This is a genomic window from Paenibacillus dauci (assembly GCF_000971985.1).
Taxonomy (GTDB): domain Bacteria; phylum Bacillota; class Bacilli; order Paenibacillales; family Paenibacillaceae; genus Saccharibacillus; species Saccharibacillus dauci.
Genome location: NZ_KQ040801.1, coordinates 57,672 through 115,342 on the forward strand (window position 1 = coordinate 57,672; position 57,671 = coordinate 115,342).

The 57,671-nt window shown below is 47.8% G+C and carries 48 protein-coding genes, 1 pseudogene and 1 riboswitch (1 of these 50 only partly in view); of the genes and pseudogenes, 11 read left to right on the plus strand and 38 right to left on the minus strand.

The annotated features are described in order from the left end of the window. From WH46_RS06395 to WH46_RS06420, 5 genes are all read left to right on the plus strand, one after another. On the plus strand, positions 1-54 hold the 3' portion of the coding sequence (locus WH46_RS06395) for a phage tail protein (protein WP_046226152.1). Its footprint begins 462 nt before the window's first position; 54 of the gene's 516 nt are visible here — the last part of the coding sequence; its start codon lies beyond the left edge, outside the window; the stop codon is at positions 52-54. A 42-nt stretch (positions 55-96) separates the two neighbouring features. Next, positions 97-603, plus strand: a complete 507-nt coding sequence (locus tag WH46_RS06400) for a phage tail protein (protein ID WP_046226153.1) — start codon at positions 97-99, stop codon at positions 601-603. Positions 604-622: 19 nt separating this feature from the next. Then, complete coding sequence (locus tag WH46_RS06405; RefSeq protein WP_046226154.1) at positions 623-1,165, plus strand: phage tail protein; 543 nt, start codon at positions 623-625, stop codon at positions 1,163-1,165. Positions 1,166-1,212: 47 nt separating this feature from the next. Beyond that, positions 1,213-5,349 carry an S-layer homology domain-containing protein gene (locus tag WH46_RS23780; RefSeq protein ID WP_052714141.1) on the plus strand — a complete coding sequence of 1,379 codons (4,137 nt, stop codon included), beginning with the start codon at positions 1,213-1,215 and terminating at the stop codon, positions 5,347-5,349. Between the two features lie 222 nt (positions 5,350-5,571). Further along, on the plus strand, positions 5,572-6,285 hold the full coding sequence (locus tag WH46_RS06420) for an ArsR/SmtB family transcription factor (protein WP_046226155.1): 714 nt from the start codon (positions 5,572-5,574) through the stop codon (positions 6,283-6,285). Here WH46_RS06420 and WH46_RS06425 read toward each other — a convergent pair. Beyond that, complete coding sequence (locus WH46_RS06425) at positions 6,230-7,120, minus strand: DMT family transporter (protein ID WP_046226156.1); 891 nt, start codon at positions 7,118-7,120, stop codon at positions 6,230-6,232. The two genes, WH46_RS06420 and WH46_RS06425, sit on opposite strands and share 56 nt — an antisense overlap. 356 nt (positions 7,121-7,476) lie before the next feature. Between WH46_RS06425 and WH46_RS06430 the strand changes: the two genes are divergently transcribed. Beyond that, the gene (locus WH46_RS06430; RefSeq protein ID WP_046226157.1) at positions 7,477-10,686 is read left to right on the plus strand and encodes an alpha-mannosidase; all 3,210 of its coding nucleotides are present in this window, start codon (positions 7,477-7,479) and stop codon (positions 10,684-10,686) included. 338 nt (positions 10,687-11,024) lie between these two features. Beyond that, positions 11,025-11,984, plus strand: a complete 960-nt coding sequence (locus WH46_RS06435) for a polysaccharide deacetylase family protein (RefSeq protein WP_017814570.1) — start codon at positions 11,025-11,027, stop codon at positions 11,982-11,984. 217 nt (positions 11,985-12,201) lie between these two features. On the opposite strand, the gene WH46_RS06440 is transcribed toward WH46_RS06435, so the two are convergent. The 5 genes from WH46_RS06440 to WH46_RS06460 form a co-directional block, all read right to left on the minus strand. Beyond that, positions 12,202-12,849: an S-layer homology domain-containing protein gene (locus tag WH46_RS06440; RefSeq protein WP_046226158.1), complete on the minus strand. Its 648-nt coding sequence runs from the start codon at positions 12,847-12,849 to the stop codon at positions 12,202-12,204. Between the two features lie 142 nt (positions 12,850-12,991). Continuing rightward, positions 12,992-15,151: a S8 family serine peptidase gene (locus tag WH46_RS06445; RefSeq protein ID WP_046226159.1), complete on the minus strand. Its 2,160-nt coding sequence runs from the start codon at positions 15,149-15,151 to the stop codon at positions 12,992-12,994. A 474-nt stretch (positions 15,152-15,625) separates the two neighbouring features. Continuing rightward, complete coding sequence (locus WH46_RS06450; RefSeq protein WP_046226160.1) at positions 15,626-15,925, minus strand: putative quinol monooxygenase; 300 nt, start codon at positions 15,923-15,925, stop codon at positions 15,626-15,628. A 165-nt stretch (positions 15,926-16,090) separates the two neighbouring features. Beyond that, positions 16,091-17,362 (minus strand): threonine ammonia-lyase IlvA, encoded by a 1,272-nt coding sequence (gene ilvA, locus WH46_RS06455; protein ID WP_017814575.1) that lies wholly within the window; start codon positions 17,360-17,362, stop codon positions 16,091-16,093. A gap of 1,179 nt (positions 17,363-18,541) precedes the next feature. Then, a complete protein-coding gene (locus tag WH46_RS06460; RefSeq protein ID WP_017814577.1) occupies positions 18,542-19,339 on the minus strand; it encodes a DeoR/GlpR family DNA-binding transcription regulator in 798 nt (265 codons plus the stop codon). Between the two features lie 561 nt (positions 19,340-19,900). On the opposite strand from WH46_RS06460, the gene WH46_RS06465 reads away from it, so the two are divergent. Then, positions 19,901-20,878, plus strand: coding sequence for an iron-hydroxamate ABC transporter substrate-binding protein (locus WH46_RS06465; protein WP_046226161.1), 978 nt, complete (start codon positions 19,901-19,903; stop codon positions 20,876-20,878). 313 nt (positions 20,879-21,191) lie between these two features. Here WH46_RS06465 and WH46_RS06470 read toward each other — a convergent pair whose 3' ends face one another. Then, positions 21,192-22,115, minus strand: a complete 924-nt coding sequence (locus tag WH46_RS06470; RefSeq protein WP_082208329.1) for a nucleoside hydrolase — start codon at positions 22,113-22,115, stop codon at positions 21,192-21,194. Between the two features lie 433 nt (positions 22,116-22,548). Here WH46_RS06470 and WH46_RS06475 point away from each other — a divergent pair, with 433 nt between their 5' ends. Then, the gene (locus WH46_RS06475) at positions 22,549-24,009 is read left to right on the plus strand and encodes an amino acid ABC transporter substrate-binding protein/permease (protein WP_046226162.1); all 1,461 of its coding nucleotides are present in this window, start codon (positions 22,549-22,551) and stop codon (positions 24,007-24,009) included. Next, positions 23,978-24,730: an amino acid ABC transporter ATP-binding protein gene (locus tag WH46_RS06480; RefSeq protein ID WP_407944401.1), complete on the plus strand. Its 753-nt coding sequence runs from the start codon at positions 23,978-23,980 to the stop codon at positions 24,728-24,730. Before WH46_RS06475 ends, WH46_RS06480 begins: the two co-directional genes overlap by 32 nt. A gap of 295 nt (positions 24,731-25,025) precedes the next feature. Here WH46_RS06480 and hxlB read toward each other — a convergent pair whose 3' ends face one another. From hxlB to WH46_RS06525, 9 genes are all read right to left on the minus strand, one after another. Beyond that, positions 25,026-25,592: a 6-phospho-3-hexuloisomerase gene (hxlB, locus tag WH46_RS06485; RefSeq protein ID WP_046226164.1), complete on the minus strand. Its 567-nt coding sequence runs from the start codon at positions 25,590-25,592 to the stop codon at positions 25,026-25,028. Then, complete coding sequence (gene hxlA, locus WH46_RS06490) at positions 25,585-26,412, minus strand: 3-hexulose-6-phosphate synthase (protein ID WP_082208331.1); 828 nt, start codon at positions 26,410-26,412, stop codon at positions 25,585-25,587. The genes hxlB and hxlA overlap by 8 nt, the downstream gene beginning before the upstream one ends. Before the next feature lie 165 nt (positions 26,413-26,577). Further along, positions 26,578-27,939, minus strand: coding sequence for an MFS transporter (locus WH46_RS06495; protein ID WP_052714142.1), 1,362 nt, complete (start codon positions 27,937-27,939; stop codon positions 26,578-26,580). A gap of 1 nt (position 27,940) precedes the next feature. Beyond that, the gene (locus WH46_RS24580; protein WP_082208332.1) at positions 27,941-29,824 is read right to left on the minus strand and encodes a PfkB family carbohydrate kinase; all 1,884 of its coding nucleotides are present in this window, start codon (positions 29,822-29,824) and stop codon (positions 27,941-27,943) included. Positions 29,825-30,380: 556 nt separating this feature from the next. Continuing rightward, a complete protein-coding gene (locus WH46_RS06505) occupies positions 30,381-31,403 on the minus strand; it encodes a LacI family DNA-binding transcriptional regulator (RefSeq protein WP_046226165.1) in 1,023 nt (340 codons plus the stop codon). A gap of 127 nt (positions 31,404-31,530) precedes the next feature. Then, complete coding sequence (locus WH46_RS24485; protein WP_017814587.1) at positions 31,531-32,364, minus strand: methyl-accepting chemotaxis protein; 834 nt, start codon at positions 32,362-32,364, stop codon at positions 31,531-31,533. A gap of 107 nt (positions 32,365-32,471) precedes the next feature. After that, the gene (locus WH46_RS06515; RefSeq protein WP_046226166.1) at positions 32,472-32,681 is read right to left on the minus strand and encodes a bacteriocin immunity protein; all 210 of its coding nucleotides are present in this window, start codon (positions 32,679-32,681) and stop codon (positions 32,472-32,474) included. A gap of 115 nt (positions 32,682-32,796) precedes the next feature. Continuing rightward, complete coding sequence (locus WH46_RS06520; protein WP_046226167.1) at positions 32,797-33,714, minus strand: ATP-grasp domain-containing protein; 918 nt, start codon at positions 33,712-33,714, stop codon at positions 32,797-32,799. A 343-nt stretch (positions 33,715-34,057) separates the two neighbouring features. Next, positions 34,058-34,528: a hypothetical protein gene (locus tag WH46_RS06525; RefSeq protein ID WP_046226168.1), complete on the minus strand. Its 471-nt coding sequence runs from the start codon at positions 34,526-34,528 to the stop codon at positions 34,058-34,060. A 468-nt stretch (positions 34,529-34,996) separates the two neighbouring features. Between WH46_RS06525 and WH46_RS06530 the strand changes: the two genes are divergently transcribed. Next, positions 34,997-35,419, plus strand: coding sequence for a hypothetical protein (locus tag WH46_RS06530; RefSeq protein ID WP_046226169.1), 423 nt, complete (start codon positions 34,997-34,999; stop codon positions 35,417-35,419). A gap of 50 nt (positions 35,420-35,469) precedes the next feature. On the opposite strand, the gene WH46_RS06535 is transcribed toward WH46_RS06530, so the two are convergent. The 22 genes and pseudogenes from WH46_RS06535 to purE all read right to left on the minus strand — a co-directional run bounded on the left by WH46_RS06535 (position 35,470) and on the right by purE (position 57,140). After that, complete coding sequence (locus WH46_RS06535) at positions 35,470-36,309, minus strand: pPIWI-associating nuclease domain-containing protein (RefSeq protein ID WP_046226170.1); 840 nt, start codon at positions 36,307-36,309, stop codon at positions 35,470-35,472. Between the two features lie 108 nt (positions 36,310-36,417). Then, on the minus strand, positions 36,418-36,768 hold the full coding sequence (locus tag WH46_RS06540) for a hypothetical protein (protein ID WP_046226171.1): 351 nt from the start codon (positions 36,766-36,768) through the stop codon (positions 36,418-36,420). A 123-nt stretch (positions 36,769-36,891) separates the two neighbouring features. After that, complete coding sequence (locus tag WH46_RS06545; protein WP_046226172.1) at positions 36,892-37,377, minus strand: hypothetical protein; 486 nt, start codon at positions 37,375-37,377, stop codon at positions 36,892-36,894. Positions 37,378-37,502: 125 nt separating this feature from the next. Next, entirely contained in the window at positions 37,503-38,357 is an 855-nt protein-coding gene (locus WH46_RS06550) for a barstar family protein (RefSeq protein WP_052714144.1), read from the minus strand. Positions 38,358-38,500: 143 nt separating this feature from the next. Beyond that, entirely contained in the window at positions 38,501-38,971 is a 471-nt protein-coding gene (locus tag WH46_RS23310; RefSeq protein WP_052714145.1) for a hypothetical protein, read from the minus strand. A gap of 102 nt (positions 38,972-39,073) precedes the next feature. Then, on the minus strand, positions 39,074-39,520 hold the full coding sequence (locus WH46_RS06560) for a contact-dependent growth inhibition system immunity protein (protein WP_231584305.1): 447 nt from the start codon (positions 39,518-39,520) through the stop codon (positions 39,074-39,076). Between the two features lie 248 nt (positions 39,521-39,768). After that, positions 39,769-40,167: a hypothetical protein gene (locus WH46_RS06565; protein ID WP_046226173.1), complete on the minus strand. Its 399-nt coding sequence runs from the start codon at positions 40,165-40,167 to the stop codon at positions 39,769-39,771. 138 nt (positions 40,168-40,305) lie between these two features. Continuing rightward, positions 40,306-40,611 carry a hypothetical protein gene (locus tag WH46_RS06570; RefSeq protein ID WP_156172229.1) on the minus strand — a complete coding sequence of 102 codons (306 nt, stop codon included), beginning with the start codon at positions 40,609-40,611 and terminating at the stop codon, positions 40,306-40,308. Between the two features lie 140 nt (positions 40,612-40,751). Beyond that, the gene (locus tag WH46_RS23315) at positions 40,752-41,192 is read right to left on the minus strand and encodes a CPCC family cysteine-rich protein (RefSeq protein ID WP_156172230.1); all 441 of its coding nucleotides are present in this window, start codon (positions 41,190-41,192) and stop codon (positions 40,752-40,754) included. Positions 41,193-41,476: 284 nt separating this feature from the next. Next, a pseudogene (locus WH46_RS24355) lies at positions 41,477-41,770 on the minus strand (immunity 53 family protein). Between the two features lie 333 nt (positions 41,771-42,103). After that, entirely contained in the window at positions 42,104-43,375 is a 1,272-nt protein-coding gene (purD, locus tag WH46_RS06580; RefSeq protein ID WP_046226175.1) for a phosphoribosylamine--glycine ligase, read from the minus strand. 285 nt (positions 43,376-43,660) lie between these two features. Then, positions 43,661-45,208 carry a bifunctional phosphoribosylaminoimidazolecarboxamide formyltransferase/IMP cyclohydrolase gene (purH, locus tag WH46_RS06585; RefSeq protein WP_046226176.1) on the minus strand — a complete coding sequence of 516 codons (1,548 nt, stop codon included), beginning with the start codon at positions 45,206-45,208 and terminating at the stop codon, positions 43,661-43,663. 166 nt (positions 45,209-45,374) lie between these two features. Next, complete coding sequence (gene purN / locus WH46_RS06590) at positions 45,375-45,995, minus strand: phosphoribosylglycinamide formyltransferase (RefSeq protein WP_046226177.1); 621 nt, start codon at positions 45,993-45,995, stop codon at positions 45,375-45,377. Further along, positions 45,995-47,038: a phosphoribosylformylglycinamidine cyclo-ligase gene (gene purM, locus WH46_RS06595; RefSeq protein ID WP_046226210.1), complete on the minus strand. Its 1,044-nt coding sequence runs from the start codon at positions 47,036-47,038 to the stop codon at positions 45,995-45,997. The genes purN and purM overlap by 1 nt, the downstream gene beginning before the upstream one ends. Before the next feature lie 779 nt (positions 47,039-47,817). Then, on the minus strand, positions 47,818-49,296 hold the full coding sequence (gene purF / locus WH46_RS06605) for an amidophosphoribosyltransferase (RefSeq protein ID WP_046226179.1): 1,479 nt from the start codon (positions 49,294-49,296) through the stop codon (positions 47,818-47,820). Beyond that, complete coding sequence (gene purL / locus WH46_RS06610; RefSeq protein WP_046226180.1) at positions 49,281-51,530, minus strand: phosphoribosylformylglycinamidine synthase subunit PurL; 2,250 nt, start codon at positions 51,528-51,530, stop codon at positions 49,281-49,283. Before purL ends, purF begins: the two co-directional genes overlap by 16 nt. Then, the gene (gene purQ, locus WH46_RS06615; RefSeq protein ID WP_017814612.1) at positions 51,508-52,197 is read right to left on the minus strand and encodes a phosphoribosylformylglycinamidine synthase subunit PurQ; all 690 of its coding nucleotides are present in this window, start codon (positions 52,195-52,197) and stop codon (positions 51,508-51,510) included. Before purQ ends, purL begins: the two co-directional genes overlap by 23 nt. Positions 52,198-52,201: 4 nt before the next feature. Next, positions 52,202-52,447 carry a phosphoribosylformylglycinamidine synthase subunit PurS gene (gene purS, locus WH46_RS06620; protein ID WP_017814613.1) on the minus strand — a complete coding sequence of 82 codons (246 nt, stop codon included), beginning with the start codon at positions 52,445-52,447 and terminating at the stop codon, positions 52,202-52,204. Between the two features lie 697 nt (positions 52,448-53,144). Further along, positions 53,145-54,038: a phosphoribosylaminoimidazolesuccinocarboxamide synthase gene (locus WH46_RS06625; RefSeq protein ID WP_046226181.1), complete on the minus strand. Its 894-nt coding sequence runs from the start codon at positions 54,036-54,038 to the stop codon at positions 53,145-53,147. Positions 54,039-54,164: 126 nt separating this feature from the next. Further along, entirely contained in the window at positions 54,165-55,460 is a 1,296-nt protein-coding gene (gene purB, locus WH46_RS06630) for an adenylosuccinate lyase (RefSeq protein ID WP_046226182.1), read from the minus strand. A 4-nt stretch (positions 55,461-55,464) separates the two neighbouring features. Continuing rightward, positions 55,465-56,646, minus strand: a complete 1,182-nt coding sequence (purK, locus tag WH46_RS06635; protein WP_046226183.1) for a 5-(carboxyamino)imidazole ribonucleotide synthase — start codon at positions 56,644-56,646, stop codon at positions 55,465-55,467. After that, positions 56,643-57,140: a 5-(carboxyamino)imidazole ribonucleotide mutase gene (purE, locus tag WH46_RS06640; protein WP_017814617.1), complete on the minus strand. Its 498-nt coding sequence runs from the start codon at positions 57,138-57,140 to the stop codon at positions 56,643-56,645. Before purE ends, purK begins: the two co-directional genes overlap by 4 nt. A gap of 303 nt (positions 57,141-57,443) precedes the next feature. Next, positions 57,444-57,545: riboswitch (purine riboswitch) on the minus strand. Between the last annotated feature and the right edge of the window lie 126 nt (positions 57,546-57,671).

The following is a 57,671-nucleotide window of genomic DNA, read 5'->3' on the forward strand; positions in this document are numbered from 1 at the left end:
CTTCCGCTTACTTTTATGATTGCACTGGTCGGTATTTTCCCCTCACGTTCCTGATATTCTCTTTTCGAATTGTTTTATATCCAAGGAGGTCATTATATGGCTGATCCGTTTATAGGAGAAATCAAGCTGTTTGCCATCAATTTTACACCATCCGGCTGGCTGGCCTGTGATGGACAGGTACTGCCAATCAATACGAATACAGCTTTGTTTGCTGTTATTGGTACTACTTTTGGAGGAGACGGCCGAACCAACTTTCAGCTTCCCGATTTAAGAGGACGTGTCGCTCTGCATCCGAATTCATCTATTCCTTCTGGAACGTCCCAGGGCGAAGCTGCTCATACATTAACATTGTCCGAACTGCCACAGCATACACATAGTGCTATGACTTCTACCGCTACAGCCAATCAGACCAAACCAGCCAATCAGTTATGGGCTAAAGGGCAGCCGCTGATGTATGCACCTGTCGGAAACTTGACGCCTACCGCCATGAATCCCGGTACACTGACACCGACAGGCGGTAATACTGCGCACAGTAATATACAACCCTACCAGACTGTTCAATTCTGCATAGCTGTACAGGGAACTTTCCCTATGCGGCCATAATCAGGGAGGTTATCTATTCATGGCAGACGCGTATCTAGGCGAAATTCGATTATTTGCAGGCAGCTATGCTCCACTAAATTGGCTGTTTTGTAACGGCCAATCCCTGCCGATCGCCCAATATGAGGCCTTGTATTCCATTATGGGCAATACGTATGGAGGAGATGCCCAGAACTTCAATCTGCCCAATCTGGCAGGCTCTATACCAATCGGTCAGGGTGCAGGACCCGGTCTGACACCACGCAATTTAGGAAAGGCAGCAGGAAGTGCTACAGTCAATCTGACTGCCAATCAGCTGCCTGCCCATACACATAGCGTGATGGCCCAGGATTCCAGCCAGGGATTGAACGATCCGGCCAACCATTATTGGGCAACACTGACTTCGGGCCGACCCCCTGCCCCCAAATCGCTGTATACAAATAATGTTTCTACTTTACAGCCACTCCACAATACTGCTCTGCTTCCGACAGGCAGACCATCAGCTGCCCATAATAATATGCAGCCGTATGTTGCGATTTACTATATCATCTGCGTAGAACAAGGAGAATATCCGGTTAGACCCTAACCATTCGACACCTGTTACCAATCGACCGAGGACGGAGGAACTCTAGAATGAATAAGCAGTACCACAACATCAAGTTTCAATCTGTACGCGCTTCCAAATGGCCTGTAATGCTCATGCTGGCTGTTATGATTTTGTTTAATTTTGCTCCTTATGCTGCCTATGCCCAGACAGGTACGGCTGATGGGACCTATGATTTCAGTGGACTGGGAGCGACGGATTCCGGAGGCACCGGTTTTCAGAAGATAGCTGACAAATTTGTCGTCAGCAACGGGATGAAGGCTTCGCTGCCTCCGAAAGGAAACATTGAAACCTCTTTTTTTACCGATAATCAGCAAGACGAAAATACAAGTGGTTCGATTACGCTCAAAGCCGAAGGTGGAAACGTAAACAAAAACTTTACTTTCCAAGATCTAGGTTTAAGTATTTTTGAAGGAGTTGCTTCTGGGGATAATACGCTGAGCAACTTGCAGGTCGTGCTCAAAAATTCGACGGGCAATACTATCGCTACCCTTGGTGGCAGTGGTACTTATACGATGACCATAGGCAATAATGTTCGTATTTACCAATTGTCGGAGCTGCTGGGTCATTCCGGCTCCTACTCGTATGCCAATGTCGCTTCGATGGATATTACATGGACATTTAGCTCCGGAATCGCTCCGTCCAATCTGAATTTTGACAATATTACGATAGCCAACATTACCGGGGTAACCAATGCACAGGCACCGGTGATTACTTCTCAGCCTGCCGGTGTTACGACTACCGTCGGCAGTGCGGCTAACCTGTCGGTAGCTGCAACAGCCAGCGGGACGCTCAGCTACCAGTGGTACAGCAATACTACCAACAGTACAACCGGCGGCACATTGATCACCGGTGCAACAAGTAGCAGTTATTCCGCACCGACCGGTACAGCCGGAACCACCTATTATTATGTGATCGTGACCAATACCGATAATTCGGTAAATGGTACGAAGACCGCTTCCGTTACCAGTCAAACAGCTGCGGTCACAGTCAATACGGTCACCAATGCTTCACCACCCACAATTACAACACAGCCAGCGGATCAAACCGCCAATGTCGGTGGAAATGCCACTCTGTCCGTAGCCGCTACAGCCAGCGGCACCCTAAGTTATCAGTGGTACCGCAATACTACCAATAGTACAACCGGCGGCACATTGATCACTGGTGCAACAAGCAGCAGTTATTCTGCACCGACTGGTACAGCCGGAACCACCTATTATTATGTCATCGTGACCAATACGGATAATTCGGTAAATGGTACCAAAACAGCGACAACTACCAGCCAGACGGCAAAAGTCACTATAAACACAGTCACCAATGCTTCACCGCCAACGATCACTGCACAGCCGGTTGATCAGACTGTGACGATCGGATCTGCTGCGAGTGTATCCGTTACTGCAACAGCCAGCGGTACACTTAGCTACCAATGGTATCGCAACACTACCAACAGTAATACCGGGGGCACCCTGATCAGTAGTGCGACCAGCAGCACCTATAATGTACCGACTGCTACCGCTGGTTCGTTTTACTATTATGTAATAGTGACGAATACCGACAACTCGGTAAATGGCAGTACAACTGCTTCTACAATAAGCCAGGTTGCGCATATCACTGTGAACGCTGTTACCAATGCTTCGCCACCGGTTATTACTTCCCAGCCGGTCAGCCAGAATGTATATGTCGATGAGACTGCTATCCTGTCAGCTACGGCTACAGGCAGCGGCACGCTCAGTTATCAATGGTATAGTCAATTAGCGCTCAGTAATACAGGGGGTACTCCAATCAGCGGGGCTGTCAACAGCTCTTACGCTGCACCTACCAGCAATGCCGGAACCACCTATTATTACGTTGTGATTACCAACACTGACAATAGTGTAAATGGAACCCGGACAGCGACAATAGCAAGTCAACCGGTTCAGGTAACGGTAAAAGCTCGTACTAATGCGGAAGCTCCGCTGATTACGTCTCAGCCTTCCAACCGTACAGTAAATATTGGAGAGACTGCCGAATTGGCTATAGCTGCTACAGCCAGCGGTACTCTCAGCTATCAGTGGTACAGCAGTGCATCCAACAGCACGATTGGCAGTATGCCGATCGTCAGTGCGACCAGTGCCACCTATAATGCGCCAACCGCTACGATCGGCACTGTCTATTATTATGTTATTGTCACCAATACGGATAATACCCTTTCAGGCAACAAGACAGCTTCAACAACCAGTCAGATTGTTTCTGTTACCGTTAATACACTGAATAATGCACAACCACCTGTTATTACAGCAGAACCGGTAGATCGGATAAACAATACAGGCAGTCCGGTTACTCTCTCGGTAACAGCTACTGCCAGTGGTACGTTAAGCTACCAGTGGTATGAGAATACGAGCGGTAGCCTTGCCGGCGCCCGTGTGATTCCTACTGCCACTTCGTCTACCTATACGTTGACCACTGCTACAGCAGGCACGATGTACTACTATGTGGTTGTCACCAATACAGACAGCAGCATGAATGGCAGCCAGACGGCCAGTATCAACAGTCGCATAGCTAGTGTTGTCGTAACAGCTCCATTCACGTACAAAGTAACGTATAACGGCAATGGCAGCACATCGGGTACAACTCCGACAGATGCCAATATCTATCGGCAGGGAGATACCGTAACAATCGCTGCTAATACAGGCAATCTGTCACTGAGCAAGCATAGCTTCAATGGCTGGAATACGCAGCCGGATGGCTCCGGTACAACTTACCAACCAGGTCAGACCCTGCAAATCGAAGATCAGAATCTGATCCTCTACGCTATCTGGCAAAAAGATCGGGATGATAACAATTCCGGCGGCGGATCAGGCGGTGGTTCCGGTGGAGGAACGTTACCTTCGACACCTTCCAACCCGACGTCTCCCGATTCATCCGCGCCTGTAAGTTCCGGTGCAGATATTCTGGTTAACGGCAAAGTCGAACGTGCCGGTACAGTTACCGAGTCGCAAATCAATGGACAGTCTGCTGCAACCATTACTATTGATCAGCAGCGGCTTACCGAGCGGCTGGAAGCCGAAGGGAATGGCGCAATCGTTACTCTTCCAGTGACTTCAGGAGCCGATATTATTATCGGGGAACTGAATGGACAAATGGTTCGCCAGATGGAGCAGCAGCAGGCTACACTGGAAATCGTCACCAATCGCGCGACGTATACACTGCCAGCGAGCCAGATCAATATCGCTTCTATTTCTTCACAGCTGGGCAGCAGTACGAGTCTGGAGGATATCAAAGTCCGTATTCGTATCGCTGTACCTGATGCGGGAACACTGTCAGTTATGAATCAGGCAGCGTCTGCCCAATCCTTTAGCCTGGTGACACCACCTGTCAATCTGGATATTCAGGCCAGCCATAACGGACAAACTGTAGACGTTAGTCGTTTTAATGCTTATGTAGAGCGTTCTGTTATTCTGCCGCAGGGTGTAGACCCGAATCGCATTACAACAGGGATTGTCGTAGAAGCGGACGGTACAACGCGTCATGTGCCTACCAAAGTAGAACAGCGGAATAACCAGTATCATGTAGTCATCAATAGTCTGACCAACAGTACCTATGCCGTGATCTGGCATCCGATTACATTTGATGATGTAAATCAGTCCTGGGCTGTGAATGCCGTCAACAATATGGGTTCCCGCATGGTAATCGAAGGATTTCAAGATGGTTCCTTCAAGCCGCGGCAGGATATTACCCGTGCTGAATTTGCAGCTATTATCGTCAAAGGTCTCGGACTGAAAGAAGATACCAGCAGCCGAACGTTCAGCGATGTGAAATCATCCGACTGGTTCAGCGGTGCTGTACAAACAGCAGCCTCTTATGGACTGATTCAAGGGTACGCAAACGGTACTTTCAAGCCGCAGGATAAAATCACCCGTGAACAGGCTATGGTCATTCTTGCGCAGGCGATGAAGCTAAGCGGGCTGCAGGATAAACTTGGCGGTGTCAATACCGCTTCCGTTTTAAACAGCTTCAAGGATAAAACCAATCTTTCTGCCTGGGCGCAGCAAGCCGCTGCCTCCAATCTGCAAGCTGGACTTGTACAGGGACGCAGTTCGCAGATGCTGGCACCCAAAATGAATGTAACCCGTGCAGAGGTTGCCCTGATGATACAGAATTTGCTGCAAAAATCCGATTTGATCTAAATGATCTGAATAGATTCTAACCAAATAGCCAGCCGTAAATTGTACCCTGGAAATACAGGTGCGATTTGCGGCTGGCTGTTTGTTATTTTCTGAAATTATGGTTCCGATTACGAATGATGATATAGATATTGAAGCCGAAGTCAGTAGTTGCGGTTCCTCTATAGCCCCTGTAAAATACATTTCGATACATATCGAAGTATGAAATACATAAGGAGGACAACTATGAGTATTAACCACGATATTGCGACTGTCGCTTCCCTGCTTGGAGAAAGTTCACGTGCTGCCATGCTGACAGGTCTGCTGGATGGCAGATTTCATACTGCAGGTGAGCTGGCCTATATGGCCTCGGTCACTGCGCAGACCGCCAGCTTCCATCTGTCCAAGCTTGTCCAGGGCGGCTGGATTATCGCCGAACGCCATGGACGTTACCGCTATTATCAGCTAGCCAGCCGCGAGGTAGCTCAGACACTGGAGACACTGCTCACGATCTCGCCTCCTCCGCAGGTACGTTCACTGCGCCAGTCTACCGAAATGAAATCGCTGCGTGAAGCCCGCACCTGCTACGATCATCTGGCTGGGCAGCTCGGTGTCGATCTGACCGAAGCGATGACACGTCGTGGCTATCTGCTGCAGGCGAATGGTGAATTTACAGTGACTGCAGACGGCGAAGTGTTTTTCGCAGGGTTGGGTCTGAATCTACAGCTGATGCGCCGCAAGCGTCGTGCTTTTGCCCATGCCTGTCTGGATTGGAGCGAACGCAGACATCATCTGGGCGGCGCACTCGGTCATGAACTGGTGACTCTGTTCCTGCAAAAGGAATGGATTGCACGTGTTCCTTCGATCCGTGCGGTCAAAGTTACCGACGAAGGACGTTCTGCCTTCAGGCAGCATTTTGATCTGGACTGGCTTTCTGTTTCGACTGAAACTGGCGATTAACCAGATAAATTCCGGCAATAATACACAGACCTCCACTGATCAGCGAAGGATACAACTGCTCTCCCAGCAGCAGCCAGCCAGTAAGTACCCCGAAAAAGGGCGCCAGGAACAAAAAGGCGCTCGTTCTCGCCGGGTCTCCTTTTTGCAGTACATAATACCAGCCGGCAAACTGCACGATTGAAGACAGCAGACTCAGCCATAGCAGGATAGTCACCGACTCCCCGTTCCAATGGAAAAAGGGCTGCTCCAGCAGCACACTTGCGATCAGCAGCAGAATACCGCCAAATAGCATCTGATACGCAGACAATACCCATGTATCAAGGCCATTTCCCCACTTTTTGACGAGCAAGGTAGCCGTCGCCCAGAAAACTGCCGAGCATAATCCAAAGATCACTCCCGCTTTCCATTCCAGCTGTGCACCAAGCGTAATGGCTACACCGGTCACTCCCAACAGTACACCCAGCCATTGATACCAGCGATAACGCATTCCAGCGAATACCGTCCCCAGCACCACAACCAATAGTGGATTGGTAAAGGTCAGAATCGACGATTCACTCGCCGTAATCGTACGCAGACTGATAAAGATACAGCCCATTACTCCAGCAGTCTGCAGGGCACCGATTAGCAGTATTTTCATCCAGTCGGCTGTTCGCGCCGGATGAGGACGCCGCAGCGCGCCGACGATAACTGCCATAATGATTCCGGCCAGCGCAAAGCGTAGTCCTGCCAACAACAGTGGTGAAGCATATACCAGCCCCATTTTCCCAATAGCAAACGATGACCCCATCAGAAATGTCGTCAGCAGAATCAGCGGCATAAATTTAAGCATGTTCATTTTTTTGTTCTCCTTTGTTGGCTGCACAGCATAGGATTCCTGTGGTATGTACTTACCTCATCCTCGTGTATCTGATGCACCTGTGTATGATTGAGCAGTTATCTGCCTGATTCAGTATATACGCTGGTTATTTCAGTCATCATCGAAGTATGGAATACATGTTGATTTTGCAGTGACTACCGATTGATCTACAGGTCTTTGCCCTGCTTGCTGGTAGCCAGACCGCCCTATGATAAAGCCAAATATGTCAGATATGCGGCTTTACTGGCCCTGCCTCATAGGCTACATATTGTCATCTGTCTGCGGATATGTGACCATTCCCTCATATCATACCTACTTCCAGAGGAGTGAACCCTATGTTTTTGACCGAGCAAAAGCTGAAGTCCCGATTACAGGAACTGAGTATGTATCGTTATCGTGAAGCCATTCCCGTGCCTTCTTTTCAGGCTAGAGAAGATAGTGGAGAAGAGATTCATCCTGCGGCTCCGCAGCCGGATGACAGCTGGAATACGATGGAGCTGGGCGAATACTGGAGTGGGCGCGACCGCTTCCTGTGGCTCGCTGCCGAAGCAGAGATTCCGGAGAGCTGGCAGGGACGTACCCTGCTGGGACGTTTTCATTTTGGTCTGACCGGTGGCGGTACCAATTCAGGCTTTGAATCACTGCTGTATTTGAATGGACAGCCTTATCAGGGAGTCGACTCCAACCATATCGAAGTATTCCTGCCCGAAGACGCCGCCGGACGTACCCATCAGCTGACGTTCCGCCTATGGTCCGGTCTGGAGGGCGGCGGACACCCCAAGGTACAGCGTCATGAACTGCGAACCGCCGAGATCTGCTGGCTGGATGAGCCGTCTGATAATCTGTATTACACAGGAATGGCTGCGCTGGAGACGGTGGAAGTGCTGGAGGAACATTCTTCCGAACGTGCGGATCTGCTGCGTGCAGTGGATCGTGCTTTTCGCCAGATTGACTGGTCGGAGCCGGGAACACCTCCTTTCTACGACAGTGTGCAGCAGGCCGAGCAGCTGCTGACCACCATGCTGGAGGCAATCGGCAAGCACAGCTCCGTACAATTGACAGCTGTTGGCCATACCCATATTGATGTGGCATGGCTATGGCGATTGAAGCATACCCGGCAAAAGGCTATCCGCTCTTTCTCAACTGTGATGCGGCTGATGGAGCGCTTCCCGGAATATGTCTTTTTGCAGACCCAGCCGCAGCTGTATGACTATGTCAAACAGGACGCGCCGGAGCTGTATGAACAAATCAAAGCCAAAATTGCCGAAGGACGCTGGGAAGCTGGCGGAGCCATGTGGCTCGAAGCTGACTGCAATCTGATCAGCGGCGAATCCCTGACTCGGCAGCTACTGATGGGTACCCGATTTTACAAAGAGGAATTTGGCGTGGAGTCGGATTATCTGTGGCTGCCGGATGTATTTGGGTACAGCTGGGCACTGCCGCAGATTCTGCGCAAATCCGGTATTCATACTTTTATGACGACCAAGATCAGCTGGAACCAGTACAACCGGATGCCTCATGATACATTCCGCTGGCGCGGGATTGACGGCTCCGAGGTACTTACCCACTTTATTACAACTACCGAGCCGTGGTCACAGCCGGGCTCGTGGTTCTATACGTACAATGGACAACTCGTACCGAAGACAGTCAAAGGCAGCTGGGAGGCTTACCGGGACAAGGAAATGAACCGTGAGCTGCTCGTCTCCTACGGGTATGGCGATGGCGGTGGCGGCGTGAACCGCACGATGCTGGAGATGCGCCGGCGGCTGGACCGGATTCCTGGCCTGCCTCATGTCCGCACAGGAACAGCCGGTGATTACTTCCGCCGCCTGCAGCAGACCGTCGCCGAGACAGACAGCTATGTGCATACATGGGATGGCGAGCTGTATCTGGAATATCACCGGGGTACCTATACGAGTCAGGCATATAACAAACGGATGAATCGCAAGCTGGAGCTGCTGTACCGGGATGCTGAATGGATCAGCGCCTGGCAAAGTGCCCGTTCGGGAGAATGGTCCGATTATCCACAGCAGCAACTGAATGAAGGCTGGAAAATTATCCTGCGCAACCAATTCCATGATATTATCCCTGGCTCCTCGATCCGCGAGGTATACGAAGACAGCCGGATTGAATATGAGCAGTCCTGGCAGATCGGCAGCCGAGTCTGGGAGCAGGGCAGCCAGCAACTGGCAGCGGCAGGGAACGAGATTTCCTCTGTTAGCGGGGCATCCTATACAGTCTGGAACTCTTCTCCATGGGCGCGTACAGAGATCATTACGCTTCCGGTACAATCGGAGCAGCGAACCGGCCTGTGGAAAGATGCTACCGGACAGGAGCTAACCGCTGTACAGCAGCAGGATCAATGGATCATCCGGGTAGAGAATGTACCGGCTCTGGGCTGTACGACGATTACTCTGGATGCTTCGGATCATTCGATTAAGCCCATTGTTGAAGAACGGTCGTTAACTGATAGTATCGCAGCGCCTTCCGCACAGCCGCTGATCGTAGAAGATTACCGGGCAACCACGCCTTTTTATGAACTGGAATGGAATAATGCAGGACAGCTGACCCGTCTGTATGACCGGCAGGCTGAGCGTGAAGTGCTGGCACCCGGAGCCAGAGCGAATGTACTCCAGCTGTTCGAAGATAAGCCGCTGAATTTTGATGCATGGGATATCGATATCTTTTATCAGGAGAAAATGAAAGAGATCACGACGCTGGTCCGTACCGAAGTGATCGAATGCAGTCTGCTGCGTGCAATTGTTCATTTTGAATGGCAGGTCGGTCAATCGACGATTACCCAGCAGATGGTGCTGTATGCAGATGATCGCCGAATCGACTTTGTCACTCAGGCGGACTGGCATGAGCGCCAGCAGCTATTGAAAGTAGCCTTCCCGGTGCATATCCGCGCTACGGAAGCCACTTATGATATCCAGTATGGCAACGTCAAGCGTCCTACCCACTGGAATACCAGCTGGGACAGCGCCCGCTTCGAATCGGTCGGTCACCAGTGGGCAGACCTGTCGGATCGTGGCTATGGCGTCAGTCTATTAAATGACTGCAAATATGGTTACGACATTAAGGATAATATTATGCGATTGTCGTTGATCAAATGTCCGATTCATCCCGATACCGAAGCCGACCAAGGATATCACGCATTCACTTATTCCCTGCTGCCTCATCAGGGAGACTGGTTGCAAGGCAATACCGTACCTGCCGCATGGGCATTGAACAATCCACTGCGCTATACAGAAGGTCATATGGATCACGGTGGCGCCTCCATGTTCACCCTGTCCGGTCATACTGCCATGATCTCTGCAATCAAAAAAGCCGAAGATCATAATCATGTTATTCTGCGTGTGCATGACTTTTCCGGCAGTCGTCAGACGCTTACACTGGACAGTACACTACCTGTCACCGGCTACCGCGAATGCAATCTGATGGAACAGCCGGAGCAGGAGTTCCAGCATGAAGTTCCGATCCGCTTTGTACTAGAACCCTATGAGATCAAGACATTCGAAATACAGCTGCAGCCGGAGCTTTGACCCGCTTACTGTACGCTGCCAAGCACATGAAAATCTATCTATAAATCACTATGCAGTACCACTTCGTTGGAGTGGTACTGTCTTTTTTTGCGCATTTTCGATTTATTCCTCAGCCCTTGCCAGTACTGGGATACGGCGGATTATCGGAAATTCAACCTTCTACTTGTTACCATTCTTCCTGTACGCTGTAACTTTTCTCCTGTTTTTTTCGGCTAAGATGGAAAATGGATGTCAAAAGATTGGAAGAATTCTCTTGATTCGCAGCTTCCATCATCCGATGAACATCATAGTGCTGATATTCAGCTCATATCATAACCGAAGGAGATTTATTGATACGTATGCGTAAGCCCTGGAAAAAGTACTCCATCGCCTTACTGGCGGTATTGCTCGTCGTTTATGTTCTCGGGGTGAATTTCCCGCATTCTTCCGTTTTGGCGCATAAAATCTGCAGTTCCTGGGTAGCCGCCAAAAACGAGGTGTTTTATTACGAACACTACAATCAGCTGGATGACCACAATGTGGCACTGGCTGCCGACTATGTCGTTCCACAGGGAACCGCAGACAAGGTCCCTGTACTGATGTACCACTATATCGTGCCGCAAAAGTACAATACCGAACCAAACAACAATTCCATTATCAACCTGGAATCGTTTGAACAGGATATGAAGTATCTGCATGATCACAATTACCATACCGCCACTCTGCAGCAACTGGAGCAGTACGTGAACGAACAGATCACCCTGCCGGAAAATACAGTCGTGATCAGCTTTGATGACGGGTATCAGAACAATATTATCTATGCCTACCCGATCATGAAAAAGTATGGCTTCCATGCTACCATGTTCGTGGTGGGTTCCAAAATTCAGGAAAAAACGCAGAAGTTCAACCCTTCGCGTACCAGCTATGTATCCCGCGCAGAGATGAAAGCCAGCGAAGATGTATTTGAATACAATAGCCATACCTATGATCTGCATTACAAAGCTCCACTGCACTGCGGAGATGATTACGCCGCCGGCATGGACCCGGATAAATTTATGGCAGATGATCATATTATGCGTGATCAGGTCGGTATCAATACCCCTTACTTTGCTTATCCATTCGGCGATTTCCGGATGCAGATGATCTATGCGCTCAAGCAGTCCGGCTATCGGATGGCCTTTACGGTGCATCAGGGCTTTGTTCGTCCGGGAGATGATATGCTTAAGCTCAAGCGGTTGACCGTTGTATCCAGTACCAATATCGGAGAGCTGCTGCATCTGGAGCATGATCCGGATGGATCGGCACCCGTCGCTTTTTAAAAAGAACAATTCATTTCTACCACATCAATCAAAAAGGACCAGAATGTTGGCATTTGCCGCATCGCTGGTCCTTTTTTTGATTTCATATTGACTATCTTGTATTCAATCTTGCTTCCGTAATAGCATCTCGCCGGATCACATCAGATTAAGAAGGTTTGATCCGTCTTATACATGGAATCCGGCTGGACACGTCCAACCAGATGAGATCCGCCGATTCTTAACGATCGGCAACGGCTGGAAGATCTGCCGGGTCCGAAGCTTCCTCTGGACGATCCAGCAGCCCGCCTGCGCCATAGTCTGTGAAATTCTTGATAAATTGCAGCGCTTCGGCACGAGTCAGTGGCTGGTTGCCTTTGAAGGAAGCGACTGTTGCCTGATTGGCGTCACTCCCATTTGCCAATCCAAATGCCAGCAGATAACGAATTGCATTGTTCCCGCTAAAATTTACGCCGTCTGCCGCCGCAATTAATTCTGCAACTTTGGCACGGGTGATCACCTGACTGCGGGAAGCCGGATCGGTATAGCTTCTCACCGGATAATTCAGTGCTTTGGCACGATTGTAATAAGGGTTGGCCCAGTTGCCCTTGGTACTGGCTGTCACTTCCGGTTCATAGGAGCGAATGAGCATCGTAAGGAATTCCGCTTCAGTCACGGTCTTGCCCGGCTTGAACTGGCCATCCTGATAACCATTGACCAGACCTGTATCGTATCCCCAGCGGATCGTCTCCAGTGCCCAGTACTTCTCGGAAATATCGGAAAATGGAAGACCTGTCGCCGCTTCCGTAGTACGTGGTGTACCTGCACTGAACAGGGACAGCAGCAGACCGGCAACAAGCAGTATTCGGGTAAATGATGTTACTTTCATGGCTGTACACCTTTCTATTCTCAACATCATCATCTGATGTGTAAATGGATGGGATAGGATTGATTCGGATCAGTGCAGCTGATGCACCCGAAGGTACTGCATGATGCACCGATCCGGCATTTATCATAGACAATACGTAGAGTTAACGAGTCGTGAACTGCATCACCAGTGGATTGGTCAAAGCCGTAGATTGATCGGAAGATGCTGAGGCTTTGCCTTTAACGCCTTTTTCGATAATGACGGTATACGTCTGGTTGGGTGCAAATGATCCGTCTGCTGCAGTGATGAAAATCCGGTTGAACTTCACGGACAGATTCACATTGCTGACCACATTGCCGCTACCATCCAGTATGGCAATATTGCCGGCAGTAATCGATGATTTATCGATATATTTGTACGTGGAGCTTTTCAGTGATGCCTGCAGGCTGATGCGTACCGGTACGGAAGGACGCAGATTCGCTTTGGATGGCAGATCCTTGATACCCAGGCTTTGCTTCAGCTGGTTCAGCTGTTTGTTGAATTCTGCGTTGTTCAGATCCTTGGCAGCAAAGCGTGCTTTGATAAAATCTGCTGCTTTACCGGAAGATTTGGCATTATTCAGCTGCTGCTGGGCTTTCTGTACTGGTGTTGAAGGTACAGATGCGGTTGGAGCCGGAGTCTCTGCTTTAGGTGTGGCCGGTCTCGGTATACCGCCACCACCTCCGCCTCCTCCTCCTCCCCCGCCACCAACAGGAATCTGTGCAACCAGATCTGTTGGAGGTGGAGTGGTTACTACCGGTACGGACACGACAGGTGCAGGTGTTGTCTGAGGAACAGGCGCCTGCAGAACGGGTGAAGGTGATACAGGAGCCGGTGTACTTTCCATTGTCGGCATAGCTGCTGTACGTCCGGAGATCGTAACGCCGGAAGACTCGTTACCTTTGATATCCACAGTCTTCATCGTAAAAGTATAACTCGTATCCGCAGTCAGATCGGCTGCTGAATACACATTGCCGGTAACCGATTTGACCCGGTGGTTCTGTGCATCATAGACATTCACTTTGGCAAAATCACTGTCAGCCGGATTCTGCCAGTTAAAGGTCAGATAGTCTGTTCCTTTGGCAGCGAGCTGCAGATTTTTCACTTCGCCCGGTGCTGTTACATCGACCTGCGGCTTGAACGTTACAAATCCATAACCGTACTGGTTATCACGACCGGGTGTTCCCAGATCCACTGCATAATGCTGTAGATCGCTGCGCAGGGAAGCGATCGATTCCGAAGGATGCTCCTGCTTTAGAATAGCCAGCATCGCTGCGACATGCGGCGCAGCCTGAGAGGTTCCATCCATAATGGCATATTGATTATTTAGATAGGTAGAATAGATGCCTACGCCTGGAGCTGCCACTTCCACTTTGGGTCCTGTAGAGGAGAAGCTGCCACGGTTCAGATTGCTATCTACTGCCGCTACAGCAATGACACTGCTATATTGAGCCGGATAATTGACCGTATCCGTACCTGCACCACTGTTGCCTGCAGAAGCGACGACCAGAATGCCGCTATTGTACGCTTGATCCAGCATATTATGCAGCAGCTGGGAATCGTATTCTGTTCCAAGGGACATGTTGATGACGTCCATATGATTTTGGATCGCCCAATCGACGCCTTCCAGAACGTCCTGTAGATTTCCTTTGCCGTCTGGTCCCATTGTCTTGACGGCATAGAGCTGTACGCCAGGAGCCATACCGGTCACCTGTCCATCTCCATTGCGGGCAGCGATAATACCGCCGACATGGGTACCATGACCGTTATCATCTGTGTACGATGTAGTGTAATCCACTGTCGATACACCGCCGGCAATGGTCAGTTCCGGATGGGGCGCGATCCCGGAGTCGATTACTGCCACTTTGATGCCTGCGCCATTGTAGCCTTTGTCCCACTCGATATTAGGCTGTTCCGCCTGGTAATTCCAGTGGGATTGTTCATTTGTATTGATGGCTGACGCCTGGGCGACGACCTGCTCATCGGCAATAGTAAAAGGAACATTGCGTTCCACATAAGCGATATTCGGGTCCTGGACAAGCTCGTTCAGATCCGACGAACTAACCGTAGCGGATACGGCAGGAACGGTAGCAAATTCATGCTGAACTTCTACACTTTGTTCAAGAACCGCTTCCTTGCCCTCCTGGTTTTTGTAGACAACAATGACCTCCTGGTCGGGGCCCGATGCTGTCGTAGCCGACCCTTCCCCATACGCCAGACCTGTAGCAAACGCACAGGAAAGTGTAAGCAGGGAGGCTGTAAATACAGGTATAATCTTTTTCATGGATGCTCGTCTCCCTCTGGTCAGACAATATACAGCTTCGTTCATGACTTCCGGTTAATCGCTTGGAAAGAAACCTCTCCACGATGATAAATATATACATTGGATTCCGGCTGGTCGCCGAACGGATAAGCTGTGCTGTCTGTCTAATAGAATTAGCCAGAATGTTATAACTTTCGAGAAGGGCTGGATGTATTGATTTACCAAGCAACAGGAGAACTACAAGTACGAATAGGCAGCAATAAGAAGAATAATAAAAAGGTATAATCAACGGATTTAATCAATTTTCGCGAAGTTTCGACAAACTAACTTAGTGGATTATATCGGATGAAGAGCATGGATTATGTATACAAAAAACAAAAAAATATCCTCCTGTAACAGGAGGATATTGGTAAGAATATGCCGGTATACCAGCACGTTGGTATAATTGGTCAAAACAAGGGTAGCCATACGGCTCCCTGCTTCAGTTATGAACGATTAACCGCGTTTTACTTCGGTTCCTTCGAACACTTTTGCATCCAGTGGAGCAGCAGCAAATTCCTGCATATCTTTTACGAACTTCTGGAAATGTGCAGTTGCATTATGCTCTTGCATAGCAGCAGCATCTTTCCATTCTTCGACCATAGTGAACAGGTTATCCTGCTTCACATCGCGTTTGAGCACGTAGCTAATATTGCCTTCTTCCGCCTGGGAAGCTGTTACCAGTGCATCAATTTCGGTCAGGAACTGATCGACTTTCTCGGGTTTGATCAACATATTCGCATGAATAATGAACATAGGTATATCCTCCTCAGTAGTTATGAACTGTAATATGCTTACTTTACAAGTATACCCCAATATGAACAAAATCCCAAACCTATGCGATCTCGTCCTGTTACTTGGCTGATCCAGTGATTATCTGTGCGTAACGCCACCTATTCATTATGGAAGGTTGAATGGTGATCAGATCAACAGATTAAACAGATTCGGATCGCGGTTCAGCTCCACATACTGAATATTATGGCTATCCATACGCTCGATCAGCGCGCCATAATCATCCGGTGAACTCAGCTCGATACCGACAAGTGCCGGGCCATTCTCCTTGTTGTGCTTTTTGGTATATTCAAAACGGGCAATATCATCGTTGGGCCCAAGTACTTTTTCCAGGAATTCACGCAGAGCACCCGCGCGCTGCGGGAACTTGATCGTAAAGTAGTATTTCAGCCCTTCATAGATCAAGGAGCGTTCCTTGATCTCCTGCATACGATCGATATCATTGTTACCACCGCTAATGACGCAGACCACTGTCTTGCCCTTGATCTGCTCCCGGTACATATCCAGTGCAGCAACCGGCAGCGCGCCGGCAGGTTCGGCGACAATCGCATTCTCGTTATACATATCCAGAATCGCCGAGCAGGCTTTGCCTTCCGGTACCTTAACCACATCATCCAGCACTTCGCGGCAGATATCGTAGGTCATCTGTCCGACCCGTTTGACAGCTGCTCCGTCGATAAACTTGTCAATCTCATCAAGTGTAACGACTTCATTACGCGCAATCGCTTCGCTCATGGATGCAGCGCCCAGAGGCTCTACCCCGATAATGCGTGTCGATGGGCTGATCGTATGAATATATTTGCCGACACCAGCAGCCAGTCCGCCTCCGCCAATCGTAACAAATACAAAATCAGCCGGTGTATCCAGGCTCTCCATAATTTCCATTCCGATTGTTCCGTTACCCGCGATAATATGCGGATCATCGAATGGATGAATAAAGCTCATCCCCTGTTCTGTGGATACTTTCATCGCCTGGGCATAAGCATCGTCAAACGTATCGCCCACAAGAATAACCTCTACATTTTCGCCACCAAATTTTTTCACCATTTTCACCTTTTGATTCGGTGTGGTGCTTGGCATATAGACCTTGCCGCGTATATTCAGATGTCTGCAGGAAAAGGCAAATCCCTGCGCATGGTTGCCCGCACTGGCACATACAATGCCATTACTGAGCTCCTCATGGGAAAGACTGCGGATCCGGTTGTACGAGCCGCGAATTTTAAAAGAGCGTACCACCTGCATATCCTCACGCTTCAGGTAGATCTCACACCCGTATTTTTCCGATAGTGTCGCATCCCGCTGCAGCGGTGTACGCACAATAACATCTCTCAACACATGATGTGCACGTACGATATCTTCCATGCCTACAGTATGCGAATTGTATTCATCCGTTGCTTTCATTGATTCTCTCCTCACTCCAGACGCCTGAGTCTAATAGTTATCTGTTTGTTTATCGGTCTCACTATTGGTCATTTTTCTAAAGTACTCCTAACTTTATTCATTTTCAAGTATCTTTATGAAAATGGCAAACTTCTTTACAGGAGAGAGGCTGTATATTGGGGCGAAAGGAGCTGATTGGGTGTATAAGGAGCTATTTGAGTAAACAGGGTGCTCATTCAGTGGATAGAGAGCTGAAGCAGCAAATCATTCGTAAAAGGAGCGTACTTCCGTTCTCTGTTAAGGCCGCCTATGCCTGAATAACTGCTTGCACAAGAGGGAGCTACTCGAGAGAATAGGGTGCTGGAGCAGCAGACGCTTCGTAAAAGGATCGTACTTCCGCTCTCTGTTAAGATCATCTATCCTGAACAACTGCTTGCAGCAGTGGATAGACGATCTTAAAGGAGAGCTTCAGCACGATTCCTTTTCCTGCGCTCAGCGGAATGTATACCATTTGGTTTAAGACTAAAGATCAAGATTCAAGATTCAACACTTAACATCAACGGCAAAAATCTCGATCTTATTCGTTGAAATTTCTCTACTGTGTTTTTAGCTTATTCTCGTCCTGTTGATATTGCTTTTTCACCTTCTTTTTAGCTTTCACCTATCTCATTGCTTCCTTGCTTCCTTGCTTCCTTGCTTCCTTGCTTCCTTGCTTCCTTGCTTCCTTGCTTCCGCATTTTCGCCTCTTCAACCTGTCGCTGCAACCTTTAACCTATGTACCTTTACTTTCGCCATTCAAGTTGAATGCTTATTAGAGAATCGCACAACCAGACAGCGAGCGGTACAAATACTCCCTGCACAGAGCGCAGGAAAGGAGATAGGAGCAAAGGACGACATTTAAGCCTGGAGATCCCCCTTTACTCCATCCCATTCAGGATCTCCAGGCTTAACCGGAGGACGTGCTCCTATTCCTTTCCGGAGCGGATGCCACTCTATGCGTCCCATTCACACTTTATGTAAAACTAATCAACCTTTCCTTATCCAGAACAAACAGAACCCAAAACAAAATACAGCCTGTACCACCACATATTTCGCGTAGATCATTCATGCAGCAGCGGAAATGTATGCACAAAAAAAGGCTCCTCACAGGGAGCCTTCAACCAGTCCTCACATGAATGTGCGAGACAGTATAGAGTATGCCTAGTCTACAACGATTACCTGGACGCCCATTTCCTCCAGCTCGTGGATCGCTTCTTCCGGAAGCTGGTCATCGGTAATGAAGCGGTTAAGATCTTCCATGCCCATGAAGCGAACAAGGGATTTGCGGCGGAACTTGGAGCTGTCCGTCAGCAGGATCAGTTCATCGGAGATCTCGATGATTTTCTTCTTCAGCTGCACATGTGCTTCGGATGGCTCAGTCAGTCCACGGGTCAGATCAAAGCCGTGACAGGAAAACAGGAATTTGTCCACATGGTAGCTTTCTACCATTTTCTCTGCATGAATGCCTGTATTCGCCATGGAATCACGATCCAAATAACCACCGATCAGAATTACATTGATCTCGGTTTTGGGCACCAGTTCATTGGCAATCGCCAGGGAGTAAGTGAGTACGGTCAGCGGCCGGTTGGGCAGCTGCTTGACCAGATGCAGACAGGTAGTGCTCGCATCGAGTGCGATTACATCGCCGGGCTGGATCAGGGACAGTGCGTGTTCCACGATGGCTTTCTTCTCTTCTATGTTCTGGGTCTCCCGCTGGATCGCCGGAGATTCATATTGTTCACGGTTACGGTTAAATACGGCTCCTCCGTGGGTCCGTACAACAATTCCTTCCAGTTCCAGACGTTCCAGATCACGCCGGATCGTCTCTTCGGTTACATTAAAACGGCGGCTCAGCCCGGATACCCGGACGGTCCCCTCCGCTTCAAGGATACGCAGAGTTTCCATTTTGCGTTGTGCTGCGGATAATGCGTCTTGTCGCCTCGGATTTTTGCTGCTCATTGAGTACACCTGGCCTTACTATTATAAATTATCAATCTAATCTGCAAGCTTACTATCCATTTTACATCTATCATTTAGGTATTCGAACCTGTCGGACATCGATCATAAAATTAAATAACTGCTTATCGGTGCCAGTATATTGCACCTGCAGAAAGTCTAAGCTGCATCAGTCAAATTTTGCAGCGGAACAGGATGTAAACGCTTATTGTTTATCCTGTTAAATACCGTTCGTCTGCAAAATGTTCATATACTTCAATATACCGTATTTAGGGGTTAGTCACAATAAAAAAGGACTTATTCTCTTATTTAATCATTGGAAATCTCAATTTAGTGTTACTTTTTACATTTAATGTATTTTGTTGTTGATATCTCTTCTACAATCACTTGAATAATCACTACGATTTCGCCTGCCGGGTCTTCTCCATATTCATTAGTTTTATCCCATTTCCAGGATACCTCTTGTCTTTCTACATGAAAATGATTATCATTATCATAAAATAACACAATCTTACATACGGCCCTGTCTATTGAGACAGCGTCCCCATGAATCAGGAGGTCATTATGTTCAAGCACAAACCTACGCTGCTGCTCGCGCTGACACTGGCTCTGTCCGTTGTCATAACCGCATGCGGCGGAAGTTCTACAGGCAGTACAACTTCAGCTCCGAATAAGACGGACGAAGCTGCTGCTACAGCTCCAACTACTCGTGAATATGACACGGATAAAGGTAAAATCACCATTCCAACCAAGCCGCAGCGTATCGTCACCGATTATTATGGCGGCGAGCTGTTAACCGTGGATGCGAATGTGATCGGTGTCGAACCGACCGCGTTCAAGAATCCTTTTATCAAAGACAAACTTGCTGAACACAAAACAGTAGATGTGGGTACTCCGCTGAATATGGAGAAAATTCTGGAACTCAATCCGGATCTGATCGTCGTGATGTACGATGACAACTATGACGCCCTGTCCAAAATTGCACCAACCGTTCATATTCCATACGGTACCGCCAAAAATATTCGCGAAACGGTCAATTTGTTCGGGGATCTGACAGGCAATACCGAGCAAGCCAAACAGTTCCTCGCCGATTACGATAAAGAAGCTGCTGCCGGACGCGAGAAACTCAAAGGCGTCGTAGATGCCAATACCACAGTTGGGCTGTATGAACTGACTGACAAAAACGCCCTCTGGATCTTTGGCGATAACGCCGGACGCGGTGGTCAGAGCGTATATGATGCCCTGCAGCTGAAGATGCCTGCCAAGATCGCCAAAGATGCGCAGACGACCCAGCTGTCACTGGAAGCTCTGCCGGAATATGATGCAGATTATATGTTCCTGACCTTCTATGATCCCGAAGGCAAAAGCGAAGCATTGAACAAACTGAAAAAATCACCAGTCTGGAGTTCACTGCCGGCTGCCAAAAAGAATCATATTTTCTACAATGATTATGATACGTTTTACCGGTATGATCCTATCGCTACCAAAGCACAAATCCCGCTGTTTGTGGATATGATCCTGAACAGCCAGCCGGCAAAATAAAATCGGTTATGGCTACCTGAAGCAGCTATCTATTATATCTTGCTCAATCTGTACGCATATTCATCTGTATATAGTAATAATCTATTCCAGCATCCTGTAGGATATACGCAAATTTCTCAATATTTACTGACAAAACAAATAATAACGCCCTGATCGCAACTGGTCAGGGCGTTATTGATATCTAAGGGTGTACTGTTCTATGAATATACTGATGTATATCTGTGTTACTTTATAGATATGCGTCTTTACTGCGGCTGTTGCTCTGTGAAAACTGTTGCTTTAACAGTATTCAGTAAACACTTGCAGGACACAGTCAGATCACGCGGCTCAGGAAATGTTCCAGGAACCGATCTGCATCGACATCCAGTGCCACATCAATATGCGCAGCAGGTGTATCATGAATACCTGTGGTTTTGCCCAGACTATCCTGCTCTATGCACTCTACCTGTACTGCATAAGAGGCTGTACGGACAAAACTCGGATCAATCGCTACCCCTACAGCAAGTGGGTCATGCAGTGCACAGCCGCGTCCGCTTTTAACGACGCCTTTGTAGGCTTCCATATAGAAGTCGGTCATATCAGCCAGGAAAAGAGCCAGCTCGCTGTTGGTACGTCTCCATTCTTCCAGATGATCTGCAGTCAGCAGCGTACGCATCGTTACATCCAATCCGACCAGTGTGATCGGCATGCCCGAACCCAGTACCAGTGACGCGGCATCTGGATCGGAATAAATATTCGCTTCGGCAAAAGGTGTCACATTACCCGGTACGGTTACTGCTCCGCCCATAATGATCAGACGACCGATCTGCTGTACGATCTCCGGCTGCATCTGGATTGCACGGGCAATATTGGTCAGCGGCCCTACAGCAACTACAGTGACCTGACCGGGGTTCTGCTGGATCTGTTCAATAAGGAACTCGGCAGCCCCCTTGTTCTCCGGTTGACGCGTCGCAGGCTGACGGTACTGGTTGCCAATCCCATCCTCTCCATGAATATGACGGGCAAAAGGCTTCGTATAATCGCGGCTAAGTGGTTTGGCTTCGCCCGGATATACAGGAATCTCCTGATCCAGCTGTTCCAGCACAACAAGTGTATTACGTGTCGCCTCTTCAACGGAAATATTACCGAATACGGTAGTGATACCGAGCAGTTCCAACTCGGGAGAGTGTGCGGCATACGCCAGCGCGAGGGAATCGTCGATACCTGTATCCACATCGAGAATTACAAATTTCATCATTAATATTCTTCCCTTTCCTTCTGTTAACCGTTATGTACCTGCACATGACAGGGTATTATATCGTGGGCTGATCACTGTAAGCCGTTCATTATACAGTCTGTATCCGTATTACCCGGAGACCTGCTATGTTCTATCATAAGTCTGCTCGAGCACCACTGACAATACCCGATATCCTAAATTTTATATGTTTCAAACAGCAGCTCCGGCAGGTTATATGTCATGTCAGCTATTTAATTTCGCAAATATTACCCGTTCAAGCTTCACAGCACTATAGTCAATTAGTTAATTTTTTTGTAGAATAAGAAGACATGTGCTATAAGACATCAAATGTAACATGTGATGTGAAGGCAATATTACTCTCTGTTCAGTCAGAGGACTCTATCTGTGCGTCTGCAACCGACGTCTGATCAGAGTAACAGAAATGGAGGATTTTATGAAGAAATCTAGGTTTATGTGGTTATCCATGGCTTTCCTTCTTTTCTTCGCGGTATGTGCCGGCAACTTAAGCCAGACGGCCACTGCCCAAGCCGGAGAAGGCAAGACGTATCAAATTGCCACCGATATTACTTTTGCTCCTTTTGAGTTTCAAGATATCGATGGAAATTATGTAGGAATTGATATGGAGTTAATGCAGGCAATTGCCAAGAATCAAAACTTCAAGTATGAAATCAAACCTCTTGGATTTAATGCTGCTGTTCAGGCACTACAATCCAATCAGGTAGATGGCATGATTGCAGGAATGAGCATTACGGCTGAACGTAAAAAGGCATTTGATTTCTCTTCGCCTTATTTCGATTCTGGTATTGTAATGGCTGTCAAAAAAGACAATACAGATACAAAATCATATGAAGATTTGCGCGGCAAAAATGTAGCTGTCAAAATCGGTACTCAAGGATATGAGTTTGCAGACTCTATTAAAGATAAATATGGTTTTACTATCACACCTTTTGAAGATTCCGCTCAGGTATATGATGATGTGAAAACAGGCAACTCTGCTGCCTGCTTTGATGATTATCCCGTACTTGCATATGGTATCCAGCAAAATAATGGTCTTCGACTGGCAACTACTAAAAAAGAAGTCGGTAGTTCCTACGGCTTTGCTGTTAACAAAGGTAAAAATCCCGAACTGCTTGAGAAATTTAATGCAGGTCTAGCCAATCTTAAAGCAAATGGTGAATATGATTCCATCGTGAGCAAATATCTGGGCAACCCGGATGGATCAGCACCTGCTGCCACACAAACTTTAGGCCGCTGGGAATTAATTCAGAAGTCTCTGCCTTCTCTATTTGAAGGATTGCTGAAGACGATGATGTACACGATTATTTCCCTGTTCTTTGCTTTTATTATGGGTCTGATTTTTGGATTTATGAAGGTAAGTCATAGTAAAATTGCGCGTGGTATAGCCACAGTATATGTAGATATATTCCGCGGAATTCCGCTGCTTGTACTGGGGTTATTTATTTACTTGGGTATTCCAGGCATGTTTGGCTTCACCATGCCTCTGCCTGTAGCTGCTACGCTCGCTTTGAGTTTGAATGCTGGTGCATATGTAACAGAAATTATTCGTGGTGGTATCCAATCGATTGATCGCGGACAAATGGAAGCTGCACGTTCACTTGGTCTTCCGTATCGTACAGCTATGGTAAAAGTAATTATCCCTCAGGCGATCAAAGTGATGATCCCATCATTTATTAACCAATTGGTAATTACGCTTAAAGATACATCTATTATGTCTGCAATTGGTTTGGTCGAACTTACACAATCCGGTAAGATTGTTATTGCACGTACCCTAGCATCTGATATTTGGCTTGTTGTTGCTCTGATGTATCTGATTGTTATTACTATCTTGACCAAAGTCGCAGATGCTGTTGAAAGGAGAACACGCCGTGGGTAAAATTCAAGTCAATAATCTCAAAAAAAGTTATGGTTCCAATGAGGTCCTCAAAGATATCAATATGCAGGTTGGTGAAGGCGAAGTGGTCTGCGTTATCGGACCATCAGGCTCAGGTAAAAGCACCTTGCTTCGCTGTGTAAACAAGCTGGAAGAGATCACTGCGGGTCAGATTATCGTTGACGATTATGATATCAGCGACAACAAAACAGATATTAATAAAGTACGTGAAAACATCGGTATGGTGTTCCAACACTTTAATCTGTTTCCGCATATGAGTGTACTCAAAAATATTACATTTGCTCCAACAGAACTGAAAAAGCAGTCTCCAGCAGAAGCACGTAATTTGGGTCTGAAGCTGCTGGAACGCGTTGGACTGGCTGACAAAGCAGATGCATTCCCTGCAAGCCTGTCCGGTGGTCAGAAGCAACGTGTAGCGATTGCGCGCGCACTGGCAATGAACCCGGATGTGATGCTGTTTGACGAGCCTACCTCCGCGCTTGATCCGGAGATGGTCGGTGAAGTACTCGGCGTTATGAAAGACCTTGCCAGCGAAGGCATGACGATGATGATCGTTACCCACGAGATGGGCTTTGCCCGTGAAGTAGCTGACCGTGTTGTCTTTATGGACGGTGGTTATATCGTGGAAGAAGGCGAACCGGAGCAAGTATTCGGTAGTCCCAAGCACGAACGTACCATCAGCTTCCTGGAGAAAGTGCTGTAATTTCTTTTGTTATAGCCTATCTACTTTTTCATCCACTTATTCCTTTGGGGATATAGCAAAAAGCAGCTTCTGGAGAGAAATCTCCGGAAGCTGCTTTTTTCAGGTTCTAGGACGCTTCAGATAAGCGGATAGGCGGATCATATGCCGATCCGATATCATTTTTTACATTCATCACCTGTATCTGTATCTGTATCTGTATCTGTATCTGTATCTGTATCTGTATCTGTATCTGTATCTGTATCTGTATCTGTATCTGTAAAAAACTGTACTTCCCTTAGTGATCTTTTCTTAGCATTTATTCCACATTGCTGTGTTTGGCCAATGCTGTCCCATGCTCTACATGCTGCAGCTCTCCATAGCTCAGACAGACTGCATCGAGCAGAATATGCGTACACTGGTCGAACAGCGAGCCAAGCGGCTGAATGCTGGCTGCTTCGCCTTCCCGGCGGTATTTGGTAGCCGCCGGGATATGCAGCAGCTGATCTGCGAGCTGCCCAAGCGGCGATGACTCGTCGGTAGTTACCGCCACAATGGTGCAGCCCAGCTCTCGGGCTTTCTCTGCAGTCCATACGGCTGCCTTGGTCGTTCCCGAGCCGGATACGGCGATGAGGATATCGCCGGCTGCCAGCGCTGGCGTAACCGTCTCTCCAATCACGTACGAGTTAGCGCCCAGATGCATAAGCCGCATAGCAAATGATTTGGCCATAAAGCCGGAACGTCCTTCTCCGGTTACAAAGATACGGTTTCCTTTTGCCAGTGTGTCGGCCAGTCCGGTAACTGCCTCCTCCGGTACCCGGCTGACGACCTGCTGGATCTCCTCCAGAATACGCTGTGCTTTGGTCAATGATATAGAGTTAGACATGGTAAGCTCCTTTCTGCGTAGTTTGCATCACTTCGGTTATACGGCTGCGAATCTCCCGGGCAGCTGCGGCAGGATGGGCTGCTTGGGTAATGGCAGACCCTACGATCACAACTGCAGGTCGATCCTGCAAAATGGACGGCAGTGTATCCAGTGTAATTCCACCGGCTGCGGCAATCGACGGGTGGACTCTCCGCGTGGAATCGGGATCGATAGAATGAGTATCCTGCAGCTGTAGATCAGGCATAGATTTTCTACCTAGTGCCTGTCCATCATGCTCCTGCTGGTCCTTGCTCACATGCTTGCACAGTACCGCTTCGGTATAGCGCTGCAACTCTTCTGCCCGCTGCGGCGTGACATTGAGCAGATCGATCATAACGATGCCGCCATAGGATTTCGCGGTCTGCATACACAGATCCAGCGTAGCATCCGGTGCAGATGCCATCACAGTCGCTACATCAGCTCCAGCACGGAAGCAGAGTTCAAATTCGTATTTGGCGTTATCGTTGGTTTTGATATCCGCTACGATCACCTTATGGGGGAAAGCTTCTTTCATGCGGCGGACACTATCCATACCGAATTCCTTAATCAGGGAAGTACCGACTTCGATCCAGTCCACATCCTCCTGTACCTGCCCGGCCATATCGATGGCTTGCTCGATGGTCATCCGGTCCAGTGCCAGCTGGATACGTACGGGTGCTTCATCCAGCGTATGAACTGCGGATGGAGCGCCAGTATTTATATCGTTATTGACAGCGATATCCGTATGATGATGGATATCGCTATCATTCAGCTTTGGCTGACCAATGTCCTCACTATTCATTGCCTATTCCACCTCTCCTGTCACAGCGGTCTGCTCGCAGACCAACTGCCGTATGAATTGCACAACTATCCCTGTTTATGTTCTGTATGTGGCAGCTACTCTGAGCGCTGTATCCAGGTTGCGATCGACCTGATGAACGAGATTACACAGGTCCGGATGAAAGCGTTAGAGCTGAGTCGTTCTCACTTTATGCTTCCAGTTCTTTTTTCCATCGATATGAGGTCCGTTCGTTGTGGATCGCTTGCGATCCCTGCCTACCGTCAGCGTGAGAATCGCAGAGAGCAGCAGCGAACCCGCCATGAACATATACGAAGCATCGAATCCACCAGTCAGATCATTCAGATAACCGACAATATACGATCCGGCAAAAGAACCCAGTGCGCCAAGGCTGTTCACCAGCGCCATCGCTCCGCCGGCTACATTGCGCGGTAGCACTTCCGGTACAATAGCGAAAAACGGTCCATACGGTGCATACATTGCACCACCTGCGATCACCAGCAGGGTAAAGGAAATCCAGAAATGATTCGGTCCGACCAGATACGAACCGTAAAAAGCCAGTGCTCCAATCAGCAGAAACGGCCACACAAACCCTTTGCGAATCTGCATTTTATCCGAAAAGTAGGACGTGACCAGCATCAGAATGACAGCGAGCAGATATGGTACAGCCGATAACCATCCGGTCGATACCATATTCATATTCGGCGCCTTGGAGATAATCGATGGCAGCCACATAACGAATCCGTATACCCCGATACTCCAGAAGAAATACTGCAGACACAGCTTGATTACGGTCGGCGAACGGAATGCTTCACGGTAATTCTTCACCTGTTTCATACCGGCCTGCTCATTGTTCAGTTCAGTCTCCAGAGCAGCTTTCTCCGCTTCGGTCAGCCATTTGGCTTCGGATGGTTTGTCCTGCACCATTTTCCACCAGATAAAGGCCCAGATAATCGCAGGCATCCCTTCAATAATGAACATCCAGCGCCAGCCGACAGCCGATACCAGATAACCGGAGACAATCGACATCCATAATACGGTAGCCGGGTTACCGAGAATCAGAAACGTATTGGCACGGGAACGCTCCTTGTTCGTAAACCAGTGGGCGTTGAAGACCAGCATCGCCGGCATCACTGCGCTCTCTACTACCCCCAGAGCAAAACGGATCACGATCAGCACATGTACATTGGTTACCATACCGGTCGCCGCCGCAAGTCCACCCCACAGGATCAGAGACCAGAATACCAGCTTGCGGGCACTGCGTTTCTCTGCATAATGCGCACCAGGAATCTGGAAGAAGAAGTACCCGAGGAAGAACAGCGCCCCCAGGAGTGATGACATCGCCGCCGATATATTCAGATCATGCGCCATTCCGGATGCAGCACCAAAGCTGTAATTGGCACGATCCAGATAGGCCAGACTATACGTGATAAAAATAATCGGAATCAGACGCAGCCAGCGTGATGCCGGAAGCGGAGTTGCCTGCGGTACGGATGCACCATTAGCGCCGGTAGACGAATTACGTTTCATATCAATTCACTCCTTTCAGGGATGGGGACATAACCGATAAGACTGCAGGTACTTCTGTACGCTTGCCCTGCTCCATATAATGCTGCAGCTGTGCTTCCGCAGGATAACCTTCATGGTCACCAACCGACTGTACTGCCAGTGCTCCAATCGCACAGCCGCGGCTAACGAGCTCCTCGATTGGCAGACCTGCCAGCCATCCGCTAACGATGCCTACAGCAAATCCATCACCTGCTCCTACCGTATCGATCACTTCGGAGACTATGAATCCCGGTACGCTGCCAGATTGATCCTGGGTGTAATAGGCAGCGCCGGATGGTCCGAGCTTCACTACTACCAGCTTTACTCCAAGATCCAGATAGAACCGGGCGATCTGCTGCGGATCTCGGGAGCCGGTCAGAATCGCACCTTCCTCGATACCTGGCAGAACCACATCGGCATAAGCGGCAAATTCATTGATAACGCTTACCATCTGCTGCTGACTTTCCCATAGCTGCGGGCGCAGATTCGGGTCAAAGGAAATGGTTCGTCCCGCCTGCTTCATCTCCATAATAACGGCGCGGGCAAACTCACGATTGCTAGCTGACAGCGCAAGAGGAATACCAGTCATATGCAGATGGCGTGCCGAGGTAAAATATTCCCGGTCCATCTCGTCCCGGTTCATGCGGCTCGCTGCCGACCCTCTGCGGAAGTATTGCACCTCCGGATCACCCGATGTCACTTTTGACTTGAGCTGGAACCCGGTCGGATACCGCGCATCAGTCAGCACATGTGCCAGATTGACGCCTTCTTCTGCAAGCTTCTCACGGACAAAGCTGCCAAATACATCGCTGCCTACACGGCTTGCCCAGCCAGAACGCAAGCCCAGCCTGGCAAATCCGATCGCTGCATTGGCTTCTGCTCCTGCCAACCTGCGGCTGAATAGACTCACCTCATGCAGCGGTGCGGATTGTTCCGCTACAAACATCGTCATCGCTTCGCCAAATGTTACTACATCCAGATACGGATAATCTGCTTTATGCTCGCTCTGTACATGAATAGGCTGTCTTGATCGTGGCATTGATGTTCCTCCTTGTTGGTCAGCCAGCAGGCTGCAGTAATATGAGATCGCCGAATCGTCTGTCAATGTAAATTCTATCGCTCGATTCGCTGTCCGGGGCAGCTGACGAATCAGCTGTCTCCACACTGCCTCCTGTTCCTCTGGTAGCGGCAGGGTCGTATATTCATTCCCCTGTACGATCGAATGCTTGGCATGAATATAGGATACATAGGGCGACAGATCCGCTACTGTCTGCAGCGCTGCCTCTTCATAACCGGCATATAGCCAGTTACCTGTATCCCATGTCATCCGCACAGGCGGAATATGATCGATAAGCTGCCATTTCTCTATCTCCCGGAAAAAGGCAAGCAGCCGCTTTGGATCACCACCGTAAGTGGTTTGATCATTTTCGATCAACAGCTTAACGGTATGCCCTTTCTGCTGCTCACTTGTATTTAATGGTAAATAATACGCTTTCATAAATGATCCAAGTTGATCCAGCGGCGATAGCTCTGCCTCGTAATGTCCAAGTGAAAGCTTCACCTGATCGGCTCCAAGCTGATCGGCTTCGCTCAGTACCAGAGAGAGTACATCGATATCCAGCTGATGATCTGCCCGCCAGAGCTGCATCGGAACCGAGTAGACCGTCGTCTGCAGGCCTGCACTCTGTATCGCCTGCCTGCATTGCTGCAGCTGTTCTGCGATAGGATCGGTATGTGTGAACAGCTCTCTGCGGATCTCGATCCCCTCTGCTCCCAGCTTCGCAGTTCTGAATACTGCCTCTATCTGGGTCTGCTGTCCAGCGACCACTTCGCTAAATACCGATGCAGGAATGATGATTTGTCTCATAATGCATGCTCCTTCCTCTCTCCTTGGATCGCTATTCTTCTTACATCACTGTTTTCCTTAAATCACTGCCACTGCTTGTTAATGACAATTTGTCAGATGATCTGCTATATAAATCAATTATTATTTTGTACTTTATCGATTGTCGTTCTGCTATACATATAAACAGTTAATCGCTTACATAAACCGATTTAGTAAATCGATTTATAAACCCAGTATAAACCTGTCATTTTGCAAATACAACCTTTTTTTGAAAGCGTTATCTAATCTGGCTAAATAGTCTGTATGTAGTCGGCTTTCGTTGGGCACTCTACCGTATCATCCACTATTGGATGAACGAAAATGATTCCAAGCAGATCTGCCCTACACAAAAACGCAGCCTCCCCCTGAGGAGCTGCTGCGTTGGATCCATCATACTATTTTCGTTTTGTTTCTATATTATACGTAGATTCTATTTTTACGATATTTCTCTAATAGAAGCTGTATTCATGCTGATAGAGAGGTATTTGACCAACATCGGTTGTCTCCTACTTTCTCTATGCTTATGCTATCCGTCCAGTCATTTCTGTACAGCAGGACCCGACGATTCCCGAATCATCAGGCGGCAGGAGAACTGCTTTTCCTGAACAGGCGGCCATTCCTGTCCGCGGCTCTCGGCTTCAATATCAGCCAGCAGCATCGCAGCCGCTTCTCTGCCCATCTCGTGAGCAGGCTGTACAATTGTCGATAGTGTCGGTGTAAGCAGCTCTGCGAACGGAATATTGTCGAATACGATCAGCGCCACATCCTGTGGAATCTGCAGCCTTCGTTCCTTGAGAAATGCCAGCGCTTCCAGCAGTACCAGATCGTTACCGGCGATAATCGCTTCCGGCAAAGCATCCTGCTGCTCCAGCTCCTCCAGTCGCTGCCGAAGCTGCTTGACGTCTTCGGAGATGACCAGCGGCTGCATGTGGGGCAAGTGCTCCTGCATCGCTCTCTTATAACCTTCTACACGCTCCAGCCGGGTTGAGATCGATAATGGCGCGGTCAACATCGCTATCCGTTGGTATCCGGCTTCGATCAGATGAGTGGTAGCTTCGTGGGCAGCCTGTTCATTTTCCACAACGACACGATTAACCGGTACATCTTCCAGCTTGCGGTCGATAAAGACCAGTGGGAATTTCTCGTCGACCAGCTTGCGGTAGACCGGTGTGAGCGGACCAGATGGAAAAGCGATAACGCCATCTACCTGCTTGGAACGAAGCATTTCCAGATCATTCTGTTCGCGGCTCTGGTCTTCATCGGTATTGCAGAGGATAACGCTGATTCCCTGCTCCCGGCAGTAGCTCTCGATACCACGGCAGATCTCAATTGAGAAGTGGTGCAGCATATTCGCTACAATTACGCCGATCGTAAAGGTACGCTTTTGCTTAAGTCCCCGCGCCAGTATATTCGGCCGGTAATCCAGCGCTTCAATTGAAGCTTCAATCCGCGCTCGTGTAGCAGCACTCATATATTCATAACGCCCGTTGAGGTACTGGGAGATGGTGCTTTTGGATACACCTGCCTCACGGGCCACATCAGCCATCGTTACTTTTGCCATGATTGCACTGCCTTTCTGTAATGACCATTCTACTCCCTATCATAACCCAAAACAGGATAAAAAAGAGACCGTTCCTCTGGTAGCGAATATTCGGTCTCTTATAAAATGCACAAAAGATTTATTTTAATTATTTTTCGTAGGATAAAAGGGTATTGAACAGCTGCTGAATCTCTGCCGAGATCGTAGACATATTCTGCAGGGCTTCCTGGAAGTTCACGACCAGTTGAGCTTGCTGCGTCGATGAAGAGGAAATCTGCGAAATATCCCCTTCCATCTGTACGATAGCGCTGCGGATATCATTGAGTGAATCTTCGATCTGTCCGGTTGCCTGCTTGGCATCGACTGACAGCTTACGCACTTCCTGAGCGACGACGCTGAAGCCTGCACCTGCCTCACCGGCACGAGCTGCTTCAATCGCTGCATTAAGTCCCAGCAGATTAGTCTGCTCGGAAATCTCACGGATCAGTCCGGTAATCTGGGTGACCGAGGACGATTTGCGTACGGCTTCCTTGGAATTGCGAAGTACCTGGTCAGATACTGAAGACAGTTGATCGGAATGGGAAGAAACATGATGTACATTATTCACCAGCTGACTGGTAATATCAGCGGCCGCTTTCATTAATTCTTCCATTCGGTGCCGGTTATCCATACTCATACCCAGGGCAATAGCAGCGACGATATGTCTTTTCTCATCGTGAATGGGTACGTAGACTACATCTACAGCCGTTCCCAGTACTTCTTTGGGAAAATGTAAAAAGCTGCGCTCGGTTTTGCTTTTTAAAAAGCCAAAATTCTGCTGATCGGACGGCAGTATATCTCCTTTGTTCAGACCAATGCTAAACGACCGGGCGGGTGAAGAATATAATACACGTTCACGATCCATGACAACCAGCATACAATCTTCACGCATCAGCTGCTGTATGTACGGCATCGACTGAATAACGGATTCTACAATACTCATTTTGATATCCCCCTGAATAATGGTTTGGACAAACCCTGCTTATATAATATCGGCAGGGCTGCGGCTATCCATAATATGCAAGGGGATAATTCCCAAATATAGATAGGCTAGGGTTGCAGCCGGATGGGCTGATATGCCAGCGCTTCATCGACAATCTGCTCGGCTGTCAGTTCCCGCTTATCCCAGAAAATCAGATTGCTGACCTCCGGATGCGAAACATTCTGCTCCAGCTGCTCCAGCAGATGGTCCTGCTCCTGCTCAGTGCCTTCTCCATTTTGAATCTTCGCAACCAGCACTATCAATTGTTCGCGATCCATTGGACATGCCTCCTGTTCCTCTCTGATAATCATAGCGCATTCCACCATATCGAATCACCCTATCCTATGAGGTGATGGGTTCATCCATTCCTGTAGTCAACAATACGCGCCGCTACTATTTACCCGCCTCATGTCCCAGAGCATTCTGTAGATTACGATAAAAAACCGCAAGATCCGCCTGCTGCGTCAGACCGGACACCTGTCCATCTCCGAGCTCCATAATGCTCCACGGTCCATCCTGCTGCTTGACCACATCCATGGTAAAAAAACGACTGGCTACCTTGCCTGCGATCTCGATAAACATTTCCAAAGGAGGCATTGTATTCCCGTACTCCCCTTCGTCCCAGTATTCGGTTACAAATATGGGCTGCCCATCCAGGAAAAACAGGCGGAATTCCTTGGACAACGGCATTCCGCTTTGCGGATGATCGGTCAGATGCTCCAGCTGATAATATTCACGAATGACCAGTCCACCGCTCAGCTGTTCCCCCTGGCGCTCTACAAAACGGCGAATGATCTGTGAAGCCTGTTCCCTGTTTCCCAGTTCAGGGATATAGCAGGCTTCTGCCCACTCGTGCTTGCGTGACTTTACATAGTCTTTGACAATGGCTGGGCCGTCTCCAAGAGTGCTAATAGCTGCAAATACCGTATCCAGCTGCTCATCCATATCCTCTACAGGAATATGAATCGTACGCGGTGTATATTCCCTGATTGTCTCATAGGCATTGGGAAAGTAATGACAGTGCGCATATTGCTCAGTGGTGTTGATCAGCTGTATATTACGCTGTAGCAGTGCCTTGTAGAGACGATCATATACCTCTGCTTCCATCATCCAGCCCCGGTAGACTGCCTGCTGTACCTTCTCGTATCGGTTTACCCTGGCTATGGCTTGTTGAGTCCTGCCGTCCAGTAGCTGCTCCAGCTCAATAAGCGCGGTCTGGATTCCCTGCTGCCGGGCTGTCTCATATTCATCCAGATACTCATCATCGACAGCGTATGGATTCATCATATGACTGCAAAATAAAATCAACATTCTAGTTTCCTGCTTTCCTGAATAATAGTCAGAAAATAATTGCGGGTATGTATCAGGAACCCTGCAGATAGATATCTACAGGATTCCAGCAGAGAATCAGCTATCCATGTATCGTTATATTACAGCATACAGCTGTTATGCTGCATATCGGAAGACTAATCTGCCCCAAAGGCTAACTTGCTGCTCTGCTTGCTTTTTGACTCTATCCATCATTATCGTACTAATTGCTGTTATTTTCCCCATTTACTATTTAAGTTGTTAGTAGACGTTCGCATAGTTATAGGATGCGTGTGACGACGATCCCCGTTGTCCGGGTCAATCGTTACTTGAGTACATTCGCTCTTTATCTAGGGTCGCTGTCACTTTCCCACGTGTAGGTCGTCTCAATGGTAACGTCCGCTTTGCCTGTTGTCGATAGCATCACCCGATAGGGTACAGGCGGGATGTGAATAACATCGGTCGGTACGCGGTAATAGACACTTTTGGAGCCTTCAATCAGCTTGACCTGAACCGGATCCCACTTGCGCGTCTTGAAGTTGTATTTCTCGATCGATACGATCATCCGGCCATCCTGTTGTACATCCAGACCTACATAGCTGTCTCCGGACGAATTAAACTGTGCAGCTCTAAAGGCACCGCTGTCTTTGGTCAGCGTGTAATAATCAACCGTAGTGTCAGAAGTGTCCTGAGTAGTAATCGTTCCTCCACCCTGTGCAGCAACGTCGCTCAGAGGTGCTGCACTTGCGTATCCACCTGCTGTAGTAGTAAGCAATGCTCCTGTTAGCAATAAAGTGTAATATTTAGAATTTTTCATGGTTTCCCTCTCTTCCTTTCGTCTCCAGAAAAGTACAAATCAATTTGTTAAATAAGTTTACATCCAACCAGTCTGCTGAGGCTTTCACCTCCCTTCCAGGCCAATCCCTTTCTCGATGGTGATAAATCTCTATGTAGCTGCGGGCTCATGCTCAACCTATACTATACTGTAATTTTAGTCGGATATATAACAGGCCGTATGATTCCAGTTTCGCATAAAAGATCGATAAAGATCACTTTTGAGATTGTTGTTAGCATATAGCTAAGAGGCTTATGAAAATTGTTTTAACCTCTTCCAGCCGTTTGCAAACATCCAGAAAGATTCATTTATCTATTTCAAGCCCATCAGCTAAATGGGTTTAGTCCGCTTCACCAGCGGGCTGGCGTGTTAAAATAAAATTAGTAGAATTTATAGGATCAAGACGGTTATTTTAGCCGAATACCCACTTTGGTAAGGGAGGTTATTGTTATGACAGACAGTATATCCACACCTTTGGGAACGTTAATTATCCATCAACCGGACCGAGGCCCGGCGCTGGCTCAGGGCACACTGTACGAAGGGCATCCGGAAGGTGTTTTTTTCTCTATTCAAGTGAATCAGGAACATTCCACCGAGCATCTGCCTTACGGCTTTATCCGGGACAAGCTGCATCATCTGGATCGCTACTGCCAGCATGCCCGGCAGTTCCTCATCGCTGAATTCGGCTGCCCTGACGGTGAGGAATCCACCTTCATCACCCATCCGGAAGTGACATTCTGGGATGACCTGTACTGGTCGGTACGATTCGCAGAAGGGACACTGGATATTTGTCGTCCAAACGGAGTATTGGTACACTGGAAAGGGGAGCAGATTATCGGATATGACGATTTGTCGGTTAGGTTAGAAGTCTAGAAACAGCGGTCAGACGCGTCGGCTTGCAGATGGAATAAGGAACAGGATAGTCATTGTTTTGGTAATTCATCATGTGCTGTATGTACTTTACGTCCGAGCCATTCCAATCGGGGAATATTAGTAACATCTGTATCCGGATAATCGGAGCTGTCATATGTAGTAAGTCTGAATTTGTACCATGTTACGCCTGTAGAGTCTTCTGCGTGAGCAGCATGACGATCAAATGTTAGTCTTCCAGTTATAGTAAACGTCAACTCATGTATAGTCAGGCTGGTAACCCGTACCCGTTCGAGGACAACAGCTTGCAGGCTGGATTGTGGTGGCAGTTTTCTGGTGGAGCGTAGTATACCGGCCAATCGTGCCGGCAGAATATTCTGAGCGAGCTGATATTCATATGCTTCGAATAATTGCTGCCGAGTATGTTCTATATACGCCAGTAAATCTGCAAATAGACAGACGGCCTGCCGCGATTCCTGCTGAGCCTGGGCAATAGGTACTTTTGCATATTCTTCCTGTGTATAATTGAAATCGTTCAACGAACGAATAAATCGCTGCTCCAGCTCTTCACTGACTTTACTCATATCCAAATTTAATTCATTGACAATGAACTCATCCAATAGCTTGTTTTTGATAGCATATAGTGTACGAGATGTATGTATAAATCTATCATCACTTTTCCGTTCCCTATCATACCAATCACAAAGATCCAGATCGTTATCAGGTGCCATACGGTTCAATATCATAATGATTACTTCCTGAAAAGAAGGCGCAAAATTATATATATGTTCGCCCTCTTCAAAATGATCCAGCTTGCGAAGTGCAAAAGTCAGTTTTACCTTTTCGTTGTAATTCAATAGATGCAGGACATGATCAAATTGCTCTTCATACATGGTATGAGTCTCCTTGCTGATACATTATGGGGAACTGATAAGACAGTGTAAGGTAATCGTCTTTAACCAATAGCTTTTTAAGTCCCCTTTGAAAGTAGGTATAGTTGATTAACAATCTTTGACGATTACTCTATCGCTCTCAAAAGTCATTATCTTTACAATTCCATTATTCTCAAAAACAAGCTTAATCTTCTTCCACGCTGCGGATGGTACTCCAGAACAGCTAATATGCAAAATAGAATCAGAATCCAGCTGATGTTCTGCTCCCTCGAACTGATAATTTTGCACGTTATCAAAAACAACCTTGATATTTCGCATTTCCGATTCTTCAGGAATATACCTTTTTTGTCTCCAATTACAGAGATCAATATCAAGAACTAATTGATCATCATTTATTTGAATGTTCTCTATTAAGCTATCATGCAGATCGTATTCTTGGATAAAAGTATCTATATTCATGCGTACTCCTCCGCTATTCATTCTGAGAATTCCGTTAGTGAGAGTTTTGAGATTAGGTGAATGATGGATGTATTTCATATAAAGTAACCTATAAGCATTAAATAAAATCCTGTTGAGATAAAATTACAATCGGTCGACCAGATCTTTAATTTGAGTTACATCTGGTTTAAGTTCGATCAAACAAGTATCATCATCCGCTGCAGGTTCATACCCGAATCGAACAGACTTTAGATCGTAATGCTCCATCAAAGATAAGAAATATTCTAATAATTTCAAACACTTCTCTTTATCCAGACGGTTGCCCTCAATCAATTCTGACTCTGGAAAGTTAATCTCCACAATACCTGATTCTTCATCAAATGAAATTAATACTAAAACTTCTGTTAACATCGTACCTAATTGAATTTTCTTTACAAGCACAGTACCTGTTCCTGGTTTGGTAAAAAAATCAGAGCAACTAGTTATTTCATAAAATTCCTTATCCTGTTCTAAATTGGTATCGTAAAAGTGAGAAGACTTAATTTTATCTTCTGTAAGATTGAACTCTTTAAAAAGCAGCTTATCTAAATAAACCGTCTTTAAATCAAATACTACCTCAAGAAATTCCATAATTCTGTCCCCTTTATGTACCTGTTTATTCCACCTATGAAATCCAAGTGCAAGATGTGCTTATGCTAATTCGTAAAGTTCCCATACAAGAAAGCACCTTTTTTAGTTGGGTATTGTTATCATTATCACTGTAGCCATACATTCACGTTATAACTTTTCGCTGTTTCTAACAAAGCATCAAAGAGTGGGCGATCTCCGACTTCTTCAAAAACAGATTCAGTTAGCAGCTTTCGGTCTTCGATCTGTTTCGCTTTGATCTCTTTTAACCAAGCATATTGATCTAATGCTTCTCGTGCAATTTGATGATCTTTCCAGATCAAAGTAAAAGGGGCTTCAGCGCCATAATCTCCATGAAAGCAATCAATCATGGAATTTATATCAAAACCATAATATCCACCGGGACCATGAATGGCTTCTCCCAATGCACAGAAAAAAGAAGAATAATCTATTATACCTTTTCCCTCCAGTATGAAATCCGATCCTTTTCGCTGATAGTTTCTTTGATTTGCACCGTAATTCCGAACTACCTGTAACCAGGCTCTTCTTTGCTTTTCTGATAAATCAGCCCATTCATTTCTTTGGGCAGGAATTGCCTCTATCCATCTATTCCAAATATAGAATTCTTCTGGTGAGACTATCCTTTCTAATGATCCTGTCCAGACGATATCATCCGTTTCATTCAAAAAACCAGAACGATGATAATATATATTATCAAAAATAAAGAATGGAATTTCTCCAATACTTTCATCATTGGGTTTGGTAATACTAATGTAAATTAATCGACTTATTGATTCTTTACTTTTAGAAAGATAGCTTTTGAATTCTGTAGTAAATATAAATTCTTTCAATTGTAATTCATGAAATTTCATTCCTTCAGAAGTATGAATTTCACCATCCAGTCCAAGGATATCTTTACAATGACCTATAATCAATCCACTTAGATCGTCTCTAATTGTAAATTTAATAACTATTCCTACCACTTCCTTTTATGAACATTCTATACTCAAGTAATCATCAACCGTAATTACTTTATCATTGTACGACTTGCCAATAATTCATAGTATATTTATTCATCCTCCGTAATTTAAAATATTGATATGGATGCTCTCAAACCCAAAACAAACTATACAAAATGCAATCTCTTTAAAAATTTATACCAGTCATCATTATGATAGTCAGGAACTAATGCTATATAGCCCGCACCAAAAACACAATTTTCAAAAAAAGAACACAAGTCACTACTTATACAATACAGCTGTTCCGTATCTGTATTAAACAGATAAACCGAGTTATTCTCTTTACATAGCAGCAAAGGTTCATACAAAACCTGTCCAATCTCAATCCATTTTTCGTGTTGTCCTTCTAACACCGAGACACGAAATTGATTTTCTTTCAATTCAGAATATGACCATAAATCAATAGAGCCATATCGTGCCCCATCCGATTTTTCTAAGAATATACTGTAGGCATCCACTTCCATCATAGAAGCAGCATTCAATTCAGCACCATTATTCATCTTTCCAATAATAATATTATCCTCTGAAGTTAATAATTCATTTTTAACCTTTTTAAAAATATCTTCTAAACGTTCCACAATCGCGCCTCCAGTTGATAATGGTATAGGAGTGTTATTTATTGAATGGCAGGTTCATTCGAGACCATGGGGCTCGCTGCAGTCAGGCAATACTCATCAATATCAATGAATTTTATTTTTTATCACATGGATATAGTCTTTATACGTCTCTTGCTGTTCATCGGACATCCAAATATCTGCTAGATCTATTAAGTCGTTCTTTTCAATATTTTCAATTATTCTATTCAATTTATACTTATAGGTTGAAAGTATCTCCGAGCTAACAGATGATAACTTTTCCATTAGCTCCATTGAATCAATATCAGAATAGAACGGTGTATTCTGTTCATCAATCCTTTCAATAATTTCAAATGTCGCTAGATCTGTAAAAACATTCTGTCTAATACAACGAATCAAGTCGAAGTCTGATAACTCACCCAGACATTTATCAGTAATACCAAAATACCACACAGGCAGCGACATCTCAGAAAATTTTGCTGCATTTTGTGCTGCACCTTCATATTCTTCCTTAGTCAAAAACTCTTTTAATGTCTTTTTTCTATTAATCATATATAGTACTCCTATTATTATTTTGATGGGAATTCTCTGCCACGTAGATCATAATGATACGCCTTGTAGTTAATAGCTACATCTTCACATCCGATCATTTACTAGGCTTACGGTGTGCCGACATTGTCGGTCTCCATCAGCACTTGAGAGAATAAGGCATGTGTGTTGATAATTTGCTTGGTTGTGGATTAGCTATTTATTTAAAAAAGAAACCTTGAGAAGCATTTCACCCATCAAGGTTTGGAGTATTAGAATTCTTCCAGTGAAATAGCTTCCATAGAACTACAGTAAAACTCAATAAAGTTGTATCCATCGTTCTCACCATACCCACTGTCATCATGAACATGGTATCGTTGACTTTTATCCCATCCCAACTCTTTTTTATCATGTACTATCAAATTTCTTGTTAGGTAAAGATTTGTAATTTTTCTTACACTAAGGTCAGAAACATCAAAGTATCTGATTCTCATTTTGAAGCGTTGATTTGTTTCAATAACCGAGATATGAAAAGAAAGGGTTAGTGAACTCGTGTAATTATCTTCAAAGTCAATATCCATAGCGTAGTCAATTCTCACTATTTCTTTATAAGTCCACGAGCCAAGGGCATTTAATTTATCTGTTATAGTCTCGTAATTTTTTATAAACATCAAAAAGTGTTACCCCCATTAATCAATAAATTTTATCTTGTTTAGTTTCTCATTAATTATTCCTTGTCTTAGTCTACGAGTAGAAGAGTCCATAGAATATTTTATTACTGTAAAACTTCTTCCTGCATCTTGATAAACCTACAAATAGAGTAGGATCAGCTCCAACACTGAATCCAATCTCCAACCAGCTTGCTCCGTCTGCACGCCGTCACGTCCATTATACTGGAACGGCTGCTGGCTTGTACCTTCGTGCTCTAGCTGTTCACCGTACGTGTCGTACGTGTACGTATCGGTCACCTGTCCTTGTGCATCGGTCAGAGCAATCGTGCTGCCGCGCAGATCGTAGTGATACGTCTGGTAGTTACCGGCGACATCTTCGCGTCCGATCAGTCCCATACTATACACATACCAGGCTTGCGGCGCTCCGGCATTGTTGGTCTCCATCAGCACCTGATAAAGCACGGCATGCGAGTTGATGATCTGCTTACTGTTAATTAATTATTCACTTCAAAAAGAAACCTTGAAAGGCATGATGCCAATCAAGGTGAGTGATCAAATATTATTTTAAAGATTTTGGGCGAAAATCAGTTCTTTGTATTCAACCACTTATTTATATAATATTTATTGAAATCCGAGCAAAGCTTGTTACGATAATCTGTTATACTGCCTTTATTAATAGATCTATAAGCCTGAATATCTGTAGTCCCATCATCTTGCCACTTGCAGTAGGGACAAATATCGTAGCCTGTTCCTTCTAACTCATTATAAATCTCTGTTAAAGTCTTCAGCCTACAACAAGGACATGAAAATAATTCCTCTACTTCTCCAACAATCTCTATCTCATAACCTGTCATTAAGTAAGCTATTTGAGATAAAAAACCATTGCTTACACCTTGAACATCCAATTCATTCGACTCTAGATCAGCGTTTAAATTATACTCCTCCAAATATTCTGATAAATTTATTTCTTTTTCAAAAAAACCACGAACTAAATACATCAATTCAAGAAAATTTTCTCTAGACATCTTTTTCAATCAATCAGCCCCATTCTTTTTAAAGTTAAGATTACATGGTCTTTCGTCCTGTCATTCCACTTATAAAATGATTTGATCCTACCGCCTACCTCTGAGCTTACAAATATAGACTGAGTTGAAGGTTCATATCTGCATATAAATGCTCCTTCCCTCACTTATAGTTATGTATGTTATTGGTTGAATGATGGGTTTATTTGTTATGGAGTAACGTATTACCAAAGAAAAAACCTTAAGAGGCACAAAGCCAATAAAGGTTTTATTTACTGAGAAAATCATCATGATATTTTATTTGATTTAGACCATTCTTGGAAGAGAATAATTATTTCCTCCAAGTTTTTACTTCCTCCTCTTTCTTTAAAAAAGTTATCACTAACAGTACAATAAACCCAGTCGAGATCAGAACGTTCAATATCTAATGTTTTAAAATTCTTATCCTCTAAATGTGTTCCTTCCAATCGGATATCAATAGCCTAACCAGGATTATCAAGCGTTGTAATTTGGAGTCCATAGGAATGTTCCCAATCTCCGTCGCAATGTTCTGAGTACCAATTTCCCAACCATTTTAACATATTCAAACTGTACCTTTCCTTTAAGGTAACTCCCCATTTTGCAGATGCTCTTCATAATGACCTTTTCAACCAGTTAAAAAATACAAGAATAATTTATTCGAAAATCCTTCTATTTTTATTCATCGTATCGATTCCTCTACTCAGATCCATTTTGTTGTTAGCTATATAATAATTTTATAGCTGATGCTTCAATCGAAATCATCATCCACGTCCAAAGAATATGGGATCAATCTGGATTTCATGCAGATGTTCTGCTATCTATTAAATTTTAATACAAAAAGCCACTCCAAAGAGTGGCCTGACTAAAAATTTATATGTTAATTACGATCCATATTATACTAGCGCCTTGGCTGCAATATCGCTGCGCTGATGCTTGCCGGTAAATGTAATCTTCGCTGCCTGCTCATAGGCTTGAGCCCGAGCCGAAGCAATATCCGCCCCTAGCCCCACAACACCCAGCACACGGCCGCCGTTGGTTACGAACTCTCCGTTCTCGTTCTTGCCGGTACCGGCGTGGAAGACGAGCGCTTCCGATGGATCGATATCCTCCAGACCTGTAATCGGTAGGCCTTTGGTATATGAACCCGGATAGCCTCCAGAAGCGAGAATGACGCAGACAGCAGCTTCGTTGCTCCACTGGATATCTACGTCAGCCAGTGTACCATTGACCGTCGCCAGGAAAATATCAAGCAGATCAGTCTGCAGACGCGGCAGAACGACCTGGGTCTCCGGATCGCCGAAGCGGGCATTGAATTCCACCGTCTTGGGTTTGCCATCCGGAGTGATCATCAGACCGGCGAACAACACGCCCTGGAACGGACGACCTTCTGCGACCATCGCCTTGGCTGTGGGAATAACGATAGTCTCGATCGCTTCCTCAATAATAGCTGGATCAATATGTGGCAGCGGGGAATAGGTGCCCATTCCGCCAGTATTCGGTCCTTCATCATTATCCAGGGCAGGCTTGTGATCCTGCGCGGCAGGCATAGCGCGTACGGTCTCCCCATCGACAAAGGCCAGAATCGACATCTCCTGTCCTTCCATGAACTCCTCGATAATCACACGGCTGCCGGCTTCACCGAATATTTTGTCACGCATAATATTTTGTAGTGCTTCGACGGCCTCATGCATAGTGCGGGCGACGGTTACGCCTTTGCCTGCAGCTAGTCCGTCTGCTTTGATCACAATCGGTACCGGCTGGCGGTTCAGGTAATTCAGCGCAGTATCGTAATCGTCGAACTTGGCGTAGGCAGCTGTAGGGATGTTGTACTTGTGCAGCAGATCTTTCATAAAGGTCTTGCTGCCTTCGATTAGCGCTGCATTCTGACGAGGACCATACACCGGAATATTCCGTGCCTCGAACACATCCACGATTCCATCCGCGAGCGGATCGTCCGGGCCAACGACGACGAGGCCGACCTTTTTCTCAGCTGCAAAGTCTGCCAACTTCTCAAATTCACTTACCTGAATCGGCACACACTCGGCGATCTGTCCAATCCCTGCATTGCCAGGCGCACAGTAGATCTGATTGACCTGCGAACTTTTGGTCAGCGACCAGATGATGGCATGTTCACGTCCACCGCTACCGATAACGAGTATATCCATGAAGGGTCACGCTCCTTTTTGATTAAGAAAGTAATGAGCTGGATGAATAGTGATCATGCGGAAGAAGGCGGCTTCAGTCCATATACGGAATAGACCTGTCGCTACAGCTTATTCCTCTCCACAATACAATAACTTAGCAAAACGGAGCCAAACTTGATGAGATTTGGCTCCGTTCGTTGGTTAAACTTTGAGATACAGCCGGAGAGATCCGCGACATGCGCGTATCATGGATCATCCATCTCCGGAGTCCCTTAGAATTCATGATGATACAGCTAGCACAAAGTCTTAGTGCTTGAAGTGGCGTACGCCTGTGAATACCATCGCGATTCCATGCTCATTGGCTGCTTTGATGGATTCTTCGTCCTTGACCGAACCACCTGGCTGGATAATAGCTGTGATGCCTGCCTTCGCAGCGGCTTCGACGGTATCACCCATCGGGAAGAAGGCGTCGGAAGCGAGTATCGCGCCTTTGGCTTTGTCGGCTGCCTGCTCGATGGCAATCTTGGCAGCGCCGACACGGTTCATCTGGCCTGCACCGACACCTACGGTCATATCGTCTGCTGCCAGTACGATCGCATTGGATTTAACATGTTTTACGACTTTCCATCCGAACAGCAGCTGCTTCATTTCTTCGGCAGAAGGTGCACGGTCGGTGACTATTTTCAGATCTGCTTCGGTAATGGAATGCACATCGCTATCCTGTACCACCATACCGCCTTCGACCATGGTTACAATATGCTGGGATTTGCGGTCTGTCGAAGCAGCGATTTCGCCCATTTTGAGCAGGCGGATATTTTTCTTTTTGGTCAGAATCTCCAGCGCTTCCGGGGTGAAGTCCGGTGCCAGGACAATCTCCAGGAAGATCTCGCTCAGCGGCTGTGCGGTCTCGGCGTCGATCGTACGGTTCGCCGCGACGATCCCGCCGAAGATGGAGGTTGGATCCGCATTGTAGGCTTTGTTGTAAGCTTCGGCGATCGTGGAACCTACGCCTACGCCGCATGGGTTCATGTGCTTCACAGCTACGACGGCTGGCTCTGTAAATTCTTTGACGATCTGGAGTGCTGCGTTAGCATCATTGATGTTGTTGTAGGATAGTTCTTTGCCGTGCAGCTGTTCTGCCGTGGTCAGCGTTCCTGCCGGAGCCATCGGCTTGCGGTAAAAAGCAGCAGTCTGGTGCGGATTCTCTCCGTAGCGCAGATCCTGGATTTTCTCGTACGTAACGGTATAACGTTCCGGCATCGGATTATCCAGCACCTCGGACAGATAATCAGAGATCAGAGAATCGTAAGCAGCAGTATGACGGAATACTTTGGCAGCGAGCTGCTTGCGTGTATCCAGCTTCGTATCTCCCTCTGCACGAACTTCATCCAGAATAGTCGTGTAATCTGCCGCATCTACCACTACTGTCACAAAGGCATGATTCTTCGCCGCACTGCGCAGCATGGTTGGTCCGCCGATATCGATATTCTCGATCGCATCCTCATAGGACACATCCGGTTTGGAGATCGTTTCCTGGAACGGATACAGGTTAACGACAACGAGGTCGATATAGCCTAGTTCCAGATCTTTCATTTGCTGCTGATGCTCTTCGCTATCGCGTACAGCCAGCAGACCACTATGTACAGCCGGATGCAGTGTTTTGACACGTCCGTCCAGAATTTCCGGGAATCCGGTCACATCGGAGATACCGATAACCGGTACGCCTGCATCAGCCAGCAGATTCTTGGTGCCACCGGTAGAGATGATTTCTACCCCCAGCTGGGACAGCTCGCGGCAGAAATCGACTACGCCTGTTTTGTCGGATACGCTGACCAGTGCTCTTTTGATCGTCATGTTATAAAAAGCCTCCTTAAATGTATGGGCAGTCTGATAATACGTCCATCTTTCCGAAGTCCGATCCAGAAGCCCGAGTATCTTCTGTATACTTGCAAAGTGATGAATAGCACATCGAAGATCTGCTGTGTGTCTGTATGTCATCCTTTTAGGTAAATGTGTATATTTACTGTTCTACGATCACATGCCGGCCATCTTCAGCCAGCCGGACTTTACCTGCCGCAATACGGGCGACAACCTGCGGATACAGCGTCTGCTCAATCTGATGAATACGGGCAGCCAGCGTATCGGCTGTATCTCCGGCTTCAATCGGAAGCGACTGCTGGGCGATGATCGGGCCAGTATCCATCCCATTATCGACAAAATGAACCGTGATCCCCGTCAGCTTCACACCATATTCCAGCGCCTGACCGATCGCGTCCTTACCAGGAAAAGCCGGTAATAATGATGGATGCACATTGATCATGCGGCCTGTATATGGATTGACCATTGTCGGAGTGAGCAGCCGCATATAGCCGGCCAGCACGATCAGATCAATCTGCCGCTGGGCCAATTCACCGAGAATCTCCAGCTCATACTCTTCCCGGCTGCTGTATTCTTTGGGCCGGAATACAAATGTATCTACTTCTGAATCGACAGCACGCTGAACAACCGGCGCCTCGGGCTTGTCGCATACGAGCAGTTCTATCGTTGCCGAGTTTAGCAAACCACTCTGCTGGGCATTCACCATCGCCTGAAAATTACTGCCTTGTCCGGACGCGAACACGGCAATTCGCAGCGGCTTCATTATACTTCCGCTCCTGTAAAGGTAACGATCTTCTCGCCCGCAGTTACTTTACCGATCAGATAGGCTGCTTCCCCTTGCTGCTTCAATACATCCAGCGCCTGTTCTGCCTGGTCGGCAGGTACGACAATCGCCATCCCGATTCCCATGTTAAAGGTGGTAAACATATCACGGTTGCTGATTGCACCCTTGGCCTGCATCAATTGGAAAATCGGCAGAATCGGCCAGCTGCCATACTCGATATCCACATTAACGCCCTCCGGCAGCATCCGCGGAATATTCTCGATAAATCCGCCACCGGTAATATGAGCCATGCCTTTCACCTGCACCGCTTCCTGCAGGGCAAGAGAAGACTTCACATAAATCTTCGTCGGCTCCAGTAGTACGTCGCCCAGTACGGCATTCCCCAGCTCGGCCACCTGTGCAGTCAGCTCATATCCGCTGTCTTCCAGCAGCAGCTTGCGCACGAGCGAGAAACCGTTGCTGTGTATGCCACTAGATGCCAGACCAATGACTGCATCGCCTGCTGCAATATTGCTGCCGGTGATGACTTTGGGCTTGTCCACGATGCCTACCGTAAAGCCGGCGATATCATACTCCCCTTCGGAGTACATGCCCGGCATCTCCGCCGTCTCGCCACCGATCAGCGCACAGCCTGCCTGACGACAGCCATCGGCAATTCCGGATACAATCGCTTCGATCTTCTCCGGAATAACCCGGTCGCAAGCGAGATAATCGAGGAAAAAGAGCGGCTCCGCGCCCTGCACGATGATATCATTTACGCACATGGCTACCGCATCAATCCCGATCGTATCGTGCTTGTCCATAGCAAAAGCAAGCTTCAGCTTCGTACCGACACCATCGGTTCCGGATACCAGTACCGGCTCTTCGTACTTATCCTTGTTCAGGCCAAACAGCCCGCCGAAACCGCCGAGATCGGTCATAACTTCCGGACGGAACGTCGTTTTCACATGCTTCTTCATCCGCTCTACTGCTTCATTGCCTGCCGCGATATCAACTCCGGCTTTTTTGTATGCATCTGACACTGCCATCGCACCTTTCGTGGGTTCTTTGGACAGTGGCGGGTGGGAGGGTTGGAAGAATTGGCGTTCTGATGCTACAGCGCTGCGGGAATGGATCGTTCGGGCGTCACCGTTGCAGGCTGACTTTTTGGGAACGACTGCTGCTGCAGTCAAAAGTCAGCCCGCAAATGCTCCTTCCTGAACGATTCCATTCCCTCCGCTGGGAGCACAAAGCACCCCTACTTCCAAATACCCACTCGCCGTCCATAAGATTAGGATTTCAGTTTTAAAAAGATTACGTATCTGGCTATTTCTATTTAAATTGTAGGGTTTAGATGAATCTGGTTTAATTTTGATTTGTAAGACTGTGATTTTAAGGAGGATTAAGAGGCTGTATAGTTGATTTTTTATTTCATCAACTCTTACATCTACCATCTTTACAAAACATCCCTATTCTCACTAGTAAAACATAACTCACTATCAAATAAGATCAAAGCCCCTAATGTTTAAGACATTCTCTCCTGCAAAGCAGTCTAACCAGTTCCACGCATTCTCGCCTACTTTTCTCTTCCCTTTACCTCCAAGGACTCTGAAACCGCCAGGGTCTTAGGAACATGGGGCGGGGAGTGCGGAGCGGAGGGGAAGGAAATAGACCGGAGATCGCCTTTTGAAATCGGGGGCCTTCCTCTACACGGGTCTACTAATTCGAAGGCTCCCGATTTCAACCGGGCGATCGCAGGCCTATTCCTTCCCCGCGGCGGACCCTCTCCCCGTCACACCCCGTTCCAAAACCCTGGCGCAGTTCAGCACCCGCAGCCGAATTGTTCTTCTCCGCCGAAGTCGGTCTGGGTGGGATAATCGTTGTCAAAGCAGGCCATACACATGCCGCCTTTGTAATCGTCCTTGTTGTCTCCACCAACAGCCTCAATCAATCCTTCCCGGCTGAGAAAAGCGAGTGAATCCGCATTGATCTCCTGACGGATCTCTTCCACTGTCTTGGACGAAGCAATCAGATCACGACGATCCGGAGTATCAATTCCGTAGAAGCATGGATTTTTGAAAGGAGGCGAAGTAATACGCACATGCACCTCGATCGCTCCGGCATTACGCAGCATGTTGACGATCCGGCGGGAGGTTGTTCCCCGCACAATGGAATCATCGATCATGACGACACGCTTGCCTTCCACGACGCGGCGTACTGCGCTCAACTTCATTTTGACGCCCTGTTCACGCAGTTCCTGACTCGGCTGGATAAAAGTACGGCCGGTATATTTATTTTTGATCATGCCCAGCTCATAAGGAATACCCGTCTGCTCGGCATAACCGATCGCTGCAGAGATACTGGAATCCGGTACACCGGTCACCAGGTCCGCATCAATAAAGGATTCACGAGCCATCATCGAGCCCATCCGCTTGCGTGCCGAATGCAGATTCGCACCATTCATATCACTGTCCGGACGGGCAAAATAAATATATTCCATCGAACAGAGCGCTTTGCGCTGCGGCTCGGTATAGAAATCTTCATGCAGTCCGTTCTGATCCAGTACCAGCAGTTCACCAGGCTTCACATCACGCACAATCTCTGCGCCAATCGTCTCCAGCGCACACGTCTCCGAGGTGAAAATGTACGCATCACCCAGTCGACCCATCGTCAGCGGACGCAGTCCATTCGGATCACTAGCTACGATCAACTGCTCATTGGTCATGATCATAAAGGCAAATCCGCCCACAATCCGGCGGAACGCCTCTTTGGCTGCTTCCACCAGCGGCTTGGATGAACGGGCGATCAGATGCGCCAGCACTTCCGTATCACTGGTTGTCTGGAAAATGGAACCCATCTCCTCCAGCTCGCGCCGGATTTGCGGAGCATTGACGATATTGCCATTGGTCGCCAGTGCCAGTTCGCCTGCACGGTAGCGGAATACGAGTGGCTGGGCATTGCCCAGATGACTGCTGCCGCTGGTCGAGTAGCGTACATGACCGATCGAGATATCACCGGTCAATGTCGCCATAGTGTCTTTGTCGAATACTTCCTTGACCAGCCCCATACCGCGATGATAATGAAACTCGGTATGATCACTGACACAGATGCCACAGCTTTCTTCACCACGGTGCTGCAGTGCATGCAGACCATAATAAGAAAGGGAAGCGGCCCCCGAATGTCCGTAGACACCGAAGACGCCGCATTCCTCTTTTAATGTATCGAAAATATCGTTCGGACCGGTCCCCTGATTATAGTAGTCGCCGGTCCAGAGCGGCTGATTATTTAATTCATCAGACATGGAATCGCATCCTCCCAGACCTGGCGCAGACTGCTTACCTCTTCCGCCAGGACTTGTTTGCCGTCCACTGTGATTTGTAGTTGTTTTGACGATGTGACTTTACCGATGCGGCGAGCAGGTACTTTATGCTCGGCCAGTTTGCTTGCCAGCGCTTCTGCCTGTTCTGCAGATACAGACAACAGGATACGGGATTGGCTCTCACTGAACAGCAGATGGTCATTACGCAGACCGCCGCTTTCCAGCGTGATCTCTGCACCCAGCTTGCCGCTGATACAGGACTCGGCGAGTGCCACAGCGAGACCGCCTTCGGATAGATCATGTGCGGATTGTACCAGACCACTCTGGATCGAATTCAGTACCCCATCCAGCAGTTGTTTCTCGACGACCAGATCCAGTCCTGGCGGACGGCCTTCGGTCTTGCCGTGTACGATGTACTGGAATTCACTGCCGCCCAGCTCTGCCTTGGTCTCACCCAGCAGGAAGATCACATCGCCATCCTTTTTGAAGCCCTGCGTCGTAATATGATCTGTATCATGAATCAGACCCACCATACCGACTACCGGTGTCGGATAGATCGCACCGCGTGTATTCTCGTTATACAGGCTGACATTACCGCCGATAACCGGTGTTTCCAGTGCGCGGCAGGCTGTTGCCATACCTTCAACGGATTGTTCCATTTGCCAGAAGATTTCCGGTTTCTCCGGGCTGCCAAAGTTCAGGTTATCTGTAATTGCCAGCGGCTCTGCGCCGGAGCAGACAATATTGCGTGCTGCTTCGCTAACCGCGATTTTGCCACCCACTTCCGGGTCAAGATAAACGAAGCGAGAATTGCAGTCGGTCGTCATTGCGAGTGCTTTGCGTGTACCATTAACCAGTACAACCGCTGCATCCGATCCTGGACGAACAGCAGTACTCGTACGAACCATATAATCATACTGGTCATACACCCATGCCTTGCTCGCTACCGTCGGAGAAGCGAGTACGGACTTAAGGGCGCCGCCCAGATCAGTAACTTCGTTATACGCAGCTGTATCAATATGCGCCATCTGCTCATAATAAGCCGGAACCGAAGAAGGCTTATTATAAACCGGGCACTCATCCACCAGTGCATGTACCGGCATATCGCCGACTACTTCATCGTGGTGATACAGCTTGAGACGACCATCATCTGTGACTTTACCAACTTTGGCGCAGATCACACCCCAGCGCTCGAAGATTTCCATCGCCTGTGCTTCATCCTTGGGTTCCACGACGAACAACATACGTTCCTGGGACTCGGACAGCATCATTTCATAAGGTGTCATGCCTTCTTCACGCTGCGGCACCTGATCCAGATACAGCTCCAGACCATTGCCCGCCTTGCTCGCCATCTCGGCACTGGAGCAGGTCAGACCGGCTGCACCCATATCCTGAATACCCAGTACGATACCGGAGTCGATCAGTTCCAGACACGATTCCATTACCAGCTTTTCCATAAATGGATCGCCGACCTGTACCGCTGTCTTGCGTGCTTCGGACTCCTCGGTCAGCTCCTCGGAGGCAAATGTTGCGCCGTGGATACCATCGCGTCCGGTTGGAGGTCCCACATAAAATACCGGGTTACCTACCCCTTTGGCTACACCGCGCTGGATTTTGTCATGATCGATCAGACCGACACACATTGCATTGACGAGTGGATTGCCTTCGTAGCTCTCATCGAACATCACTTCGCCACCAACCGTCGGGATACCGATACAGTTGCCATAACCGGCGATACCGCCTACCACATGCTCGAACAGATATTTGACCCGGTCGCTCTCCAGCTTGCCAAAACGCAGGGAGTTCAGCGAAGCAATGGGACGCGCGCCCATGGAGAAGATATCGCGGATAATTCCGCCAACGCCTGTCGCTGCACCCTGGTAGGGTTCTACTGCAGATGGATGGTTATGACTTTCGATTTTGAATACAACGGCCTGGTTGTCGCCGATATCGACGATCCCGGCACCTTCACCCGGTCCCATCAGAACACGAGGGCCATCGATCGGGAAACGTCTGAGCAGCGGCTTGGAGTTTTTGTACGCGCAATGTTCCGACCACATTACACTGAATACGCCGATTTCCGTGTAGTTCGGTTTACGTCCGAGGAAACCGCAGATCAAATCAAACTCGGTGTCGGATACACCCATTTGTTTGTATAACTGCTGGTCTGCGACTTGCTCCGCCGTCGGTTCCTTAACGGATGTTTGCTGCGTCATGTTGATCCCTCCAGGCTTTTAAAATAGATGTGAACATTTTCTTGCCGTCTGTTGAGCCGAGCAGTTCATTAACCGCGCGCTCCGGATGCGGCATCATGCCAACTACATTACCACGCTCATTGCTGATGCCTGCGATATCATGCAGGGAGCCGTTCGGATTGTCACCGTATTGGAACACGATCTGGTTATTGGCTTTCATCTTCTCCAGCGTCTCTTCGTCACAATAGTAGTTGCCTTCGCCATGAGCAATAGGGATGGTGATTTCTTCGCCTTCTTGGTAATCCAGCGTGAATGGTGTTTTGTTGTTCGTTACTGTCAGTACCACATCGTGGCAGCGGAACTTCATTGATCCGTTACGCAGCAGTGCGCCTGGCAGCAGACGCGCTTCGGTCAGAATCTGGAACCCGTTGCAGATGCCCAGTACGTATTTGCCCTGTTCAGCCGCTTTGGCTACTTCTGCCATCACCGGTGCAAACTGCGAAATGGCACCGCAGCGCAGATAGTCGCCGTAGGAAAATCCGCCAGGAACAAGAATACAATCATAAGCCGACAGGTCTGTCGCTGTATGCCACACATAATCGACCGGTTCGCCAATTGTTTCTTCCACTGCCTTGAAGCAGTCGATATCACAGTTGGAACCCGGAAATACCAGTACCGCAAATTTCATGGAATTAACCCTCCAGTTCGAATCGGTAGTTTTCAACGACGGTGTTCGCAAGCAGCTTCTCGCACATCACTTTCAGGCGTTCTTCCGCTTCGTCACGGTTGTCCGTGTCCAGCTGAATCTCCATATATTTACCGATACGTACACTTTCCACTTCATTAAATCCAAGAGAATGCAATGCTCCCTGTACTGTTGCTCCCTGCGGGTCAAGCACGCTTTCTTTGATGGTAACGTAGACTGTCGCTTTGATCATAATCTTCTCGTTCCTCCTTGGGATGATGATGCTTGAATGAGTGAATACGGTATTGCGTGGTACTGCTTTGCTGAATATGCTGCAATGGCAGGCTGTGGTGCTTTGACGTTCTTGAATGGGTGTTTCTTCTTTGATAAATGAAAAGGCAGATACTGTTTAGAGACAGCGCTGCGGGTACGGATCATTCCTGCAGTCGCTGTTATGATCCGGATATTTTTGAACGTCCGCTTGCTGCGGACAATATCCGATCATAAAGGCTCCTTTCGGAACGATTCCGTTCCCTCCGCTTGGCGGATGAACAGCCTGATCGTTTGTCTAGATTGTTTAGGGAACATGAACTGTATAAGAATCAGTTACATACTGCTTGTGCATAGGTCACGATGCTCACCGATAGCAGTAGTCGTGCTTGGATATCGTAAGGAATAATTTAAATTCTCAGCATTGAGATACTGACGTTTCCAAGGAAGCACCGGATTTCAATAGGTGGAATGGGCGGCATGATGTAACCATCCGTAGTCTGTACTAACTTGACTAACAAGCACCGGAGCGAAGGAGAAGGAGATAGGCCAGAGATCGCTTTTTGAAATCAGGGGCCTTCCGCTACACGGGTCTACCATTTGGAAGGCCCCTGATTTCAACCCGGCGATCGCAGGCCTATTCCTTCTCCGCAGCGGTGTAATGATCAGCAACTATGCTGCTACACCAGCTTCGAACCAGTCAGCTTCTCGTAGATCGCCAGATAACGCTCGGATGTCGCCTGCACAACTGTTTCCGGCAGAGGCTCCGGCTGGCTGTTTTTGTCCCAGTCGGTGTTCGCCAGATACGTACGAACCGGCTCCTTGTCCATACTGTCGATCTCGATATCCAGCGCGTAGTTGTCCTTGGCCCAGAAGCGGGAGGAATCCGGCGTGAAGATCTCGTCGATCAGGATCAGCTTGCCATCGATCAGGCCGAATTCGAATTTGCAGTCCGCCAGGATAATTCCGTGCTGATCGCAGACACGACGTGCATATTCGTACAGCTCAATACTTTTTTGCTTTAACTGTTCCGCCAGTTCGTCACCGACACGGTTTTTCATTTCATCAAAAGAGATATCCTCGTCGTGTCCAACATCATTCTTGGCTGCCGGAGTGAAGATGGGATTCGGGAAAACGCCGTTTTTACGCAAACCTTCCGGCAATCGGATACCATTGACTTCACCGGTCTCCTGATACTGACGCCAGCCGCCGCCAGTGATATAGCCACGAACAACACATTCCATATCGATACGTTCGGCTTTGCGGGTGACCATGATCCGGTTGCGCAGCGCTTCGCGATCGCGGACGATATCGCCCAGCTGGTCTACATCGATATGTACCACATGATTATCGATCAGATGCTTGGTCTCGCCAAACCAGTAGGCGCTCAGACGATTGAGTACTTCTCCCTTGTGTGGAACCGGAGGGTCCAGTACATAGTCAAATGCCGATATCCGGTCCGTGACGACGATCAGATAATGTTCGCCCAGATCGTACAGCTCGCGTACCTTGCCTTTGTAGATCAGCGGCGCGTCGATCAGATCGGCTGCCGTGGATAATGCCTGTGCTGTCATTTTGCGTTCCCTCTCCCTCTATACTCAGCTTGGAATGAAGTCATCAGGTGTACGGCTGGTGTACAGCCCCGCACCTGATGCTCCTTTTATCTATTTTTAGTATCTATATGAATAGAACAGACTGGATTAATCCAGACCCAGCTTTTTGAAAATAGTATCCACATGCTTCAGATGCCATGCCGGATTGAACGCATCCTCGATCTCTTCCTTGTTCAGCAGATCGGTAATGGCCGTAGTCTCCTGCACGATATCCTGGAAAGAACGCTGCTCTTCCCATGCCTGCATTGCTCGTGGCTGTACGGTATCGTAAGCCTGTTCGCGGCTGAGTCCTTTGTCGATCAGCTTGGTCATAATGCGGCCGGAGAACGGTACGCCGTACGTACGCTGCATATTGCGCTGCATATTTTCCGGGAAGACCGTCAGGTTCTTGATAATGTTGCCAAAGCGGTTCAGCATATAGTTCAGCAGCATCGTCGCATCCGGCAGAATGACGCGTTCCGCAGAGGAGTGCGAGATATCACGCTCGTGCCACAGGGTTACATTCTCATACGCGGTCAGCATGTGACCACGGATTACACGGGACAGACCCGAGATGTTCTCGCTGCCGATCGGATTACGCTTATGAGGCATTGCCGATGATCCTTTTTGACCTTTGGCAAAGGCTTCTTCCACTTCGCGGAACTCACTCTTCTGCAGAGCGCGTACTTCGGTCGCGAATTTGTCGAGTGAAGTTGCTACCAGAGCGATGGAAGCCATGTATTCGGCATGACGATCACGCTGCAGCGTCTGAGTCGAGATCGGAGCTGGCTTGGTTCCCAGTTTGGCACAGACAATCTCTTCGACGCGTGGATCAATATTCGCATATGTACCCACTGCGCCGGACATTTTGCCATATTGTACACCGTCTGCTGCATGGCGGAAACGCTCCAAGTTACGCTTCATTTCTTCATGCCACAGCGCCATTTTCAGACCAAACGTTGTCGGTTCTGCGTGTACACCATGAGTACGTCCCATCATCGGCGTATTTTTGTAAGCCAGTGCTTTTTCTTTCAGAATATCGATAAAGTTGATAATATCGCGTTCCAGGATTTCGTTTGCCTGGCGCAGCAGGTAGCCAAGGGCGGTATCGACTACATCCGTGGATGTCAGTCCATAATGTACCCATTTGCGCTCTTCACCCAGACTTTCGGATACCGCACGGGTAAAGGCAATTACATCATGGCGCGTCTCCTGCTCGATTTCATAAATGCGATCCATGTCAAAAGTGGCATTCGCTCGCAGCTTGTCCACATCTTCCTGCGGAATCACACCGAGTTCTGCCCATGCTTCACAAGCACAGATTTCCACTTCGAGCCAGGCTTTGAATTTATTTTCCTCACTCCAGATATTGCGCATTTCCGGTCTGCTGTAACGTTCAATCATAAGTTTATTTATTCCTCCATATGTTCGTTTGGTTAATCCATGCCAAAGCATCTTCTATATTATGACACAGCACATTGATATGTCCCATCTTGCGCTTGTGCTTGGCTTCTTCTTTCCCATATAAATGGTACTTCGGTACGACGTTCAGCTGCATGGCAGCCGCATCTGTCGACACCATCCGCTCCATCACATCCGGAATATGTTCTCCCAGTATATTGACCATCACTACGGGCGCCCGCAGCGCTGGGCTGCCAAGAGGTAGTCCGCAGATGGCTCGTACATGCTGCTCGAATTGCGAGGTATCACATGCTTCCATTGTATAATGTCCGGAGTTATGTGGCCGCGGAGCCAGCTCATTCACATACAGCTGTCCATCTGCCGTACAGAACAGCTCTACTGCCAGCAGACCTACCGCATTCATCGACTCGGCGATATCCGCTGCCATCTTCTCTGCTCTGCGCTGCACTTCTTCCGGTACACGGGCAGGTACGATAGATAAATGGAGAATATTATCGACGTGGATATTTTCCGCTACCGGAAAGGTAGTAATCTCGCCCAGGGTACTGCGGGCAGCAATGACAGACAGTTCACACTGGAAATGAATAAACTGTTCCAGAACCAGTTCCGTACCTGCTGCACTTAGTTCCTCATAGGCCTGTACCGCCTGCTCTTCCGAGCGGATCACGAACTGCCCTTTGCCATCGTAGCCACCGGTTGCCGTCTTCAGTACGCATGGTGTACCGCACTTCTGCACTGCCGCCAGTGTCTCTTCTGCGCTGGTCACTTCCGCATATGGTGCTACTGTTGCTCCTGCCGCTTCGATCGCCCGCTTTTCCCGCAGTCGATGCTGGGTCGTATATAGCAGCTTACTGCCCTGGGGTACGTAGGATTGCTCGGCCAATAGCGCTGCGACGCCAGCATCCACATTTTCAAATTCATACGTAATCACATCTGCCTGCTCGGCCAGCCTGCGAGCGGCTTCCACATCGTCATAGGCCGCTGTAATCTGCCGGCTTACCTGTCCGCAGGGAGAATCCGGCGCCGGGTCCAATGTAATGAACCGGTATCCGAGTGGAGCGCCCTGCAGTACCATCATCCGTCCTAATTGGCCGCCGCCGAGAATGCCTACCGTTGCGCCTGGAGGAATTATTTTGCCTGTCTGAGGACTGCCCTGATTCTGCATCATTGCTCCACTCCCAGAGTATCACTTGATTCCAGCACTTCCTGCTTGATCCGTTCACGACGCGCTTCCACACGCTGCATTACATCCGGGTCAAAGGCACCAAGCATCTGGGCAGCGAGCAGTCCTGCATTGGTTGCACCTGCTTTGCCGATAGCGACTGTCGCAACGGGAATACCACCTGGCATCTGTACGATCGACAGCAGCGAATCCAGTCCATTCAGTGCAGCCGATTTGACTGGTACGCCGATTACAGGCAGCAGTGTCTTGGCAGCAATCATTCCCGGCAGATGCGCAGCACCACCGGCTCCGGCAATGATCACTTTGATACCGCGAGACGCAGCCTGCTCCGCAAACTCAAACATCAAATCAGGTGTACGATGCGCCGAGACGACTTTTTTCTCATAAGCGATCTCCAGCTCCTCCAGCATCTGGCAGGCATGCTGCATTGTTTCCCAGTCTGACTTGCTGCCCATCACGACAGCGACCTGTACTGACATGTGATAACCCACTTTCTGTAATTAAGGATTGCCGCCGAATCAGCAGCGATATGGTAAAATCCTGCTATGTAGAGCATAACAGCATCATGTTCTCACAGTGTGAAGCGCTCTCTCCCGGAATGGTCATAAAAAAATCCGCAAACCCTGATCAGAAATAATATCGATCTTCAGGATTTCCGGACATACCGGGTGCAGCAGTGGACCTCTCCATCATTTCACCAAGTGATCTGACACAGCAGCAGCACCGTTCTCCGTAAGAGAGCAGTCCATATGCGTTATCGTTACAGGTGTAGATAATGAATGCCATGTGCTGTACACCCTCATAGTCCGGAAATTTACGGTTTCCGGGTAGAAACTTCCGGGCCGTATCCCCGGTTTTATACGAGTCATTCAATTATTGCATCGCTTTAAGCTACATTACACAGTGTACCAACCACCTACATACCATGTCAACTTAAAAGACGAACGTTCAATAGTTCACATAATCTATTGTTCGTATTTTTATTCATTTAATACGATTTTCCAGATAAA

Bases quoted from the DNA above. Each gene is read 5' to 3' on its own strand.
- hxlA (WP_082208331.1), bottom strand. From the start codon at position 26,412: ATGAATAGTGAGGACATTGGTCAGCCAAAGCTGAATGATAGCGATATC.
- WH46_RS06480 (WP_407944401.1), top strand. From the start codon at position 23,978: ATGCTGTTGAAAGGAGAACACGCCGTGGGTAAAATTCAAGTCAATAAT.
- WH46_RS06565 (WP_046226173.1), bottom strand. From the start codon at position 40,167: ATGTTTATAAAAAATTACGAGACTATAACAGATAAATTAAATGCCCTT.
- hxlB (WP_046226164.1), bottom strand. From the start codon at position 25,592: ATGTCTAACTCTATATCATTGACCAAAGCACAGCGTATTCTGGAGGAG.
- WH46_RS06425 (WP_046226156.1), bottom strand. From the start codon at position 7,120: ATGAACATGCTTAAATTTATGCCGCTGATTCTGCTGACGACATTTCTG.
- purS (WP_017814613.1), bottom strand. From the start codon at position 52,447: ATGATCAAAGCGACAGTCTACGTTACCATCAAAGAAAGCGTGCTTGAC.
- WH46_RS06560 (WP_231584305.1), bottom strand. From the start codon at position 39,520: ATGATTAATAGAAAAAAGACATTAAAAGAGTTTTTGACTAAGGAAGAA.
- purK (WP_046226183.1), bottom strand. From the start codon at position 56,646: ATGATGCAGAATCAGGGCAGTCCTCAGACAGGCAAAATAATTCCTCCA.
- WH46_RS06495 (WP_052714142.1), bottom strand. From the start codon at position 27,939: ATGAAACGTAATTCGTCTACCGGCGCTAATGGTGCATCCGTACCGCAG.
- WH46_RS06430 (WP_046226157.1), top strand. From the start codon at position 7,477: ATGTTTTTGACCGAGCAAAAGCTGAAGTCCCGATTACAGGAACTGAGT.
- WH46_RS06515 (WP_046226166.1), bottom strand. From the start codon at position 32,681: ATGGATCGCGAACAATTGATAGTGCTGGTTGCGAAGATTCAAAATGGA.
- WH46_RS24580 (WP_082208332.1), bottom strand. From the start codon at position 29,824: ATGAGACAAATCATCATTCCTGCATCGGTATTTAGCGAAGTGGTCGCT.
- WH46_RS06445 (WP_046226159.1), bottom strand. From the start codon at position 15,151: ATGAAAAAGATTATACCTGTATTTACAGCCTCCCTGCTTACACTTTCC.
- WH46_RS06525 (WP_046226168.1), bottom strand. From the start codon at position 34,528: ATGAAAAATTCTAAATATTACACTTTATTGCTAACAGGAGCATTGCTT.
- WH46_RS06625 (WP_046226181.1), bottom strand. From the start codon at position 54,038: ATGACAGCACAGGCATTATCCACGGCAGCCGATCTGATCGACGCGCCG.
- purN (WP_046226177.1), bottom strand. From the start codon at position 45,995: ATGAAGCCGCTGCGAATTGCCGTGTTCGCGTCCGGACAAGGCAGTAAT.
- WH46_RS06540 (WP_046226171.1), bottom strand. From the start codon at position 36,768: ATGAATATAGATACTTTTATCCAAGAATACGATCTGCATGATAGCTTA.
- WH46_RS06535 (WP_046226170.1), bottom strand. From the start codon at position 36,309: ATGTATGAAGAGCAATTTGATCATGTCCTGCATCTATTGAATTACAAC.
- purH (WP_046226176.1), bottom strand. From the start codon at position 45,208: ATGACGATCAAAAGAGCACTGGTCAGCGTATCCGACAAAACAGGCGTA.
- WH46_RS24485 (WP_017814587.1), bottom strand. From the start codon at position 32,364: ATGAGTATTGTAGAATCCGTTATTCAGTCGATGCCGTACATACAGCAG.
- purB (WP_046226182.1), bottom strand. From the start codon at position 55,460: ATGATTGAACGTTACAGCAGACCGGAAATGCGCAATATCTGGAGTGAG.
- WH46_RS06420 (WP_046226155.1), top strand. From the start codon at position 5,572: ATGAGTATTAACCACGATATTGCGACTGTCGCTTCCCTGCTTGGAGAA.
- WH46_RS06405 (WP_046226154.1), top strand. From the start codon at position 623: ATGGCAGACGCGTATCTAGGCGAAATTCGATTATTTGCAGGCAGCTAT.
- ilvA (WP_017814575.1), bottom strand. From the start codon at position 17,362: ATGAAAGCAACGGATGAATACAATTCGCATACTGTAGGCATGGAAGAT.
- WH46_RS06530 (WP_046226169.1), top strand. From the start codon at position 34,997: ATGACAGACAGTATATCCACACCTTTGGGAACGTTAATTATCCATCAA.
- WH46_RS06475 (WP_046226162.1), top strand. From the start codon at position 22,549: ATGAAGAAATCTAGGTTTATGTGGTTATCCATGGCTTTCCTTCTTTTC.
- WH46_RS06570 (WP_156172229.1), bottom strand. From the start codon at position 40,611: ATGGAGACCAACAATGCCGGAGCGCCGCAAGCCTGGTATGTGTATAGT.
- WH46_RS06505 (WP_046226165.1), bottom strand. From the start codon at position 31,403: ATGGCAAAAGTAACGATGGCTGATGTGGCCCGTGAGGCAGGTGTATCC.
- WH46_RS06545 (WP_046226172.1), bottom strand. From the start codon at position 37,377: ATGGAATTTCTTGAGGTAGTATTTGATTTAAAGACGGTTTATTTAGAT.
- WH46_RS06450 (WP_046226160.1), bottom strand. From the start codon at position 15,925: ATGTTCATTATTCATGCGAATATGTTGATCAAACCCGAGAAAGTCGAT.
- WH46_RS06400 (WP_046226153.1), top strand. From the start codon at position 97: ATGGCTGATCCGTTTATAGGAGAAATCAAGCTGTTTGCCATCAATTTT.
- WH46_RS06520 (WP_046226167.1), bottom strand. From the start codon at position 33,714: ATGTTGATTTTATTTTGCAGTCATATGATGAATCCATACGCTGTCGAT.
- WH46_RS06470 (WP_082208329.1), bottom strand. From the start codon at position 22,115: ATGATGAAATTTGTAATTCTCGATGTGGATACAGGTATCGACGATTCC.
- WH46_RS06460 (WP_017814577.1), bottom strand. From the start codon at position 19,339: ATGAGCAGCAAAAATCCGAGGCGACAAGACGCATTATCCGCAGCACAA.
- purL (WP_046226180.1), bottom strand. From the start codon at position 51,530: ATGACGCAGCAAACATCCGTTAAGGAACCGACGGCGGAGCAAGTCGCA.
- purQ (WP_017814612.1), bottom strand. From the start codon at position 52,197: ATGAAATTTGCGGTACTGGTATTTCCGGGTTCCAACTGTGATATCGAC.
- purD (WP_046226175.1), bottom strand. From the start codon at position 43,375: ATGGATATACTCGTTATCGGTAGCGGTGGACGTGAACATGCCATCATC.
- WH46_RS06440 (WP_046226158.1), bottom strand. From the start codon at position 12,849: ATGAAAGTAACATCATTTACCCGAATACTGCTTGTTGCCGGTCTGCTG.
- purE (WP_017814617.1), bottom strand. From the start codon at position 57,140: ATGTCAGTACAGGTCGCTGTCGTGATGGGCAGCAAGTCAGACTGGGAA.
- WH46_RS06465 (WP_046226161.1), top strand. From the start codon at position 19,901: ATGTTCAAGCACAAACCTACGCTGCTGCTCGCGCTGACACTGGCTCTG.
- WH46_RS23315 (WP_156172230.1), bottom strand. From the start codon at position 41,192: ATGTCTAGAGAAAATTTTCTTGAATTGATGTATTTAGTTCGTGGTTTT.
- WH46_RS23780 (WP_052714141.1), top strand. From the start codon at position 1,213: ATGAATAAGCAGTACCACAACATCAAGTTTCAATCTGTACGCGCTTCC.
- purF (WP_046226179.1), bottom strand. From the start codon at position 49,296: ATGTCTGATGAATTAAATAATCAGCCGCTCTGGACCGGCGACTACTAT.
- WH46_RS06435 (WP_017814570.1), top strand. From the start codon at position 11,025: ATGCGTAAGCCCTGGAAAAAGTACTCCATCGCCTTACTGGCGGTATTG.